Annotated in this window: 48 protein-coding genes; 19 read left to right on the plus strand and 29 right to left on the minus strand. The window is 62.4% G+C overall.

Annotated elements, in window-relative coordinates:
* Window positions 1-614: 614 nt before the first annotated feature.
* The 3 genes from ACW9H9_RS17375 to ACW9H9_RS17385 form a co-directional block, all read right to left on the minus strand.
* On the minus strand, window positions 615-1,226 hold the full coding sequence (locus tag ACW9H9_RS17375; RefSeq protein WP_457344399.1) for a hypothetical protein: 612 nt from the start codon (window positions 1,224-1,226) through the stop codon (window positions 615-617).
* A gap of 141 nt (window positions 1,227-1,367) precedes the next feature.
* Window positions 1,368-1,946, minus strand: a complete 579-nt coding sequence (locus ACW9H9_RS17380; RefSeq protein WP_457344398.1) for a DUF4337 domain-containing protein — start codon at window positions 1,944-1,946, stop codon at window positions 1,368-1,370.
* A gap of 86 nt (window positions 1,947-2,032) precedes the next feature.
* The gene (locus ACW9H9_RS17385) at window positions 2,033-2,929 is read right to left on the minus strand and encodes a LysR substrate-binding domain-containing protein (protein WP_457344397.1); all 897 of its coding nucleotides are present in this window, start codon (window positions 2,927-2,929) and stop codon (window positions 2,033-2,035) included.
* A gap of 95 nt (window positions 2,930-3,024) precedes the next feature.
* Between ACW9H9_RS17385 and ACW9H9_RS17390 the strand changes: the two genes are divergently transcribed.
* A complete protein-coding gene (locus ACW9H9_RS17390) occupies window positions 3,025-3,873 on the plus strand; it encodes an oxidoreductase (protein WP_457344396.1) in 849 nt (282 codons plus the stop codon).
* A gap of 10 nt (window positions 3,874-3,883) precedes the next feature.
* Here ACW9H9_RS17390 and ACW9H9_RS17395 read toward each other — a convergent pair whose 3' ends face one another.
* From ACW9H9_RS17395 to ACW9H9_RS17410, 4 genes are all read right to left on the minus strand, one after another.
* Window positions 3,884-4,666, minus strand: a complete 783-nt coding sequence (locus tag ACW9H9_RS17395; protein WP_457344395.1) for a TonB family protein — start codon at window positions 4,664-4,666, stop codon at window positions 3,884-3,886.
* Between the two features lie 61 nt (window positions 4,667-4,727).
* Window positions 4,728-7,652: a TonB-dependent receptor domain-containing protein gene (locus tag ACW9H9_RS17400; protein ID WP_457344394.1), complete on the minus strand. Its 2,925-nt coding sequence runs from the start codon at window positions 7,650-7,652 to the stop codon at window positions 4,728-4,730.
* Between the two features lie 102 nt (window positions 7,653-7,754).
* Window positions 7,755-8,690 carry a FecR family protein gene (locus ACW9H9_RS17405; RefSeq protein ID WP_457344393.1) on the minus strand — a complete coding sequence of 312 codons (936 nt, stop codon included), beginning with the start codon at window positions 8,688-8,690 and terminating at the stop codon, window positions 7,755-7,757.
* Window positions 8,683-9,210: a sigma-70 family RNA polymerase sigma factor gene (locus tag ACW9H9_RS17410; protein ID WP_457344392.1), complete on the minus strand. Its 528-nt coding sequence runs from the start codon at window positions 9,208-9,210 to the stop codon at window positions 8,683-8,685. Before ACW9H9_RS17410 ends, ACW9H9_RS17405 begins: the two co-directional genes overlap by 8 nt.
* 154 nt (window positions 9,211-9,364) lie before the next feature.
* Between ACW9H9_RS17410 and ACW9H9_RS17415 the strand changes: the two genes are divergently transcribed.
* Window positions 9,365-10,051 carry an HAD-IA family hydrolase gene (locus tag ACW9H9_RS17415; RefSeq protein ID WP_457344391.1) on the plus strand — a complete coding sequence of 229 codons (687 nt, stop codon included), beginning with the start codon at window positions 9,365-9,367 and terminating at the stop codon, window positions 10,049-10,051.
* Window positions 10,052-10,120: 69 nt separating this feature from the next.
* Here the strand turns inward: ACW9H9_RS17415 and ACW9H9_RS17420 are convergent, their stop codons facing one another.
* Window positions 10,121-10,867 (minus strand): 3-oxoacyl-ACP reductase family protein, encoded by a 747-nt coding sequence (locus tag ACW9H9_RS17420; RefSeq protein WP_457344390.1) that lies wholly within the window; start codon window positions 10,865-10,867, stop codon window positions 10,121-10,123.
* Between the two features lie 126 nt (window positions 10,868-10,993).
* Here ACW9H9_RS17420 and ACW9H9_RS17425 point away from each other — a divergent pair, with 126 nt between their 5' ends.
* Window positions 10,994-11,917, plus strand: coding sequence for a LysR family transcriptional regulator (locus ACW9H9_RS17425; protein WP_457344389.1), 924 nt, complete (start codon window positions 10,994-10,996; stop codon window positions 11,915-11,917).
* 8 nt (window positions 11,918-11,925) lie between these two features.
* Here ACW9H9_RS17425 and ACW9H9_RS17430 read toward each other — a convergent pair whose 3' ends face one another.
* The 3 genes from ACW9H9_RS17430 to ACW9H9_RS17440 all read right to left on the minus strand — a co-directional run bounded on the left by ACW9H9_RS17430 (window position 11,926) and on the right by ACW9H9_RS17440 (window position 15,286).
* Window positions 11,926-12,654, minus strand: coding sequence for an aspartate/glutamate racemase family protein (locus ACW9H9_RS17430; protein WP_457344388.1), 729 nt, complete (start codon window positions 12,652-12,654; stop codon window positions 11,926-11,928).
* A gap of 16 nt (window positions 12,655-12,670) precedes the next feature.
* On the minus strand, window positions 12,671-14,200 hold the full coding sequence (locus ACW9H9_RS17435; RefSeq protein ID WP_457344387.1) for an NCS1 family nucleobase:cation symporter-1: 1,530 nt from the start codon (window positions 14,198-14,200) through the stop codon (window positions 12,671-12,673).
* A gap of 351 nt (window positions 14,201-14,551) precedes the next feature.
* Window positions 14,552-15,286, minus strand: a complete 735-nt coding sequence (locus ACW9H9_RS17440) for a phosphoadenylyl-sulfate reductase (protein WP_457344386.1) — start codon at window positions 15,284-15,286, stop codon at window positions 14,552-14,554.
* Between the two features lie 154 nt (window positions 15,287-15,440).
* On the opposite strand from ACW9H9_RS17440, the gene thrH reads away from it, so the two are divergent.
* Window positions 15,441-16,058 carry a bifunctional phosphoserine phosphatase/homoserine phosphotransferase ThrH gene (gene thrH, locus ACW9H9_RS17445; RefSeq protein ID WP_457344385.1) on the plus strand — a complete coding sequence of 206 codons (618 nt, stop codon included), beginning with the start codon at window positions 15,441-15,443 and terminating at the stop codon, window positions 16,056-16,058.
* Window positions 16,059-16,074: 16 nt separating this feature from the next.
* Here the strand turns inward: thrH and ACW9H9_RS17450 are convergent, their stop codons facing one another.
* The 5 genes from ACW9H9_RS17450 to rloA form a co-directional block, all read right to left on the minus strand.
* Entirely contained in the window at window positions 16,075-16,431 is a 357-nt protein-coding gene (locus ACW9H9_RS17450) for a helix-turn-helix domain-containing protein (protein WP_457344384.1), read from the minus strand.
* A gap of 157 nt (window positions 16,432-16,588) precedes the next feature.
* Window positions 16,589-17,932, minus strand: coding sequence for an aminodeoxychorismate synthase component I (gene pabB / locus ACW9H9_RS17455; RefSeq protein ID WP_457344383.1), 1,344 nt, complete (start codon window positions 17,930-17,932; stop codon window positions 16,589-16,591).
* Window positions 17,933-18,009: 77 nt separating this feature from the next.
* Entirely contained in the window at window positions 18,010-19,005 is a 996-nt protein-coding gene (locus ACW9H9_RS17460; RefSeq protein ID WP_457344382.1) for an alpha-L-glutamate ligase-like protein, read from the minus strand.
* On the minus strand, window positions 19,005-20,537 hold the full coding sequence (gene rloB / locus ACW9H9_RS17465; RefSeq protein ID WP_457344381.1) for an osmotic stress tolerance membrane protein RloB: 1,533 nt from the start codon (window positions 20,535-20,537) through the stop codon (window positions 19,005-19,007). Before rloB ends, ACW9H9_RS17460 begins: the two co-directional genes overlap by 1 nt.
* 5 nt (window positions 20,538-20,542) lie before the next feature.
* Entirely contained in the window at window positions 20,543-21,085 is a 543-nt protein-coding gene (rloA, locus tag ACW9H9_RS17470) for a retropepsin-like aspartic peptidase RloA (protein ID WP_457344380.1), read from the minus strand.
* A 272-nt stretch (window positions 21,086-21,357) separates the two neighbouring features.
* Here rloA and ACW9H9_RS17475 point away from each other — a divergent pair, with 272 nt between their 5' ends.
* The 5 genes from ACW9H9_RS17475 (at window position 21,358) to prpF (ending at window position 27,998) form a co-directional block, all read left to right on the plus strand.
* Window positions 21,358-22,068, plus strand: a complete 711-nt coding sequence (locus ACW9H9_RS17475; protein WP_457344379.1) for a GntR family transcriptional regulator — start codon at window positions 21,358-21,360, stop codon at window positions 22,066-22,068.
* Window positions 22,065-22,958, plus strand: coding sequence for a methylisocitrate lyase (gene prpB, locus ACW9H9_RS17480; RefSeq protein ID WP_457344378.1), 894 nt, complete (start codon window positions 22,065-22,067; stop codon window positions 22,956-22,958). The genes ACW9H9_RS17475 and prpB overlap by 4 nt, the downstream gene beginning before the upstream one ends.
* Window positions 22,959-23,000: 42 nt before the next feature.
* A complete protein-coding gene (prpC, locus tag ACW9H9_RS17485; RefSeq protein WP_457344377.1) occupies window positions 23,001-24,131 on the plus strand; it encodes a bifunctional 2-methylcitrate synthase/citrate synthase in 1,131 nt (376 codons plus the stop codon).
* A gap of 70 nt (window positions 24,132-24,201) precedes the next feature.
* A complete protein-coding gene (gene acnD, locus ACW9H9_RS17490) occupies window positions 24,202-26,796 on the plus strand; it encodes a Fe/S-dependent 2-methylisocitrate dehydratase AcnD (RefSeq protein ID WP_457344401.1) in 2,595 nt (864 codons plus the stop codon).
* An 11-nt stretch (window positions 26,797-26,807) separates the two neighbouring features.
* Complete coding sequence (prpF, locus tag ACW9H9_RS17495) at window positions 26,808-27,998, plus strand: 2-methylaconitate cis-trans isomerase PrpF (RefSeq protein ID WP_457344376.1); 1,191 nt, start codon at window positions 26,808-26,810, stop codon at window positions 27,996-27,998.
* 84 nt (window positions 27,999-28,082) lie between these two features.
* Here prpF and ACW9H9_RS17500 read toward each other — a convergent pair whose 3' ends face one another.
* The 4 genes from ACW9H9_RS17500 to ACW9H9_RS17515 form a co-directional block, all read right to left on the minus strand.
* Complete coding sequence (locus ACW9H9_RS17500) at window positions 28,083-29,405, minus strand: ABC transporter ATP-binding protein (RefSeq protein WP_457344375.1); 1,323 nt, start codon at window positions 29,403-29,405, stop codon at window positions 28,083-28,085.
* Window positions 29,406-29,419: 14 nt separating this feature from the next.
* Window positions 29,420-31,162, minus strand: a complete 1,743-nt coding sequence (locus ACW9H9_RS17505; RefSeq protein WP_457344374.1) for an ABC transporter permease — start codon at window positions 31,160-31,162, stop codon at window positions 29,420-29,422.
* A gap of 269 nt (window positions 31,163-31,431) precedes the next feature.
* Complete coding sequence (locus ACW9H9_RS17510) at window positions 31,432-32,094, minus strand: alanyl-tRNA editing protein (RefSeq protein ID WP_457344373.1); 663 nt, start codon at window positions 32,092-32,094, stop codon at window positions 31,432-31,434.
* Window positions 32,095-32,126: 32 nt separating this feature from the next.
* Complete coding sequence (locus ACW9H9_RS17515; RefSeq protein ID WP_457344372.1) at window positions 32,127-33,077, minus strand: DMT family transporter; 951 nt, start codon at window positions 33,075-33,077, stop codon at window positions 32,127-32,129.
* 91 nt (window positions 33,078-33,168) lie between these two features.
* Here ACW9H9_RS17515 and ACW9H9_RS17520 point away from each other — a divergent pair, with 91 nt between their 5' ends.
* Window positions 33,169-34,572: an aminotransferase-like domain-containing protein gene (locus ACW9H9_RS17520; protein WP_457344371.1), complete on the plus strand. Its 1,404-nt coding sequence runs from the start codon at window positions 33,169-33,171 to the stop codon at window positions 34,570-34,572.
* A 29-nt stretch (window positions 34,573-34,601) separates the two neighbouring features.
* Here ACW9H9_RS17520 and ppsR read toward each other — a convergent pair whose 3' ends face one another.
* A complete protein-coding gene (ppsR, locus tag ACW9H9_RS17525; RefSeq protein ID WP_457344370.1) occupies window positions 34,602-35,420 on the minus strand; it encodes a posphoenolpyruvate synthetase regulatory kinase/phosphorylase PpsR in 819 nt (272 codons plus the stop codon).
* A 178-nt stretch (window positions 35,421-35,598) separates the two neighbouring features.
* On the opposite strand from ppsR, the gene ppsA reads away from it, so the two are divergent.
* The 8 genes from ppsA (at window position 35,599) to ACW9H9_RS17565 (ending at window position 43,720) form a co-directional block, all read left to right on the plus strand.
* Window positions 35,599-37,974, plus strand: a complete 2,376-nt coding sequence (gene ppsA / locus ACW9H9_RS17530) for a phosphoenolpyruvate synthase (RefSeq protein WP_457344369.1) — start codon at window positions 35,599-35,601, stop codon at window positions 37,972-37,974.
* 100 nt (window positions 37,975-38,074) lie between these two features.
* Window positions 38,075-39,055, plus strand: coding sequence for an alpha/beta fold hydrolase (locus ACW9H9_RS17535; protein ID WP_457344368.1), 981 nt, complete (start codon window positions 38,075-38,077; stop codon window positions 39,053-39,055).
* 224 nt (window positions 39,056-39,279) lie between these two features.
* Window positions 39,280-39,768, plus strand: a complete 489-nt coding sequence (gene rraA / locus ACW9H9_RS17540; RefSeq protein WP_457344400.1) for a ribonuclease E activity regulator RraA — start codon at window positions 39,280-39,282, stop codon at window positions 39,766-39,768.
* 25 nt (window positions 39,769-39,793) lie between these two features.
* Window positions 39,794-40,789, plus strand: a complete 996-nt coding sequence (locus ACW9H9_RS17545) for a zinc transporter ZntB (RefSeq protein ID WP_457344367.1) — start codon at window positions 39,794-39,796, stop codon at window positions 40,787-40,789.
* 85 nt (window positions 40,790-40,874) lie between these two features.
* A complete protein-coding gene (locus tag ACW9H9_RS17550; protein ID WP_457344366.1) occupies window positions 40,875-41,120 on the plus strand; it encodes a CrfX protein in 246 nt (81 codons plus the stop codon).
* A gap of 2 nt (window positions 41,121-41,122) precedes the next feature.
* Window positions 41,123-41,947, plus strand: coding sequence for a mechanosensitive ion channel family protein (locus ACW9H9_RS17555; RefSeq protein WP_457344365.1), 825 nt, complete (start codon window positions 41,123-41,125; stop codon window positions 41,945-41,947).
* An 88-nt stretch (window positions 41,948-42,035) separates the two neighbouring features.
* Complete coding sequence (gene sigX / locus ACW9H9_RS17560; RefSeq protein ID WP_457344364.1) at window positions 42,036-42,626, plus strand: RNA polymerase sigma factor SigX; 591 nt, start codon at window positions 42,036-42,038, stop codon at window positions 42,624-42,626.
* A gap of 107 nt (window positions 42,627-42,733) precedes the next feature.
* Window positions 42,734-43,720 (plus strand): OmpA family protein, encoded by a 987-nt coding sequence (locus ACW9H9_RS17565; RefSeq protein WP_457344363.1) that lies wholly within the window; start codon window positions 42,734-42,736, stop codon window positions 43,718-43,720.
* A gap of 63 nt (window positions 43,721-43,783) precedes the next feature.
* Here the strand turns inward: ACW9H9_RS17565 and cobA are convergent, their stop codons facing one another.
* The 8 genes from cobA to ACW9H9_RS17605 form a co-directional block, all read right to left on the minus strand.
* A complete protein-coding gene (gene cobA, locus ACW9H9_RS17570; protein ID WP_457344362.1) occupies window positions 43,784-44,527 on the minus strand; it encodes a uroporphyrinogen-III C-methyltransferase in 744 nt (247 codons plus the stop codon).
* 10 nt (window positions 44,528-44,537) lie between these two features.
* Window positions 44,538-47,249 (minus strand): nitrate reductase, encoded by a 2,712-nt coding sequence (locus ACW9H9_RS17575; protein ID WP_457344361.1) that lies wholly within the window; start codon window positions 47,247-47,249, stop codon window positions 44,538-44,540.
* Window positions 47,249-47,566, minus strand: coding sequence for a nitrite reductase small subunit NirD (gene nirD / locus ACW9H9_RS17580; RefSeq protein WP_017134764.1), 318 nt, complete (start codon window positions 47,564-47,566; stop codon window positions 47,249-47,251). The genes ACW9H9_RS17575 and nirD overlap by 1 nt, the downstream gene beginning before the upstream one ends.
* A complete protein-coding gene (gene nirB, locus ACW9H9_RS17585) occupies window positions 47,563-50,016 on the minus strand; it encodes a nitrite reductase large subunit NirB (protein ID WP_457344360.1) in 2,454 nt (817 codons plus the stop codon). The genes nirD and nirB overlap by 4 nt, the downstream gene beginning before the upstream one ends.
* Window positions 50,017-50,248: 232 nt before the next feature.
* Window positions 50,249-51,919: a protein kinase domain-containing protein gene (locus ACW9H9_RS17590; RefSeq protein WP_457344359.1), complete on the minus strand. Its 1,671-nt coding sequence runs from the start codon at window positions 51,917-51,919 to the stop codon at window positions 50,249-50,251.
* Window positions 51,919-53,130 carry a nitrate/nitrite transporter gene (locus tag ACW9H9_RS17595; RefSeq protein ID WP_457344357.1) on the minus strand — a complete coding sequence of 404 codons (1,212 nt, stop codon included), beginning with the start codon at window positions 53,128-53,130 and terminating at the stop codon, window positions 51,919-51,921. The genes ACW9H9_RS17590 and ACW9H9_RS17595 overlap by 1 nt, the downstream gene beginning before the upstream one ends.
* A gap of 246 nt (window positions 53,131-53,376) precedes the next feature.
* A complete protein-coding gene (locus ACW9H9_RS17600; RefSeq protein ID WP_457344356.1) occupies window positions 53,377-53,952 on the minus strand; it encodes an ANTAR domain-containing response regulator in 576 nt (191 codons plus the stop codon).
* Window positions 53,952-55,151 carry a CmpA/NrtA family ABC transporter substrate-binding protein gene (locus ACW9H9_RS17605; protein ID WP_457344355.1) on the minus strand — a complete coding sequence of 400 codons (1,200 nt, stop codon included), beginning with the start codon at window positions 55,149-55,151 and terminating at the stop codon, window positions 53,952-53,954. Before ACW9H9_RS17605 ends, ACW9H9_RS17600 begins: the two co-directional genes overlap by 1 nt.
* A gap of 177 nt (window positions 55,152-55,328) precedes the next feature.
* Between ACW9H9_RS17605 and sctC the strand changes: the two genes are divergently transcribed.
* Complete coding sequence (sctC, locus tag ACW9H9_RS17610; RefSeq protein WP_457344354.1) at window positions 55,329-56,672, plus strand: type III secretion system outer membrane ring subunit SctC; 1,344 nt, start codon at window positions 55,329-55,331, stop codon at window positions 56,670-56,672.
* The last annotated feature ends 117 nt before the right edge of the window (window positions 56,673-56,789 follow it).

A 56,789-nucleotide genomic window follows, 5' to 3' on the forward strand; every position in this document is an offset into this window, starting at 1 on the left:
GCCTGCCTGACGGCAGGCCGTTACCGGCCCGCACACAAAAAATCTGACAGTCCCTGTGAGGGGGGCGCACTAATGAAACTCTACTGAATTTTTTCAAATACGATGCAGCGTTTGCTCTTCCCTGTCAGTCGACTGTCAGTTGATTTTGATACGTGCAAACACCTTGGAGAATCACAGAGCTCTGCAAGTGTGCGTATATCCTGCGTAACTCGAAACGATATTTTGTGTTCCTCGAGTAACTTTTCCAACGTGCCCCAATGCAGAGCAAGGAGCAAGTTCGGTTTTTTTACTCATTGAACTCTACACCTTGCGCTTCAAGAAGGCTGAGTGCATCCCACAGCGCTTGAAGTCGCTTGGATCCTCCCGTGGAGCCTTTGCCGATCGTTTCAAGCGCTGGCAGCGACGGCCAGAGGCTAGGCTCAATGATCCTAGTGGTCAATAAAAATGCCGGCGGAAAAAGTCGGCCGAAAAATCACTTATCCCCCTCCCGCCGACGGGGTTTGCGTCCTTTTTTGTGCAAACTCAGATGTAGTGCAAACGAACCGGCAAAAGCCCCGCCCTGATTCCATCAGCGAGGCTGCGCACTTGCGCACCTGAAAATCCCTATTGAAACGTCATTCAACCGGTGTAATTACCAACCGCTCAATCAAAAACCTGTCCCCCGTCTTCACCGTCCATTGTTGGCGCAGTTTGCGATGGTAAAGATGGCTGTCACTTCGGCTCTGCCACCCGCTCAACTGATCGCTGTCCGGTCGCACTTCCCCGTACCAATCAATCACAAAATCCACGCTGTATGTCTGCGAAGAAATAGGCTCGACCTTAATCGCCGTCAAGTCGTGAAAGTTCCACAGCGTCTGGGCCATAAGGTTGTTGTACCAGCCGGCAAAAGCCGCATGGCTGGTGAGCGGCGCCATGCCGGGGACTACGACGGACATGTTGTGGTTATCCAGGTGCGCCAGGTAGTAATCCACGCGGGAGGCGTGTTCAAACTGGGTAAACCACTGGTAGACGAACTGGCGCACATCGTTGCGGTTAATGGCGGCGAGCCCGTCTTGAGGTTTGAACTGACGGGCTTGTTGTTCGTACTGCGCAAGGGGCACGGCGGTCTGGGTTGGATGAGGGGAGGCGCCGCTGCATCCGGCCAGCGCGATGGCGAGGCCAAGGGTGATTGCAGAGGCGGTGAGGGCGTTGAGTCTGGACCGGGGGGTCGATGAATGGGGGTTCATGGCATCTTCGCTGTGGGTGAATGACAGGAAGTAGCCTATGCAGCGGTGGTTGGCTTAAAAAGGGTTGAACGCTGCAAGGGTTTTGAAGGGGGGCTTCAGTGTAGCCGCAGCCATTACGCCACGGCCCCGCAACCCCGCCCGCTAAATATGCAACCAGGCCAACCCGCCCAGCACCACGCTCACGCTGGCAGCGGTGTACGACAGCCGCTTGAGCCACTCCCGCCGTGTCAACAGGGTGATCGCGGCCAACGAAATGGCGATTTGAATCGCGGTCATCGCCTGTGCCCAGCGGTGGTGTTGGTGCAGCATTTGTTCGGACTTTTCGTCCCATTCCCGTGAGGTGGCTTCGAGTTTTTCCGCCTGTTTACGCACTTCTTCCTTCTGGCTTTTGTAGCGCTGGACTTCGTCGCTGTAGTGCGCCGCGTCGACACCCGGGATGTGCGCGGCCAGTTCGGCGAGGTTTTGTCGGCTGGATTTGGCCTGGTAGTAGTTCCACTGGTTGGCGGCTTCGGTCTTGAAGATGGCCGCGTTGTTTTTGTCCATGGCCGCTTCGCTTTCGCTGGAGCCGGCCTGGTAGCTGAGCATGGCGCCGACGGTGGCCATGATGGCGGTCATCACGGCGATGCGGCTGGCAAAACGGTCGCCACGGGCGTGGGCATGTTCGGTGGTGTGTTCCACGTGCTTTTCGTGGGGGCTGGGCACTTCGAAGGCTTCGGACATGGGGGCGGTCTACATGCAATCAGGGGAGGTTGATTCTTTATCAGCAAAGCTGTCGCGATGCTGTACGTAATGCTGCAAAAGGGCCATCAACCCCGGAACTCGTGCTTCAGGTAATCGATAAACACCCGCAGTTTTTTCGGCGTGTTTTCACGGTTGAAGTAGTACAGGTACAGGGCGCTGTGGGCGATCCAGTCGTCCAGCACTTGCACCAATTCGCCACTGTGCAGGTACTGCTCGACGCTGGAGCGCGCGGCGTAGGCGAAGCCAAAGCCGTCCAGTGCGCCGCGCAGCATCAATTCGATGTCATTGGTGGCCAGCCTGCCCTTGACGGTGACGCGCAGGTGTTTGCCGGCTTTTTCAAAGTCCCAGCGGTGCAGCAGGCCGGTCTGCGCGCTGCGGTAATTGACGCATTCGTGGGCCAGTAAATCGTTGGGGTGGGTCGGTACGCCGTGCTCCTTGAGATAGCCGGGCGTGGCCACCACCACGAAGCGAAGTTGCGTGGCCACCGGCAGCACCACCATGTCTTCGGCCAGCACGTGGTCGTAGCGGATGCCCGCATCAAAGCCTTGCGCCACGATGTCCACCAGGCTGTTGTCCACCGCCACTTCCAGGTTGATGCCCGGGTGTTTGCGCAAAAAGCCTTGCAGCATCGGTTGCAGCACCATGCGGCTGGCAGTGGAGGGCACGTTGAGGCGCAGCGTGCCGCTGGCGTCGCGGGTGGCGGCGGCAGCGCTTTGCAGGCTGGTGTGCAGTTCTTCCAGCAGGGGCGTGATTTTCTGGATCAACTCCTCGCCGGCTTCGGTCACGCTGACGCTGCGGGTGGTGCGGTTGAGCAGGCGCACGCCCAGCTGTTTTTCCAGGGCGCCTACGCGTTGGCTGACGGTGGACACCGACAGGCTGCTGGCGTCGGCGGCCTGGGTAAAACTCTTGGCGCGGGCCACTTGCAAAAACAGCTGCAGCTGCTGGAAATCGGGCATGTCCATTGTGTGGTTTTTCCGAAAGGGTCTTGCGGATTATGCATCTTTTTAACAAAAAAGCCCGGGGCCATACTTTTTCCACACCCAAGAGGATTGCCCATATGACCGCTTCCACTGCAAAACCCGTTTGGTTCATCACCGGTTGCTCCACCGGTTTCGGGCGCCAGCTGGCGCTGCACACCTTGCGGCTCGGCTACCCCACCGTGGTCACCGCGCGGGACCCGCAACAGGTCGCCGACATCATCGTCGGCCACGAAGACCATGCCCTGGTGCTGGCGCTGGATGTGACGGACCCGGCCCAGGTCGAGACGGCTGTGCAGGCAGCCCAAGATTACTTTGGCCACATTGATGTGCTGGTCAACAACGCCGGGATCGGTTACTTCGGCGCCTTTGAAGACAGTGCGCTGGATGAAGTGCGACGCCTGTTTGAAATCAACGTCTGGGGCCTGAGCGCCATGACCCGTGCCGTGTTGCCGGGCATGCGTGCGCGCCGCAGCGGTACGGTGGTGAACATTTCGTCGGTGGGCGGCATCGCGGCGTTCCCGAGCATGAGCTTCTACAACGCCAGCAAGTTTGCCGTCGAGGCGCTGTCCGAATCGCTGGCCCAGGAAGTCGCCCCGCTGGGGATCAAGGTGTTACTGGTCGAGCCGGGCCCCTTCCGTACCGACTGGGCCGGGCGTTCGGCCAACGAGGCGCCGCACGCCATCGCCGACTACCAGGACACCGCCATTGCCCGGGCGGGCAATGTGCGCCGCATCGACGGCAAGCAGCCGGGCGACCCGGTGCGGGCCGCGATTGCCATCGTCAACACCGTGCAGGCCCAAAACCCGCCGCTGCGCTTGCTGCTGGGCAAGGCCGCAGTGGGTTTTGCCCGCGCCAAGGTCAAGGCCCTGGTCACCGACTTTGAAGGCTGGGCCGAGGTGAGCGCGGGCGCGGATTTTCCCGAGTAACCCGGGCCCCTCATTTGGCAAACACCATCGGCACGGTAAACCGCGTCTTGCTCCCCGCGGGCGGGCGCGGCACCGGCGAGGCGCGGGTGATCATGTCCAGGGCGGCGGCGTCCAGGTCGGCCACCCCTGCCGAACGCACGATGCTGGACGCGATGACCTTGCCATTGCTGTCGATCTCGAACCGCAGGTACGCCACGCCCCGGTCGCCCCGATCGCGGGCGTTTTGCGGGTAGCGTTTAAAACGCTCCAGGTGGGCCAGCAACTCGGCCTCCCATTGCACCTTCAAGGCCGGGTCGGCCGTACCGCGTGAGGACTGATCCGCCGCGGTGCTGTCGGCGGTGCGCGCATCGAGTTTGGGCGGCGCAGTGGTGGCGGAGGGCGCGGATTGTTCCTGCGGCGGTTGAGGTGCGGTGGCGAAGTCGGCGGCGTGTTCCGGTGCGGACGCATGAGTGCCTTGGGCCGCGTCCTGGAGCGGGGACGTGGCCTGCCGGGTGGGGCTCGGTCTGGGGCTGGGCACGACCTTTTTCGTCAGCACGGTTGGCGGCTTTTGCGACGGCGTATTCAGTTGTTTCTGTACCACCTTGTCGGGGGCCACTTGCAGATCTTCTTCCACGGCTTGCGCCACCGGGGCGGCGGCCAGCTCTATCATCATGGCGGCGGGCGCCGCTTCGCTCACCGCCACCACAGGGTTATACAGCAGCCACGCGGTGAGGCCCGCGTAGGTGCTGAGGGTGATCAATGTTGCGACGCTCCAGAGCGTTTTACGCGAGGGGTTCAGGTAGTCGGCAGTCATAAAGGTCAACGTAAAACGGGACGCCGATGAAGGGCGTCCCGTGATTCAACGAACGGCCGCGTCAGAACTTGACGGTCAGCCCTGTGCGTAAAGTGCGCCCCGGTGCGGGCATGAAGCTTTGCGCCAGCGGGTCCAGGTAATAAACGTTGGTGAGGTTCTGTACCGCGAAGTCCACCTGCGTGCCCTTGACGATTTCAAAGCTGGCGAACAGGTCATAGATCGCCGACTTCTGGTAATAGACCTGGTTGGTGGTGATGCCGTTGTTCCAGGCCTTGTCCAGCTTGGCGGTGGGCGCGCTGTTGTAGACCATGCGCCCGCCCAGCACCAGGCGGTTGTCGAACCAGCGGCTGCCCAGCGTGGTGTTGATCGAGTATTTGGGCGGGTTCTGGGTGTTGGTGTAGGAACCCGGGAAGCCGCCGTCGACGCAGTCTTTGGAGGGCGTACCGTCGTCGCGCAGCTTTTGCGCCAGCTGCGGTGCGCAGGTTTTGGCGTTCAGGTAATAGGTGGCCGAGACGTCGGCGAACACCCGGCCCCGGTCATAGCTGGTCTGCAGCTCCAGGCCCTTGACGGTGAAGCTGTCCACGTTCAACAGGTTGCCAGCGGAGATGTCCTGATAGTCGCGGGTGATGTAGTTCTCGATCTTGTTGTTGAAGTAGGCGAGCTTGGCGGCGGCGGTGTCGCCGTCCACCCACCAGTCGTTTTTCAGGGTGCTCACGCCCAGTTCCCAGTTCTTGCTGCGCTCGGGCTTGATGCCTTCGCTGGGCACGGCGGCGGTGAACAGGCCCAGGGTGGACTCGAACAGGCTCGGCATGCGTACGCCCTCGTTGTAATTGAGGTACACGAAGCTTGCGTCGGTCAGGTCGAACTTCACGCCGAACGACGGCGCGAAGGCATGGTCCCGGCGTTCGATGGGCTTGGCGTAGCTGTAGCTGGTGGCGTATTTCTGCATCTCTGGATCGTCGGCATCGATACGGTCGTAGCCGGTGTTGCCCACGGTGCCTTTTTCATAGGGCGTGGCGTTGAGCGAGTCCTGGGTGAAATTGCCTTGCTGGTCGGGGCGCCAGTACACGTAGCCGATGCGCTCTTTGCCTTTGTACAGCCAGGTCCAGCGCACCGGGCGGGTGCCAAACGTGGCCGGGCTGGCCAGGCGGTTGTGGTCCTTGCTGTGGAACTCGCTGTAGCGCCCGCCCAGGGTGAAGGTCAGGCGCTGCACCGGTTTCCATTCAAGGGAACTGACCAGGCTGCCTTCCTGGCGTTCGCCACTGCGGATGAAGCGGTTTTGCTCCAGGTCCGATTGCAGCACGGGGGAGTTGTCGTCCGGGCCGATCTTCTCGCGCTGGAACGAGCCGCCATACGACCAGGCGAATTTACCGGCGCCGGTATCAAAGCGCGACGTGTTGTTCACGTCCACGCCCCAGCGGTTGTCCTTGGTGCGGTTGCGCAGGGCGTCCTGGTAGCCGTCTTCGCCCAATTGATCGGGCTCGCCTTCGTAGCCGAACAACGGCGTGACGGTGCTCAAGCCGTTGAAGGCTTCGCTCTGGGCCTTGGTGGTCCAGGCGTTTGCGCTCAAGTCCAGCAAGGGGTTGTCATCGGGCTTGTAGGTGTAGCGCGCGGTGTAGGCGTTGATGCGCATGCTGCCCGGTTGCCACTGCGGGACGGTGCCGGAGGTGTTGCGGATGATGCGCGAGGGCATCACTTCACCGTACTCGCCGTCGCTGTAGCGGTAGGCCAGTTCCAGCGCCTGGTCGGGCGAGGGCTTGATGATGGTTTTGAGCAGCACCGACTCGGTGTCGGTGGAGGTGTTGAGCACTTCGTTGCCGGCCTTGAACACCTTGGCCGGGCTGTTGGCTTCCTGGGTCACCAGGATGTATTTGCGGGTTTTGGGGTCCCATTTACGCACTTGCTGGAACACTTGGTATTTCTTGAAGCCCTTTTTGCCCGCGTAGTAGTTACCGCTTTCACGCTGGGTGTAGGCCGCCACGATATCCACGGTGTCGCTGGTGCTGGCAAAGGCCACGCTGGCGGAGTGGGCCTGGGGGTCGAACAGGCCGTTGCTGCCGGTGCGCGGGGTGGCGTTGTAGGTGCTGGGGCGCTCGACGCTGTTGCTGGAGAAGTCGCCTTTGAGGCGCACGCCCACGGTTTCGCCGTCCTTGAGGATGTCTTTGGGCTGCAGGGTTTTCATCTTGACGATACCGCCGATGGCGCCCGCCGCGTCCGCCTCCAGGCTGGGGCCCTTGTTCACGGTGATTTCGCTGATCAGGTCCGGGTCGATGTAGCTGCGTTGCTGCATGCCGCCGTAACCGCGGTAGGCGTCGATGGCCTGCTGGCTGCCGTCGATGGTCACCGGCACACGGCTCTGGCCTTGCACGCCGCGGATGTTCACATCCAGCGCGCCGCCGTTGCGGGTGTCGCCGGTCTGCACGCCGGGCACGCCCTTGAGGATGTCGGCGGGGGAGGAGCCGCGAAAGCGGTTGAGGGTTTCACCGGAAATGAACGCGCTGGAACCGGCCCGGGTGTACACCTGCGCGGCGGCGCCGTTGAGGCGGCTGGCCTGGCCGCCCTTGATGGTGACGGGGCCTAGCAACTCCGACTCGTCCAGTTCGCCTTCGAGCGGTGCGGCGGCGCGACGGCTCAGGATCAGGCTGCGCTGGCCGTCGATTTTCCAGCTCACCGGGGCGTCTTCCAGCAGGCGTTGCAGGGCCTGTTCCTGGGTGAAATTGCCGCGCAGGGCCTGGGCTTGCAGGCCGTCTACCAGGCCGGCCTCCAGGCCCAGTTGCAGGTTGGCCTGGCGCGCGAAGGTGCTCAGCGCGGTGGTCAGCGGTTGGGCGGGAATGTCGTAGAAACGGGTGGCCTGATCACGTGACGCGGCCGCAGGTTCTGCCGCCACTGCGAGGGCCGGCTGGCAAATTGCGCCGTTGATTGCCACGCACAAAATGGCCAGTGCCATCGGTGCCCGTGAGTGCGGGGCAGGTGATCGGTTACCCATGTTTCATCGCCTTTGCGTTTGGTATTGCGAGTCATTCGCAATACAAGGAGCTACAAAGACGAACACCGTTGGGATTTTTTTCAGAACCGACACAATTATTTTTCAGGGCGCGGTTTTGGCGCTGCCGAGCACGGTGAGCAGGGGCGAATACTGGCGCACTTCACCGCCGATGGGCGCCACCAATGCCTGCAGGGCGCGCTGGGTGTCGCGCAGGTCGTAGAGGCCGGTCACGCGTTTGTTCGCAAGCGTAGGGTCCTGGATCACGATCCAGCCGCGCTGGTAGCGGTCCAACTGTTCCACCACTTGGGCGACGCTGACGTTTTCAAAAAACTGCACGCCGTTGATCCAGCCCGCCACTTCGCCGGGGGCCACTGACGACTGCGTGGCTGCGCCGCTTTGCCGGTCGATCCACACCCGCTGCCCAGCGCCGAGCCGGTAGCGGGTGTTGACGCCCACAGTGCCGTCGCGCACTTCCACGGCCAGGCCGTCCTGGCGGCGGGCCACGTCAAACGCGGTGCCGAGCACGCGAATCAGCGTGTCGTCGCTGCGCACTTCAAAGGGCTTTTTGGCGTCATGCACCACGTCAAAAAACACTTCGCCCTGCACCAGCGTGACCTGGCGTTGCGAACCGCTGAACACCACGTTGACCGCACTGTGCGGGGCCAGTGTCAGGCGGCTGCCGTCGCTCAGCGTGACCTCGCGGGTTTGCGCGGTGGTGGTGCTGTAGTCGGCGCGCCAACCGGGGTTGAGCAGCAGCGCGGCGGCCACCGCCACCGCGCCCACGCACGCCGCCGCCAGCAGCGGCAGGCGCGGGCGGGCAGGGCGCGGCCACTGGTGCCGGGTGGTGGCCGGTTGCACGGCAAGGCTGTCCCACGCCTGGTTGACCTGGGCCCAGGCGTCGAAATGCTCGGCGTCGCTGTGTAGCCAGCGGTCGAACTCAGCGAAACGTTCAGGCCGGGCTTGCAGGTCCAGCAGCCACTGGCCGGCGTCTTCCAGGCTTTTTGCCGAGACGGTCCCGGGCGGGTGGGCGTCATGCATACGGGCGTTCCTTACTGTGCGCGCCGTGGGTGGCGACACTTGAGGCCAGGTGCACAATGGCGTCCCTGACCAGGCGATGGGCGGTGGAAAGCGAGATATTCAGATGATCGGCGGTTTGCTGCAAGGTGAAGCCGCCCAGGCGATGCATCTCCACGGCCAGGCGCATGAGCTCCGGCAGGCTGGCCAGGGCGGCGGCGATGCGGCTGGCGTCGTCACCGTGCACCACGCGTTGCTCTGGTGACAATTGCTGGCCGGGGCGCATCCACGATGGCGGCATTTTCTGTTGGCGCTTTTCCGTGGCCTGGCGGCGCACCGCGTCCAGCGCCAGGTTGCGCACGATGCGGTACAGGTACGCCACGGGTTGCTCCACCGGGTCTTCGCCGCTGCCGCAAAACCGCAGGAAGGCGTCCTGCACCACGTCTTCGGCGTGCGCGCGTTCGCCCACCACAACCTTGGCGTAGTTGATCAGCGCGGGGCGATGGTCGAGGTAGAGTTGCAGCCGGGCGGCGTTGTCAGTCACAGCGAAACTCAACAGGAGATCAGCGTCTGGAAGCGCGGCGACGGTAATTTAACTGAGAGTAATTATCAATACCAATGCTCAACGGTTGCCTGCGCAGGACAGGGCCCGTTATTGTGCTGAACCCTTTTAGTCCCCTGCCTACGGATCTGTTGTGATGAATGCACCGCGTACTGCTGCCCCGATCAAGGCTGTCATCTTCGATATGGACGGCTTGTTGCTGGACACTGAAGGCATCTACACCGAAGTCACACAGATCATCGCCGAACGTTACGGCCGTACCTATGACTGGAGCATCAAGCAGCACATCATCGGCCGTGGCGCCCAGGACCTGGCCGACTACGTGGTCAAGGCCCTGGACCTGCCCATTACGCCTGCCGAATTCCTGGTGATTCGCGAACCGCTGATGAGCGAGCGCTTCCCCAAGGCATTGGGCATGCCGGGCGCCGAAGCGCTGGTACGGCATTTGAAGGCCCACAACATTCCGATTGCCGTGGGCACCAGCTCGTCGCGCAATTCCTTTGCCCACAAAACCACGTTGCACCGCGAGTGGTTTAGCCTGTTCGGCACCATCGTCACCGCCGATGACCCCGAAGTGGGCGCGGCCAAGCCAGCGCCGGACATCTTCCTCACCGCCGCCCGCCGCTTGGGCGTGGCGCCGCAGGACTGCCTGGTGTTCGAGGACTCGCCCTTTGGCGTTACCGCTGCCAAGGCGGCCCACATGACCGCCATCGCCGTACCGGACGAGGCCATGGCCGACAGCAAGTACGCGCACGCCGACCAGATCATCCGCAAGCTTGCAGACTTTGATCTGGCCGCCTACGGGTTGCCACCGTTCGCTTGAAAAAACGCTGCAAAGCGCGCGCGTATCCTTCCCACACGGAGCGTGGGAACGATCACCTTGCCCGGGCAATCAGGCACTAAACCCGCCATCGATCATCAGGCTCGCCCCGGTGATGTAACTCGCCTCTGGCCCCACCAGGTAGGCGACGAAACTTGCCACCTCCTCGACCTGGCCATAGCGGCCCACCGCCATAAGCCCGGTCAGGCTCTCGGCAAATTCCCCGCTCGCCGGGTTCATGTCGGTGTCTACCGGCCCCGGCTGCACGTTGTTGATGGTGATGCCGCGTGGCCCCAGATCCCGCGCCAGGCCTTTGGTGAGCCCCACCAGCGCTGACTTGCTCATGGCATACGGCCCGCCCCCGGCGAACGGCATGCGCTCGGCGTTGGTGCTGCCAATGTTGATGATGCGGCCGCCGTCGCCCATGTGCCGCGCCGCCGCTTGAGTCGCCACAAACACGCTGCGCACATTCACCGCCAAGGTGCGGTCAAAATCTTCCAGCGAGAACGACGCCAGCGGCCCGACCGCCAGGACCCCTGCGTTGTTCACCAGGATATCCAGGCGCCCGAACGCTTGCACCGTGGCCTCCACGGCGTTTTGAATGGCCGCCGCGTCGGCGCTGTCGGCGTGAATCGCCAGGGCTTGGCCGCCGTCGCCAATGAGGTTGTCTTGCAGCGCGCGGGCCTTGTCGGCGGAACTGACGTAAGTGAAAGCAACGGTTGCACCGTGCGCCGCCAGGCGTCTCACGATGGCGGCGCCGATGCCACGGGAACCGCCCTGGACCAAGGCCACTTTGCCGCTCAGGTCGTGTGTCGTCATGTCGATACTCCGAGTGTTCAAGGCAGGCTGCCTTGTTGTTGGAAGCAAGTATCGACCTGGCCCACCCGTGCCGGTAGACCGCGATTACGATAGTCTGTGTAAACCAAAAGTTTCGAGTGGCACCCCATGGAGAGTCTAAGCAGTATCGAGTGCTTTGTGCGCAGCGCCGAAGGCGGCAGCTTTGCCGAGGCCGCGCGGCGCTTGAGCCTCACCCCGGCGGCGGTGGGTAAAAGCGTCGCCAAGCTTGAAGCCCGGCTGGGCGTGCGCTTGTTCCAGCGCAGCACCCGGCGCCTGACGCTCACCGAGGCCGGCAAGTTGTTTCTGGATCAGGTCGGTGACAGCCTCCTCACCATCCAGAATGCCGTGGCGAACCTGGCCAGTGCCGAAGGCCTGCCGCAGGGCACCCTGAAAGTCAGCATGGGCACGGTATTTGGCAACCGCTACGTGGTGCCGTTGCTAGCGGCGTTTCTCGAGCGTTTTCCGGATATCAGTCCCGACTGGCATTTTGATAACCGCCAGGTCGATTTGATCGGCCAGGGGTTTGACGCGGCGATTGGCGGTGGTTTTGAACTGCCCCCGGGGGTGGTGGCGCGCAAACTGGCGCCCGCTCACCGGGTGCTGGTGGCGTCCAGCGCGCACTTGGCCAAGCGCCCGCCGGTGCTGTCGCCTGATGACCTGGCGCTGTGCAATGGCATCCTGATCCGCTCGCCCCAGACCGGGCGGGTCCGTGGCTGGCAGCTCACTCACCGCAACCGCGAGCAACGTCCCCTGGTGCTCAAGTCACGCATGACCATGAGCGATTCCGAGGCCGCGTGCGGCGCCTGCACCCAGGGCCTGGGCGTGGCGTTGGTGAGCATGCCGATGGCCGTGCCGTTTCTCGACAGTGGCCAACTGCAGCGGGTGTTGCCGGACTGGTACGTCGACGACGGCAATATTTCGCTTTATTACGCCGAGCACAAATGGCTGCCCGGCAAGACGCGGGTGTTTGTCGACTTCATTCTCGAGCAGTTTGCTGAGCAGCAATTGGCTCGGCGGTTCAGTGCGATCTGAGCCGGGGGCTACCGACCGAAGCGGGTCGGCCAGCCAATCACCTGCTTGGGGCGCGGCGTGGCGTAGGTGCGCACTTTTGAGGTCGACAAGCCCAACCCCACCAACGACTGCGCGACCATCACGGCGGCCGTCACGCCGTCCACCACCGGCACGCCGGTGCGCTGGCGAATCTGCTCGTCCAGCCCGGCCATGCCGCCGCAACCCAGGCAGATCACTTCGGCCTTGTCCTCGCTGACCGCCAGTTCCGCCTGTCGCACAATCGCCTCCACGGCGCGTGCCGGGTCTTCTTCCAGCTCCAGCACCGCCAGCCCGCTGGCGCGTACCGAGGCGCAGCGATCAAACAGCCCGGACAACTTCAGGCGGTCTTCGATCAGGGGTACGGTGCGGTCCAGCGTGGTCACCACCGAATACGCATGGCCCAGGTACATGGCGGTGCTCGCCGCGGCGTCGGTGATGTCCACCACCGGCACGTTCAGCAACTCCTGCAAACCTTCGCGGCCATGTTCGCCGTAACCGGCCTGGATCACGGCGTCGAAGGGCTGGTCATAGGCCATCACGCGGTCCATCACTGCGATGGCGGCCAGGTAGCTTTCAAAATTGCCCTCTACCGATTGCGCGCCAAAAAACGGCGTGAGCCCGACAATCTCGGTGCCCGGCGCGGCCACGCTGCGGGCCTGTTCGGCAATGGCCTGGGTGATGGACTCGGTGGTGTTGACGTTGACGACCAGGATACGCATGGCAATTCCTTGATGATTAATGGCTGACGTTGTCCACGGCGATGCTTTCGCCGCTGACATCCGCGTAAAAGAGGTGGCGCTTGGTAATGACCCGGTACAGCAGCCCCGCAATACCGGCACCAAACAACCAGGAGAACGGCGACACTTCATGAAAACCCGGCAACAGCGCGAGCAGGATGGCGATCACCGCCGCCGGAACGAACGCCGCCACCGCGCGCAGGTTGACGCCGTGGGTGTAGTAATAGGCGCCGTGGGGATCTTCGCTGTACAGCTGTGGGACGTTGACTTGCTGGCGGCGGATCAACCAGTAATCGACCATGATGATGCCGTACAACGGCCCCAGCAGCGCGCCCAGCCCCGACAGGAAATACACGATCACCAGCGGGCTGTTGTAGAGGTTCCACGGCAGGATCACCACGGCCACGGTGGCGCTGATCAGCCCGGCGCGGCGAAAGTTCAAGTGCTTGGGGGCCAGGTTGCTCAACACAAAGGCTGGGGCGACGAAGTTGGCCATGATGTTCACCGCCACGGTGACGATCAAAAACGCCAGGCAGCCCAGCACCAGGAAAAACGTGTTGGGGATCGCGGCAATGATCTGCGTCGGGCTTTCGATGACCTGGCCATTGAGCTGGAATTGCCCGCCGCACAACAGCACGGTGATGGCGGCAAACACCAGAATATTCACCGGCAGGCCCCAGAAATTGCCCACGGTAATGGTGCGACGGGACGGTGCGGAACGTGCGAAATCGCAGAAGTTGAGGATCAGCGTGCCGTAGATCGCCAGCCACAACGCCCCACCGGCAAAGATATTGCGCCACATCTCGGCGCCGGTCAGCGGTTCGCGAATCGACCAGGCGATGGTGCCGTGGGCCTGGTAGTACATCCACCCGGCCAGGCAGGCCACGGTCAGCAAAATCACCGGCCCGGCAAACGCTTCGTAACGGCGCACCATCTCCATGCCGTACGCCAGGATCACCAGTTGCACCAGCCAGATCATGATGAAACAGGCCCAGCCCAGGGTGGACAGGCCCAGCAGCGCGTTGTGGTCATAGTCGGCAAAGCCTGGGTGAATGGCCGTCAACAGCACGCGGAAAACCACCGAGGCGAGGTAGGTCTGGATACCAAACCAGGCAATCGCAATCACCGCTCGGATCAGCGCTGGCACCTGCGCGCCGTGGATGCCAAAGCTTATCCGGCTGATCACCGGGAACGGCACCCCGGTTTTTTGCCCCATATAGCCCGACAGGTTCATGAAGAAAAACACCAGCGCCGCGCCAATGCCCAGCGACAGCAGAATCTGCCAGCCGCCCAGGCCCATGGCATACAGCCCGATCGCAAAGGAATAGTTGGCAATGTTGTGCACATCGTTGGACCACAACGCAAAGATGCTGTAGCCGCCCCAGCGCCGGCCTTCGGTCTTGGTGGGGGCCAGATCCTTGTTGTGCAGGCGTGGGCTGAGTTCTGGCGTGGCGGTGCTGAAAGGCGACGGGGTCAGGGGCGAGGGGGAGGGCAGATCCAGTGCGAGGGTGTTCAGGCGTGTACGCATTCCGGCAGGCTCCACAGCCTCCCCGAAAAATAGGCGAAGGCTAAAGTGTATGTATGTTTTTTGTCGATTGTATACAAAGTGGTTTCCACCTTAAGCCACATGCGTGCCAGATTCTTGTCTATCAACGGGCGGCGTAATTTTGTTTTGATTGGTTTTTTTGTAAATTACTGAATTTAAAAGACTATAAGTTGACCGATCGAGCAGCTATTTATTTTATAGACGGGTAAGCGAGGGTTTTCAGGCGTGGGGCGTAACGAGAAGGGATGTAACATTTTGGTGCAATTGGATTGATAAGTGCACACAAAAATGGCACCTAAAGTGACATTTCTGTGTACAGGTTTTTAGGCGGCTTCAGCCTTTGCTGATGATATTTCCGGCATGCAGCCCGCATTCTTTCTGCGTTGCCTCTTCCCACCACCAACGGCCTTCGCGCTCGTGCTGGTTAGGCAGCACTGGCCGGGTGCAGGGCTCGCAGCCAATGCTGATGTAGCCCCGTTCGTGCAGGCTGTTGTACGGCAGCTCGAGCATGCGGATATAACCCCACACCTCTTCACTGGTCATCTGCGCCAGCGGGTTGAACTTGTACAGCGTGCGTTGCGGGGTGGAGAACGCGGTGTCGATTTCCAGCGCAGCCACCTGGCTGCGGGTGCCCGGGCTCTGGTCGCGACGTTGCCCGGTGGCCCAGGCGGTCACGCCGGAGAGTTTGCGGCGCAGCGGCTCGATCTTGCGCACGCCGCAGCATTCGCCATGGCCGTCCTTATAGAAGCTGAACAGGCCCTTTTGCTTCACGAACGGTTCCAGCTTGCTCTGGTCCGGCGAGATCAGTTCGATGTCGATCTTGTAGTGCTCACGCACCTGCTCGATGAACCGGTAAGTCTCGGGGTGCAGGCGGCCGGTGTCGAGGCTGAACACCTTGACGTTTTTGTTGAGCTTCCAGGCCATGTCGACCAGTACCACATCCTCGGCACCGCTGAAGGAAATCCACAGGTCATCACCGAACTGGCTGAACGCCAGCTTGAGAATGTCCTGGGCGGATTTGTTGGCATAAGTCGCGGCGAGTTCGGCGACGTCAAAGGCTTGGTTCATCAGGACGGTTCCTACAGGTCAATGGCGCTGAGCGCTCTATAGGGAGGCGATGGTAACAAAATCCTGCCTGCGTTGCGGTGCCCGGCATGAGCCACTAGAGTTCGGCAGTCCTTTTGCTCGCTCAACACACAACGTTTAGAAATGGGAGTGTCTTGTGGAAATTGCCTGCCTTGACCTGGAAGGGGTGCTGGTTCCGGAAATCTGGATCGCGTTCGCCGAAAAAACCGGTATCCCCTCCCTACGGGCTACCACCCGGGACATTCCCGACTACGACGTGCTGATGAAACAGCGCCTGCGCATTCTCGACGAGCACGGGCTCAAACTGGCCGATATCCAGGAAGTGATCGCCACCCTCACGCCGCTGGACGGCGCGGTCGAGTTCGTCAACTGGTTGCGCGAGCGTTTCCAGGTGGTGATTCTCTCGGACACCTTCTACGAATTTTCCCAGCCGCTCATGCGTCAGTTGGGCTTCCCGACCCTGCTGTGCCACCGCCTGATCACCGATGAAAACGACCGGCTGGTGAGCTACCAACTGCGTCAGAAAGACCCCAAGCGCCAGTCGGTCCTGGCCTTCAAAAGCCTGTATTACCGCATCATCGCCGCGGGCGACTCCTACAACGACATCACCATGCTGGGCGAAGCGGACCAGGGGATCCTGTTCCATGCGCCGGACAACGTCATCCGCGAATTCCCGCAGTTCCCGGCGGTGCATACGTTCGAGGACCTGAAGAAAGCGTTCATCAAGGCGTCGAATCGACCGTTGAGTTTATAAGGAGGGCGGGCGCCACCTAAACGCCTGCCAGTAGGCTTTCGTAAGGAATGCGCAACCCCTCGTGCAGTCGCTTGATCATTGCCAGGCTGAGCTTGCGCTTGTGGTTCAATACCTCGGACACCCGCCCGCTGGTGCCAATGAACGGCTCCAGGTCACGGGCGGTCATGCCCAGTTGGTCCATACGAAACTTGATCGCCTCGATCGGATCGGAAGGCGGCATCGGAAATTGCTGCGCTTCATACTTTTCGATCAGCAGCGCAAGAATCTCCAGCTCATCGCCTTCAGGCGAACCAAGGGGCGCGCCCCAAAGCTGCTCAACGCGCGTGAGTGCGGCGGCGTGGTCTTCAGGGGTGCGGATGGGTTTTAGGTTCATTACACAGTCTGAGCGTAGGTTTATTCGGGGCAGGAGGCAAGTGCTTTCTCCCAATATGGGAGATATTGAGACCTGCTGGGCTCGAATGCAATCGCGGAAATATCGTGTGAACAATAATCGGTGAGCGCCGCTTCACGCGTCTGGCTGGCGTCAGCGTCTACAACCCCTCCAACGTACGCAACAACACCCGCACCTTCGTCATCGACTCCTGATACTCCGCCTCCCACTCGGAGTCCGCGACGATCCCGCCGCCGCCCCAGCAGCTTATCTGGCCGTCTTTTACCAGCAGGCTGCGGATGGCGATCGAGCTGTCCATTTCGCCGCGTACGTCCAGGTACAGCAGTGAGCCGCAGTACAGGCCGCGGCGGGTGGGTTCCAGTTCGTCGATGATCTGCATGGCGCGGATTTTCGGGGCGCCGGTGATGGAGCCGCCGGGAAAGCTGCCAGCGATCAGGTCCAGGGCGTCTTTGCCGCTTGCCAGCTCGCCGGTGACGCTGCTCACCAGGTGGTGCACGTTGGGGTAGCTTTCCAGGCTGAACAGTTGCGGCACGCGTACGGAGCCGGTGCGGCAGGTGCGGCCCAGGTCGTTGCGGAGCAGGTCGACGATCATCAGGTTTTCGGCGCGATCCTTGGGACTGGCCAGCAGTTCGGCGGCGTTGGCGGCGTCTTCGCGGGGCGTGGCGCCGCGTGGGCGGGTGCCCTTGATGGGGCGGGTTTCCACCTGGCGTTGGCTGACGTGCACAAATCGCTCGGGCGACAGGCTCAGCACCGCGCCGTCATCGGGCAGGCTCTGAAACCCGGAAAACGGCGTAGGGCAGGCCTCGCGCAACGCGCAATAGGCCGCCCACGCATCGCCCGTGCAGGGCGCGCGGAACCGTTGGGCGAAGTTGACCTGGTAGCAGTCGCCCGCCTGGATGTAGGCGTGGATGCGCTCAATCGCGTGTTGATAGGTGCTGGCGCTCAGGTCTGGCGTCATCGGTGCGTGCAGTTTGAAAGGCGCGGCGGTGCTGACGGTGGGCTGGCTGAACAGGGCGGTCAGTCGCTGGCGTTCGTCTGCTGGCAGGCTGGGGTGAAACACCAGTTGGCTGGTCTGGGCCTGGTGATCGCTGATCAGTGCCCAGGCGTAGAGGCCAAAACGGGCGTCGGGCAGGTGCAGGTCATCCAGTGCGAGGTGCGGCAGTGGTTCCAGGCGGCGCCCGAAGTCGTAGCTCAGGTAGCCGATCAGGCCACCGGCAAACGGCAGTTCGTAGGACGCGGGCAGCGTTGCTTCGCCCAATTGCGTGAGGCTTTCGCGCAGGCGTTGCAGGAAATCGCTGCCGCTTTCGTCGGCCTGCGCGGTCAGGGTGGCGTGTGGCCAGGCGCTGAGCAGGTCATAACGCCCGCGTTCGGCCGTCGGCCGGCCGCTGTCCAGCAGCACCGCGCCGGGGGCGTGACGGATCGCCGCGAAAAACTCGGCAGGGTTGGCGCGGTAAGGCAGCGGGTGTACGGAGCAGGTCGACATGCACGTCAGTCAATGGGGCCGCTTCAAGCTCCAAGCTTGAAGCCGCACGTTAAAAACACAGTGTTCATCCTTGCCGCTTAAAGCTCGGTGCTTGAAGCCGTTCCAATATGCCCGAACATCTCTTGCACAAATCTCACACGCTCTTCGGGCGTTTCGGTCACGCCCATGGCCTTCAATTCGGCCAGGTGTGCTTCTACCGCCTGGGTGCGCAGGGTCAGGCCGCAGTCGTTGGCGATCTGGATGTTCAGCCCCGGCCGGGCATTGAGTTCCAGGATCAGCGGGCCTTTTTCCTGGTCCAGCACCATGTCCACGCCGATGTAACCCAGCCCGCACAGTTCATGGCAGCCGGCGGCGAGTTTCATGAACCCGTCCCAGTAGGGCAGTTGCACACCGTCTACGGCGTTGGTGGTGTCGGGGTGTTTGGTGATGATGTTGTTCAGCCAGGTGCCGCGCAAGGTCAGGCCGGTGGCCAGGTCCACGCCCACGCCGATGGCGCCCTGGTGCAGGTTGGCCTTGCCGCCGGACTGGCGCGTGGGCAGGCGCAGCATGGCCATCACCGGGTAGCCCATCAGCACGATGATGCGGATGTCCGGCACGCCTTCATAGCTGATGCTTTTGAAGATCTGGTCGGGCACCACGCGGTATTCGATCAGGGCCCGGTCGCGGTGGCCGCCCAGCGAATACAGGCCGGTGAGGATGCTGGACACCTGGTGTTCGATTTCTTCGTGGCTGATGATCTTGCCGGACACGGTGCGGTAGCGGCCTTCGAAGCGGTCGGCGATCACCAGGATGCCGTCGCCGCCAGCGCCCTGGGCCGGTTTGATCACGAAGTCACTGCGCCCACCGATGATCTCGTCGAGCTTGTCGATTTCCTTCTCGGTGGAGATCACCCCGTACATTTGCGGCACGTGGATGCCCGCCTTGATCGCGCGTTCCTTGGTGATGATCTTGTCATCGACGATCGGGTACAGGCTGCGCTTGTTGTACTTGAGCACGTAGTCGGCGTTACGCCGGTTGATGCCCATGATCCCCCGCGCTTCCAGGGCCTTCCAGGTCTTCCACAGGCCGAACATTACTGGTCAGCCTTGAGGAAGGCCTTGAACCGCACCAGCTCGGTCAGGCGGTAGCCGCGATAACGTCCCATGGCCAGCATGAAACCCACCAGGATCAGCAGGATCGCCGGGAAGGTGAACACAAAGTAGATCAGCTCCGGCACGCTCATGATGATGTGGGCCAGCGAGGCGGCGAACAGCGTGCCGATGGCGACCTTCATTGCATGCCCGGCGCCGCGCTCCTCCCAGGTGATCGACAGGCGCTCGATGGTCATGGTCAGGATCACCATCGGGAACAACGCCACCGACAGCCCGCGTTCCAGCCCCAGCTTGTGGCTGAACAGGCTGATGGCCGCGATCAGCACCACCACGAACGTCAACACCACCGAAAGCCTTGGCAGCATTTGCAGCTTGAGGTGTTCCAGGTACGAGCGAAGCGACAGCCCCAGCGCGGTAATCACCGTAAACAGCGCAATGCCAAAGCCCAACTGCGTCTCGCGAAACGCCAGGGCGATCAGCACCGGGGTGAACGTGCCGAGGGTCTGCAGGCCGATCAGGTTGCGCAGGATCAAAATCACCAGCACGCCAATCGGGATCATCACCATGATCATGAAGGTCTGCTGGGTTTGCAGCGGCAGGCCGTACAGCGAGTATTCGAGGAAGTTGGCGTCGGTGTTTTCATCCGTCAGCTTGGCCAGGCGGATGGCGTTCATCTCGCTGTTGTTCAGGCTGAACGTCACCGCGGCTTTCTTGCCGCCGTCGACGGTGATCAGGTTTTCATCGCCGGTCCACCACAGCAGGCGGTCGGTGGGCAGGCCTTGCTCGCCGGTTTCGGGGTTGAAATACAGCCAGTCACTGCCATTGAAACTGCGCAGCCACAGTTCCGGGGTTTGCGGCTGGTCGGCCACCAGGCGGATGGTGTGGACTTTTTCCACCGGCACGTGGGCGATCGACAGCAACAGCTCGACGATTTTGGCCTTGTGCGGCGTCGACGGGTCGCCCGCCAGCAGCAGTTTGACGTTGTCATCGCTCAGGTTATTGGTGCGCTTGATGGCTTCGCTGATAAATGTCTCGACGTCCGCCGAGTGCTGGCGAATCGGCGCCAGCAGGGCTTCGGCGGCGATTTTTTCCGGGCCTTCCACGGCAATGCTGTCGCGGAAAGTGGGGCCCTTGACCTTGGATTTTTCGCCGCTGTAGCGCTTGGTCAGCACCAGCCGGTAATACAGGGTCTGGTTGCCCTTGGCGCGCCGGGCCGACCAGGTCACCTTGCGGTTGCCGTCGATGCGGTTGACGCTCACACCGTAGTTGTTGGAGATAAAGCTTTCATTGAGGCTGACGAAGTCGCGGCTCAAGGGCGGCACGAACATCTGGATCTTGACCGGGTCCTTGGGGTTGGCGACGAACTCGACCTTGGCGTCGATGTTCCACAAATCGTCGGTGGCGTCCTCGGTGACGGGGATCCCCAGCACGAAGATCTGATAGGCGGTGACCGAAATGCCCAGCACCACCAGGATGACGATCAAAATCTTCAGGTGCAGTGTAAGAGAGCGCATTGAAATTACTCGGCGGTAAGAGCGTCGGCGGCGCAGGCAGGTTTGCCGGCTGCGTATTTGAGACTGGGGTCGACCAGCGCATCAAAGCGTTTGAGCGCTTCGGAGCCGATCAGCAGCGGGTATTGGAATGTGCTGCGGTCAGTCAAGTTCACTTCGATGCTGCGTAAAGTCGTGCCCATGCAAACGTCCACGGCGATCACCGGACGGGCAGTGTACTGCTTGGTGTCCTCGGCGTCGGCGTCGTAATCGGCGGCGCGGCGCTTGATCTTGCTCACGCGCTCCAGGGGACGTTCGATGGGGTGGGAATGGGCTTTGTCGATGGCCAGGTAAAACCGCACCCAGGACTCGCCGTTGCGCTTGAAGCGCTTGATGTCGCGGGCGCTCAACGACGCGGTCTTGGCGCCGGTGTCGAGCTTGGCCGGCACTTGCAGGTCGATACCGGCCAGGTGCGCGTATTCGTTGAGGCCATAGACCGTTTTCTCGGCCGCAAGACCCAGCGCGGGCAGTAACAATAAGCAAAACAATAGGGAGAAGGGCTTGAGTCTCATAAATCCTGACGCGGTGCAGTGCGATGTTCAATTCAAGGCGATCGGCATTGCTGCGCAAGCTCCCTCGTGCGCCCTTTCATCCATGGATGTCAGGCAAAAGTGGCGGGCATTCTAGCATGAAGGTTGTATGACGCCAGCGCTGGCAGGCGGCCATGCCCCGGTAAAGTGCGCCAAGGGTTATTAGACGATTGTCGACAATGTGGATTTATTCTTTGACTCGACCGGCTCAATTGGCTAGTTTTTGCGGCATTGATTTTAAAGGTGTCGACAATATGCAGGGGCCAGCAGAAACCCTCGCCCGGGCTCAAGACGATTCGCAGACCATGTCCGAGAACGTCTTCCGGCGTATCCAGGCCGCCATCGTCAAGGGCGAAATCGCGCCCGGCAGCAAGATCTCCGAACCCGAACTGGCGCGCACCTACGGCATCAGCCGTGGCCCGCTGCGCGAGGCCATCCACCGCCTGGAAGGCCAGCGCCTGCTGGTGCGGGTGCCGCATGTGGGCGCCCGGGTGGTGTCGCTCAGCCACGCCGAGCTGGTGGAACTCTACGAGATCCGCGAGTCCCTGGAAGGCATGGCCTGCCGCCTGGCCGCCGAGCGCATGAGCGACGCCGAAATCGAAGAACTGCGCCAGGTGCTGCACACCCACGAGCGCGACGAAGCCTTCCAGGCGGGCCTCGGTTACTACCAGCAAGAAGGCGACTTCGACTTTCATTACCGGATCATTCAAGGCGCGCGCAACCGCACCCTGACCCAGATGCTGTGCGGCGAGCTGTACCAGTTGGTGCGCATGTACCGCATCCAGTTCTCCGCCACCCCCAATCGTCCCCGCCAGGCCTTTACCGAGCACCACCGCATTCTTGACGCGATTGCCGACCGCGACGGTGAACTGGCCGAGTTGTTGATGCGCCGCCATATCGGCGCGTCCAAACGTAATATCGCCCGTCACTTCCCGGACGGCGCACCCCAGAGAGGTGAGTCATGAGCTCCATTATTAAAAGCACGCCCGGCCAGCGGTTTCGCGATGCGGTGGCCAGTGAGCACCCGCTGCAAGTGGTCGGTACGATCAACGCCAACCACGCCCTGCTGGCCAAGCGCGCCGGGTTCAAGGCCATTTACCTGTCGGGCGGCGGCGTGGCCGCAGGCTCGCTGGGCGTGCCGGACTTGGGCATCACCGGCCTGGACGACGTGCTGACCGACGTGCGCCGCATCACCGACGTGTGCGACCTGCCGCTGCTGGTGGACGTGGACACCGGCTTTGGCTCCTCCGCGTTCAACGTGGCGCGCACCGTCAGGTCGATGAGCAAGTTCGGCGCGGCGGCCATCCATATCGAAGACCAGGTGGGCGCCAAGCGTTGCGGCCATCGCCCGAACAAGGAAATCGTCTCGCAGCAGGAAATGGTCGACCGCATCAAGGCTGCCGTTGATGCGCGCACCGATGACAGCTTCGTGATCATGGCGCGCACCGATGCTCTCGCCGTGGAAGGCCTGGAGTCTGCCCTGGAGCGTGCCGCGGCGTGCATCGAAGCCGGTGCCGACATGGTCTTCCCGGAAGCCATCACCGAACTGGACATGTACAAACTGTTCGCCAGCCGCGTGAAAGCGCCGATTCTGGCCAACATCACCGAGTTCGGGGCCACGCCTCTCTACACGGTCGATCAACTGCAATCTGCCGATGTTTCTATTGTGCTGTACCCGCTGTCGGCCTTTCGCGCCATGAACAAGGCGGCCGAAAACGTCTACACCGCGATCCGCCGTGACGGGACGCAGCAGCATGTGATCGACACCATGCAAACCCGCATGGAGCTGTACGACCGCATCGACTACCACACCTTCGAGCAAAAGCTCGACGCGCTGTTCAGCGCCAAGAAGTGACGCGGCGCCCCTCCCTGATAATTACAACATTGGAGAAGAACCATGGCTGAAGCAAAAGTATTGAGTGGCGCCGGCCTGCGTGGCCAGGTGGCCGGGCAGACGGCACTGTCCACCGTGGGCCAGGCCGGTGCCGGGCTGACGTACCGGGGCTATGACGTGCGTGAACTGGCCGCCGACGCGCAGTTTGAAGAAGTCGCCTACCTGCTGCTGTACGGCGAGCTGCCAACCCGCGCGCAACTGGCTGCCTACAACGCCCGGCTTGGCCAACTGCGCGACTTGCCCCAGGCGCTCAAGGAAGTGCTGGAACGCATCCCCGCCGACGCGCACCCGATGGATGTGATGCGTACCGGCTGCTCGTTTCTGGGCAACTTGGAGCCCGAAAAAGACTTCGGCGCCCAGCGCGATGTGACCGACCGTCTGCTCGCGGCCTTCCCGGCGATCATGTGCTACTGGTATCGCTTCAGCCACGACGGCGGTAAACGCATCAACTGCGTCACCGACGAGCCGACCCTCGGCGGCCATTTCCTGCACCTGCTGCACGACAAGACGCCCAGCGAGCTGCACGTGAAGGTGATGAACGTTTCGCTGATCCTTTACGCCGAGCACGAGTTCAACGCCTCGACCTTTACCGCCCGGGTGTGCGCGTCCACCTTGTCGGACCTGTATTCGTGCGTCACCGCTGCCATCGGCTCCCTGCGCGGCCCGTTGCACGGCGGCGCCAACGAAGCGGCGATGGAGATGATCGAGCGGTTCGCCTCGGCCGACGAGGCCGTGCAAGGCACCCTCGCCATGCTGGCGCGCAAGGACAAGATCATGGGCTTTGGCCACGCGATCTATAAAGACAGCGACCCGCGCAACGAGGTGATCAAGGGCTGGTCGAAAAAGCTCGCCGATGAAGTGGGCGACACCGTGCTGTTCCCGGTGTCGCAAGCCATCGACAAGACCATGTGGGAGCAAAAGAAGCTGTTCCCCAACGCCGACTTCTACCATGCCTCGGCGTACCACTTCATGGGCATTCCCACCCAACTGTTCACGCCGATCTTCGTGTGCTCGCGCCTCACCGGCTGGGCGGCGCACGTGTTCGAACAGCGGGCCAACAACCGCATCATCCGACCCAGCGCCGAATACACCGGCGTCGAGCAGCGCAAGTTCGTGCCCATCGAGCGCCGCTGACCGGCACTCCCGCCCTCTGTAGGAAGAGGGCGGGAACGTGCTTGAACCTACCGTGACCGAGTGTCTGACGATGAATACCGACCACCGCAAACCGCTTCCCGGCAGCCGCCTCGATTTTTTTGACGCCCGCGCGGCTGTCGATGCGATCGCTCCTGGCGCCTACGCCACCTTGCCCTACACCTCCCGGGTGCTCGCCGAAAACCTGGTGCGCCGCTGCGACCCGGCCACCTTGAATGCGTCCTTGAGCCAACTGATTGAGCGCAAGCGCGACCTCGACTTCCCGTGGTTCCCGGCTCGCGTGGTGTGCCACGACATCCTCGGCCAAACCGCGCTGGTGGACCTGGCCGGCCTGCGTGACGCCATCGCCCAACAGGGCGGCGACCCGGCGCAGGTCAACCCGGTGGTGCCCACCCAGCTGATCGTCGACCACTCCCTGGCGGTTGAAGCGGGCGGCGCCGACCCGGATGCGTTCGAGAAAAACCGCGCCATTGAAGACCGCCGCAACGAAGACCGTTTTCACTTTATCGAGTGGACCAAAAAGGCGTTCAAGAATGTGGATGTGATCCCGCCGGGCAACGGGATCATGCACCAGATCAACCTGGAGAAAATGTCCCCGGTGATCCAGGTGCGCGACGGCGTAGCCTTTCCCGACACCTGCGTGGGCACCGACAGCCACACCCCGCACGTGGACGCATTGGGCGTGATCGCCATTGGCGTCGGCGGCCTTGAAGCCGAAAGCGTGATGCTCGGCCGCGCCTCGTGGATGCGCCTGCCGGAGAGCGTCGGCGTGGAGCTGACCGGCAAGCTGCAACCGGGCATCACCGCCACCGACATGGTGCTGGCGCTGACCGAGTTTCTGCGCAAACAAAAAGTGGTCGGCGCATGGCTGGAGTTCTTTGGCGAGGGCGCCTCCAACCTGACCCTGGGCGACCGCGCGACCATCTCCAACATGGCCCCGGAATACGGCGCCACGGCAGCGATGTTCTACATCGACGCGCAAACCATCGCCTACCTGAAACTCACCGGGCGTGAAGACGAGCAAGTCACGCTGGTGGAGCAATACGCCCGCCACACCGGCCTGTGGGCCGATGACCTCAAGGGCGCGCAATACGAGCGTGGCCTCACGTTCGACCTGTCCAGTGTCGTGCGCAACATGGCCGGCCCGAGCAACCCGCACGCACGCCTGGCCACCCGCGACCTGGCGGCCAAGGGCATCAGTGGCCAGTGGGATGACGTGCCGGGGCAAATGCCCGACGGCGCGGTGATCATCGCGGCCATCACCAGTTGCACCAACACCAGCAACCCGCGCAACGTGATTGCCGCCGGCCTGCTGGCGCGCAACGCCAACAGGCTGGGGCTTGTGCGCAAGCCGTGGGTCAAGTCCTCGCTGGCGCCGGGCTCGAAAACCGTGGCCATGTACCTGGCAGAAGCCGGTCTTGACCATGAGTTGGAACAGCTCGGTTTTGGCGTGGTGGCGTTTGCCTGCACCACCTGCAACGGCATGTCCGGCGCGCTGGACCCGGTGATCCAGCAAGAGATCATCGACCGCGACCTGTACGCCACCGCCGTGCTGTCGGGCAACCGCAACTTCGACGGCCGCATCCATCCGTACGCCAAGCAAGCGTTCCTGGCGTCGCCGCCGCTGGTGGTGGCCTACGCTATCGCGGGCACCATCCGCTTCGACATCGAAAAAGACGTGCTGGGCCTGGGGCCCAACGGTGAGGAGATCCGCCTGCAGGACCTGTGGCCGAGCGACGAAGAAATCGACGCCGTGGTGCAGTCGGCGGTCAAGCCGGAACAGTTCCGTCAGGTCTACATCCCGATGTTTGCGATTCACGAAGACACCGGCCCCAAGGTCGAGCCGTTGTATGACTGGCGCCCGCAAAGCACCTACATCCGCCGCCCGCCGTACTGGGAAGGCGCGTTGGCCGGGGCCCGGCCGCTCAAGGGCATGCGCCCGCTGGCGGTGCTGCCGGACAACATCACCACCGACCACCTGTCGCCGTCCAACGCGATCATGCTCGACAGCGCCGCTGGCGAGTACCTGGCCAAAATGGGCCTGCCCGAGGTGGACTTCAACTCCTACGCAACGCACCGTGGTGACCACCTGACCGCCCAGCGTGCCACCTTTGCCAACCCCAAACTGTTCAACGAAATGGTCCTGGAAAACGGCCAGGTCAAGCAGGGATCACTGGCGCGCATCGAGCCCGAAGGGCAGGTGACGCGCATGTGGGAAGCCATCGAAACCTACATGAACCGCAAGCAGCCGCTGATCATCATTGCCGGTGCCGACTACGGCCAGGGTTCGTCCCGCGACTGGGCGGCCAAGGGCGTGCGCCTGGCCGGGGTGGAGGCGATTGCCGCCGAAGGGTTCGAGCGCATCCACCGCACCAACCTGGTGGGCATGGGCGTGTTGCCGCTGGAGTTCCTGCCGGGCACCGACCGCAAGACCCTGGGCATCGACGGCACCGAAACCTATGACGTGCTCGGCGCGCGCACCCCGCGTGCGCAACTGACGCTGGTCATCCACCGCAAGAACGGCGAGCGCGTCGAGGTGCCCGTGACCTGTCGCCTGGATACCGCTGAAGAAGTATCGATTTACGAGGCGGGCGGCGTGTTGCAGCGTTTTGCCCAGGATTTCCTGGAATCGGCGGCGACCGCCTGACGAGGACCCCCATGACTCACGTAGCGCAAATCAGAATCCCCGCCACCTACATGCGTGGCGGCACCAGCAAAGGCGTGTTTTTCAGCCTCCAGGACCTGCCCGTCGCGGCGCAGGTGCCCGGGGCCGCGCGCGATGCGTTGCTGTTGCGGGTGATCGGCAGCCCCGACCCGTACGACAAGCAGATCGACGGCATGGGCGGCGCCACCTCCAGCACCAGCAAGACCGTGATCCTGGCCAAAAGCACCCGCGCAGACCACGACGTGGACTACCTGTTCGGCCAGGTGTCCATCGACAAACCCTTTGTGGACTGGAGCGGCAACTGCGGCAACCTGTCGGCGGCGGTCGGCTCGTTTGCCGTCAGCAACGGCCTGGTGGACCCGGCGCGCATTCCCCGCAACGGCGTGGCAGTGGTGCGGGTGTGGCAGGCCAATATCGGCAAGACCATCATTGCCCACGTGCCCATCACCGAGGGCGCGGTGCAGGAAACCGGCGACTTTGAACTGGACGGCGTGACCTTTGCGGCCGCCGAAGTGCAGTTGGAGTTCCTGGACCCGGCGGCCGACGAAGAGGGCGGCGGCGGCTCGATGTTTCCCACCGGCAACCTCATCGATGAGCTAGAGGTGCCGGGTGTCGGCACCTTCAAGGCGACGCTGATCAACGCGGGCATTCCGACTATTTTTATCAACGCCCAAGACCTGGGCTACACCGGCAACGAGCTGCAAGGCGCGATCAACAGCGACCCCAAGGCCCTGGCGATGTTTGAAACCGTGCGCGCCCATGGCGCGGTGCGCATGGGGCTGATCCAGCACGTGGACGAAGCCGCCGGGCGCCAGCACACGCCCAAGGTCGCGTTTGTGGCCAAGCCCGCCGATTACGTGGCATCCAGCGGCAAAGCGGTGAAAGCGGGGGATGTCGACTTGCTGGTGCGCGCGCTGTCGATGGGCAAGTTGCACCACGCGATGATGGGCACCGCCGCCGTGGCCATCGGCACGGCGGCGGCTATTTCCGGCACCTTGGTCAACCTGGCGGCGGGCGGTGTGGAGCGCAACGCCGTGCGCTTCGGGCACCCCTCCGGCACCCTGCGCGTGGGCGCCGAGGCCCGTCAGGTGGACGGGGAGTGGGTGGTGAAAAAAGCCATCATGAGCCGCAGCGCGCGGGTATTGATGGAAGGCTGTGTGCGCGTACCGGGCGATTGCTTCTGATGGCCCGCGTTCCCACGTGCGTACGTGGGAACGTCACCCTTGACGCGCTGCCTGCGCTCTTGAGCGCGCGGCGCGGCGCGTGGTTTACATGCTGCCTTCGACGTCATCCAGGCTGAAGGTTTCGGTGTGGTCGTCGTAGGAGAAGATCTCCGCATACCGTCCCCAGGCCACCACGCTCTCCAGGGTTTTTTCCACGAACGCTTCGGTCATCGAGTCTTCCAGCTCCTGCTCGAAGCGCACGCGGGGCGCCCTGTGGCCATTGCGCTCCAACAACACCTGGCGAATGCGCGCCGCCAGCGGCACATGCTTGAGCAGGTGTTCGGCGAACTGGGTCTTGCGTTCCTGGGTGCCATAGTCGGCAAACAGCTTGCCCGCCTCGGTCAGGGTGATGTCGGCGCCCTTGAGTTCGGCAAAACCCAGGTGCTCGATCATTTCGGCGATCGGGAACAGATCGTCCACTTCCAGCAGGCGCCGTTCGGCCAGGTCCTGAAGGCCCGCATGCCCGTTGTAGGGCTCGGCCGCCAGGGTTTCGATCAGGCCGGCCATCAGGTTGGTGGACACTTCCGGCAACGGGCTGCTCATCTTGAGTTCCGCCTTGCCCATGCTGGCGTCGGCGCTGCGTCGGTCGGTCATTTGCGCATAGATGTCATCGACCATCTGGCGGAACGCCGGGTCCAGCCGGTTGCGCGGGTGCGCGAAGGGCACCTTGATTTCCGCCACGACCTTGCCCGGGTTGGACGACAGCACCAGGATGCGGTCGCACATCAGCACCGCTTCTTCGATGTTGTGGGTCACGATCAGAATCGACTTGATCGGCAGTTGCTTGCCGCTCCACAGGTCCAGCAGGTCGGTGCGCAGGGTTTCGGCGGTGAGCACGTCGAGGGCCGAGAAGGGTTCGTCCATCAGCAGCAGCGTGGGGTTCACCACCAGGCCCCGGGCAAACCCCACGCGTTGGCGCATGCCGCCGGAGAGTTCGCGGGGGTAGGCGTTTTCGAAACCGTCGAGGCCGATCAGGTCGATGGCCGCCAGGGCGCGCTTGCGTGCTTGCTTGCGTTCGACCTGCAACGCTTGCAGGCCTGCTTCGACGTTTTCCAGCACCGTGAGCCATGGGAACAGGGCAAAGGTCTGGAACACCATCGCCACGCCTTCGGCCGGGCCGTGCAGGGGTTTGCCGTTGTAGAGCACGTCGCCCGAAGACGGCTGGATCAGCCCGGCGATGATGCGCAGCAACGTGGACTTGCCGGAGCCGGAGCGGCCGAGCATGCCGACGATTTCGCCTTCGCGCAGGCTCAGGTTGACGCCGCTGAGCACTTGCAGCTCTTCCTTGCCCTTGCCAAATACCCGATTCACATCGGTGAGCGAGTAGATTTCGGGGGCCGCAGGGGTGTGTTCGGGAGTGGTATTCATCGAATCGAATCCCCTTAATTCAGACGCAGTTTGTTTTCGGCCATGGCGTACATCGGTCGCCAGACCAGACGATTGAAGGCCACCACGAAGAACGACATCACCACCACCCCAAGGGCGATTTTCGGGAAGTCTCCAGCGGCGGTGGTTTGTGCGATATAGGCGCCCAGGCCGTGGGCAACGACCTGGTCCTGGCCCCAGGAGACAAATTCGGACACGATGCTGGCGTTCCACGCACCGCCCGAGGCCGTGATGGCGCCGGTCACGTAGTAGGGGAAAATCCCCGGCAACATCACCTTGCGCCACCACAGCCAGCCGCGAATGCGGAAGTTGGCTGCCGCCTCTTTATAGTCATTGGGAAACGCGCTGGCGCCAGCGATCACGTTGAACAGGATGTACCACTGGGTGCCCAGCACGATCAGCGGGCTCAGCCAGATGTCCGGGTTGAGATGGTAATGCAGGATCACGATGACAAACACCGGGAACAGCAGGTTGGCCGGAAACGCCGCGAGAAACTGCGCCAGCGGCTGGATTTTTTCGGCCAGCGCCGGGCGCAGGCCGATCATGACCCCCAGCGGCACCCAGATCAGTGACGCGATCACGATCAGCCCCACCACGCGCAGCAGCGTGATCAGGCCCATCAGCAGCACATGGCCGACTTCGGCCAGGGTCACTTCGGTGCCCATATACAGCACGATGTGGTACAGCGCGTAAGCGGTCAGCAGGCCGATAAAGGTGCCCCATACCCAGTCCACCACGCGCGAGGCGCCCGGGGTGTCGGGGATGACGTTGCGTGCCGCGCGCGGCAAGCTCAGGCGCTTGTTGCCGATACGGCTGAAGGTGCGCGTGATCGGGCGCAGGATGCGCTGGATCATGCGGGTGCGCTGGATCAGGTTCAGCACCCAGGATTGCGGCGCCTCCACCTGGGACGCGGTGTTTTCCATGCGGAACTTGTCGGCCCACGCCACCAGCGGGCGGAACAGGAACTGGTCGTAGATCAGGATGACCGCGATCATCGCCACAATCACGTAGCCCACGGCGTGCAGGTCTTTTTGTGAAATGGCCAGCGCCAGGTACGAACCCACGCCGGGCAGGGTGATGGTCTTGTCACCGACGGTGATGGCTTCGGAGGCCACCACAAAAAACCAGCCGCCGGACATGCTCATCATCATGTTCCACACCAGGCCGGGGATGGCGAACGGCACGTCGAGCTTCCAGAACTTCTGCCAGCCGGACAACTGCAGGTTGCTCGACACCTCTTCCAGGTCGGCCGGCAGCATGCGCAGCGACTGGTAGAAGCTGAACGTCATGTTCCAGGCCTGGCTGGTAAAAATCGCAAAAATCGCCGCGAACTCCGCCCCCAGCACCCGGCCGGGAAACAGCAGCAGGAAAAAGGTCACGGTAAAGGAGATGTAGCCCAGCACCGGCACCGATTGCAGGATGTCGAGCACCGGCACCAAGAGTTTTTCGGCGCGCCGGCTCTTGGCCGCCAGGGTGCCGTAGAGCAGGGTGAACGCTAGCGCCGCGACCATTGCGGCCAGCATGCGCAAGGTGGTGCGCATGGCATATTCCGGCAGGTTGGCCGGGTCGAGGGAAATCACTTCGTTTTGCAGGGTTTCGATGGGGGCCCAGGTTTCGCGGGCGGCCAGCGAGAAAAACAGCAAAAAGCCGATCACCAGCGGCATGGCGATCAGGTCCCAGCGGTTGGGGAGCAGGCGCCGGGTGGTGGCCGGGATGTAATGACGGAACACTCTTTTCATAGGCAGTTATTCCAGCCGTGTTCGGGGTAGGGGCGCGGCTTTGTGAGCGTAGCTTCTATGGACATGACCCACCGGGAATGAGCGGGCGCTCGTTCTACCGTTTCAAGGGGCGGTGAGTGTTGCGTACCCCATGAAATCATTGGGGGCAGGGGGGCTGGCGCACCGAGTGATGGCCCGGTGCTCCGCTCGCGGGGATTGTATATTTCAAAATGTTACAAAAGCATAAAATTCATGTCAGTTTTGAGTAAAAAAAGTGGCGTGCTGCCGCCTTATTCAAAGCGCAGCACCACCCGTCGGTTATGTGCGCTCTTTTTTTCGATTTTTTCGCAGTACACCCGACCGATTTCGGCCGTGTTGGCCACGTGCGTACCGCCGCAGGGCTGCAGGTCGACGCCGCTGATGTCCACCCGGCGTGTGGCGTGAGGGCCGGGGTGTATCCGCACCGGCAGCGCCTGCTCGATCAGGCCGTTCAGGGCGTGGGTGAGGTTGTTTTTGTCCAGTGTCATCTCGGGCAGGTCGAAGTCCAGGCGGCCTTTGTCGGCGCTGATGCTGCAGCCGGTGACCGGCGCATCGATGAGCGAGCACAGCAGGTGCAGGCAGGTGTGCATCTTCATGTGCTGGTAACGGCGCTCCCAGTCCAGTCGCGCATTGACCAGCGCACCGGCGCACAAGTGCGGTGGGCAGTGCTGCACTTGGTGCCAGATGATCGACGGCAATTGGCGGTCACGCACCGTGCCGAGCACCTGCACCTCGGTGCCGTCGGCCAGGGTCAACCAGCCGCTGTCGCCGGGCTGGCCACCGCCGGTGGGGTAGAACAGGCTGTGTTCAAGAATCACGCCCTCGTCGGCGACGGCAACGACACGGGCGCTGAACGTGCTCCGGTAAGGCTCGTTGTCAAACAGGGCCAGGGTTTCCATGGTGTGGACAGACATCGTGAACCTCCCTTGTTCAGTGTCGACGCGGATCAGCGTCGGTGCCGCCGGATCCTTTCAAGCGGCAGTTTGGTCAGTGCAAAGCCGCCCAGCAGGGTGGCCGAGTAGAGCATCAGGTCATTGGAGAGGTGAGTACCTTCGTACCAGGCGCCGATGACCAGGGCGAACACCGGGAAAATGATGAACACAAACGACAGTACAATCGGGTTAAGCCGCTTGAGCAGCATGAAATACACGATGAACCCACCCACCGAGGCCACCAGGCCCAGGTAAAGCAGCGCGCTCCATGAACGCAGTGTGATCGCGCCGAAGTTCGGGGCCTCCAGCCACAGGCCGCACGCCAGCAGCAGCACGCCTGCGATGCCGATGGGCAAGGTGTTGTAGGTGATCACGCTGATTGCCCCGGCTTTTTTCTTGGTGATGACGTAGCACAGGGCATGCAGGGCCGCGGCGGTCAGAATCGCCAACACCCCGAGAAATTCGCCCCCGTCCAGTTGCAGGCCCTGGCTGCGCAGGATCAGGTAAAGGCTGGCAAACCCGATGACGATGCCGAGCACTTGGCTGCCCTGGATACGCTCGCGCAGAAACAGCGCGCAAAACAGCAGGATAAAGATCGGCATGCAACTGAACAGCAGGGCGGTCAGGCCGGACGAGACGTGCATCTCGCCGTAGTTGAGCAAGTAGTACGGCACGCCGAAATAACACAGTGTCACGAAGGCAAAAAAGCCGCGGTGCTCCCGGGGAAAGCGGATGGGTTCGCGGCGCAGCCTTGCAAAACACAGGAACAGCGGAAACGCGATAAGAAAGCGCAGGCCCGCCGAAGTCAGCGGCGGCACGCTTTCCACCGCAATCTTGATCCCCAGCCACGTGGTGCCCCAGCTCAGGCACACAATCAGGAACAGGACGGCGGTGATAAAGCCCGCCCATGGGCGTGCAGAAGGCCGTGGGGTGTCGCAGGCGTCGGCGGGATTGGCGGCTGGCATGGTGCGCGTCTTCCGGGGAAGGGAATTGACCTCTATATTGAGGTGCTGATTCGGTGAATGAACCCGTAAAGACACACTATTTGGGCGAAATATGACTGTCAAAACATATATTGACACCGTGTCAATTCTACAGGCGGGGCTCTCCAGCGGGCAGGGCGTCAAATACAAACGCCTGTGTGACGCGATGGAGCGCGGCATTCTGGACGGCCTAGTGGAGCCCGGGCGAAAGCTGCCGCCGCACCGGATTCTGGCGCACAAGCTGGGCGTGACCGTGGGCACCATCAGCCGGGCCTACGGCGAACTGGAACGGCTGGGGCTGGTGGTGGCGCGGGTAGGCGACGGCACGTTCGTGCGTGAGCGTGGGATGGAGCGTCGACGCGATGAAGGGTTTCGCAACTTCCTCGAGGAGCCCCGCCAGTATTTTGATATGAGCCGCAACATGCACATCCCCGGGCAGGAAACGGCACTGCTGGCGCAAAGCCTTCAGGCGCTGGCCAGTGATCCTCGACGGCTGCAAGCGATCAGTGGCTACACGCCGGACGCCGGGTGGGTGCACCACCGTGCCGCGGGTGCCCAGTGGCTGGCGCAGGCCGGTTTTACGCCGCTTGCCGAGCAGGTTATTTGTGTCAACGGCGGCCAGCACGGCTTGCTCTGCACGATGATGGCCCTGCTGCGAGCCGGTGACACGGTGGTCACCGAGCAACTGACTTACCCGGGGTTGATCACGGTGGCAAGGATGCTTGGCGTGCGCCTGATCGGGCTGGACATGGACGAGCAAGGCCTGTTGCCCGTCGCGTTGGAAGAGGCGTGCCGCGTGCACCGGGTGGCCGCCGTGTATTGCACCCCGACCATCCAGAACCCGACGACCGCCGTGCAATCGGTGGCACGGCGTGAGGCGCTGGTCGAGGTGTGCCGTGAGCACAACCTGTTGATTTTCGAAGACGAGGCCCATGGCGTACTGGTGGCCGATCGCCCCCCGCCGTTGAGCCATTTCGCGCCTGAACGCACGGTGTTGCTCAGCAGCCTGAGCAAGGCTGTCTCAGCGGGCTTGCGGGTGGGTTATGTACACGCGCCGACGGCGCTGGTCAGCCGGATCACCGCAGCCTTGCGTTCAACCTGTTGGATGGCCACGCCGATGACGCTGGAAGTGGCGGCTCAATGGATCGAAGAGGGAACAGCCCGGCACTTGCTGCACCAGCAGATCAATGAGATCCGCCGGCGCAAGGCCTTGGTGGAAGGCCTGCTCGCGGGGCTGCAATACCGCTCCCATCCGGACAGCCCGCACTTTTGGATCACGCTGCCACCGCCCTGGCGGGCGTCGGAAATCGAGGCCCAGCTCAAGCAGAATAATTACCTGATCGCCACGGCGGAGGCGTTCGCTGTCGGCCAAGCGGCGGTGCCGCAGTGTGTGCGGGTGAGCGTCTGCAGTACGAGCGCAGATGATCGAGCGTTGCAGCACGCCTTTAAAGCGGTCGGCGAAAGCTTCAGGTGTTGAGCTTCAGGCCGCACGCTTGAAGCTCGCCCCTATTTGAATCGCCGTTCTACGCCTTTTTCCACCAGGATCTTGGCCGAGATTTCTTCCACCGAAAAATGCGTGGAGTTGATGTGCGCGATGTTTTCGCGGCGGAACAGGTTTTCGACTTCGCGCACTTCAAATTCGCACTGGGCGTAGCTGGAGTAGCGGCTGTTGGGCTTGCGCTCGTTGCGGATCGCGGTCAGGCGGTCGGGGTCGATGGTCAGGCCGAACAGCTTGTGCTGGTGCTGGCGCAGCACCGCTGGCAGTTGCAGGCGTTCCATGTCGTCTTCGGTGAGCGGGTAGTTGGCCGCGCGAATCCCGAATTGCATGGCCATGTAGAGGCAGGTCGGGGTCTTGCCGCAGCGGGACACACCGACCAGGATCAGGTCGGCCTTGTCGTAGTAGTGGGTGCGGGCGCCGTCGTCGTTGTCGAGGGCGAAGTTCACCGCCTCGATGCGCTCCATGTAGTTGGAGTTGTGCCCGATGGAGTGGGATTTGCCTACGGAGTAGGAGGAATGTTCGCTCAGCTCCTGCTCCAGCGGCGCCAGGAAGGTGGAGAAGATGTCGATCATGAACCCATTGGAGGTCGCGAGGATCTCACGAATGTCCTGGTTGACGATGGTGTCGAAAATGATCGGACGAAAACCGTCTTTTTCAGCCGCCAGATTGATTTGCTGTACCATGGCCCGGGCTTTATCCACGCTGTCTATATACGGGCGCGTGACTTTGCTGAAGGTAATGTTTTCGAACTGCGCCAGCAGGCTTTGACCCAGGGTTTCGGCGGTGATGCCGGTGCCGTCGGAGATAAAGAAAGCAGATCGTTTCATTTGAGCCTTGGGCCTTAAGCTGATGACGAATCTTGGATATGATAGGCGCGATTTTGCTGTCCCGCAGTGGGGCGCATTCTCACTTATTTTCCAGGTCCAGGCCACAAACGCTGGTAACTGCTCCTACTGAGCCGCCGGCGTCCTGAGCTTTTCCAACACAGTTAGTGGAGAGATCACCTTGGTAGAGTACGTAGTTTCCCTCGATAAGCTCGGCGTCCATGATGTAGAGCACGTGGGGGGCAAGAACGCATCCCTGGGCGAGATGATCAGTAATCTTGCTGGCGCTGGTGTTTCCGTCCCCGGTGGCTTTGCCACTACGGCCCAGGCTTACCGTGACTTCCTTGAGCTGAGCGGCTTGAACGCTCAGATCCATGCCGCGCTGGACGCTCTGGACGTTGATGACGTCGTGGCGCTGGCCAAGACCGGCGCCCAGATCCGCCAGTGGATCATGGAAGCCGAGTTCCCCGAGAAGCTCAACGCCGAGATCCGCACCGCGTTCGCCGCGCTGTCGGCTGGCAACCCGGACATGGCCGTGGCCGTGCGTTCTTCGGCCACTGCTGAAGACTTGCCCGATGCCTCCTTTGCGGGCCAGCAGGAAACCTTCCTGAACATCCGCGGCGTGGAAAACGTGATCCGTGCGGCCAAGGAAGTGTTCGCCTCGCTGTTCAACGATCGCGCCATTTCCTACCGCGTACACCAGGGTTTCGACCACAAGCTGGTGGCCTTGTCTGCCGGTGTGCAGCGCATGGTGCGTTCGGAAACCGGCACGGCGGGCGTGATGTTTACCCTGGACACCGAGTCGGGCTTTCGCGACGTGGTGTTCATCACCGGCGCCTACGGCCTGGGGGAAACCGTCGTACAAGGCGCGGTAAACCCGGACGAATTCTACGTTCACAAACACACCCTTGAAGCCGGCCGCCCGGCCATTCTGCGTCGCAACCTGGGCAGCAAGGCCATCAAGATGATCTACGGCGACGAGGCCAAGGCCGGTCGTTCGGTGAAAACCGTGGAAGTCGACAAGGCCGAACGCGCGCGTTTCTGCCTTACCGATGCCGAAGTCAGCGAGTTGGCCAAGCAGGCGATGATCATCGAGAAGCACTACAAGTGCCCGATGGACATCGAATGGGCCAAAGACGGCGACGACGGCAAGCTCTACATCGTGCAGGCTCGCCCCGAAACCGTAAAAAGCCGCACGTCGGCCAACGTCATGGAGCGCTACCTGCTCAAAGAAACCGGCACCGTGCTGGTAGAAGGCCGTGCTATCGGCCAACGCATCGGCGCAGGCAAGGTGCGGATCATCAAGGACGTGTCCGAGATGGACAAAGTCCAGCCGGGCGATGTGCTGGTGTCCGACATGACCGACCCGGACTGGGAACCGGTGATGAAGCGCGCCAGTGCCATCGTCACCAACCGGGGCGGGCGTACCTGCCACGCGGCGATCATCGCCCGCGAGCTGGGCATTCCGGCGGTGGTTGGCTGTGGCAACGCCACGCAACTGCTCAAGGACGGCCAGGGTGTGACCGTGTCCTGCGCCGAGGGCGACACCGGCTTCATCTTTGAAGGCGAGCTGGGTTTTGACATCAAGCAGAACTCCATCGATGCCATGCCGGAGCTGCCGTTCAAGATCATGATGAACGTCGGCAACCCCGACCGCGCCTTCGACTTTGCGCAGTTGCCGAACGCCGGTGTGGGCCTGGCCCGCCTGGAGTTCATCATCAACCGCATGATCGGCGTGCACCCCAAGGCCCTGCTGAACTACGACGGCCTGCCGCCAGACATCAAAGAGAGCGTCGACAAGCGCATCGCCGGTTACAACGACCCGGTGGGCTTCTATGTCGAGAAGCTGGTAGAAGGCATCAGCACCCTGGCCGCGGCGTTTTATCCGAAAAAGGTCATCGTGCGTCTGTCGGACTTCAAGTCCAACGAATACGCGAACCTGATCGGCGGCAAGCTCTACGAGCCGGAAGAAGAAAACCCGATGCTGGGCTTCCGTGGCGCCTCGCGCTACATCAGCGAAACCTTCCGTGACTGCTTCGAACTCGAGTGCCGTGCGCTCAAGCGCGTGCGCAACGAGATGGGCCTGACCAACGTCGAGATCATGGTGCCGTTCGTGCGCACCCTGGGCGAAGCGAGCCAAGTGGTTGACCTGCTGGCGGAGAACGGCCTGAGCCGGGGTGAGAATGGCCTGCGCGTGATCATGATGTGCGAGCTGCCGTCCAACGCCATTTTGGCCGACGAGTTCCTGGAGTTTTTCGACGGGTTCTCCATCGGCTCCAACGACCTGACCCAGCTGACTCTGGGCCTGGACCGCGACTCGGGGATCATCGCCCACCTGTTCGACGAGCGTAACCCGGCGGTCAAGAAGCTGTTGGCCAATGCCATCCAGGCGTGCAACAAGGCCGGCAAGTACATCGGGATCTGCGGCCAAGGCCCTTCCGATCACCCGGACCTGGCCAAGTGGCTGATGGAGCAGGGCATCGAAAGCGTTTCGCTGAACCCCGACTCGGTACTGGAAACCTGGTTCTTCCTGGCGGAAGGCCAAGCCTCGGCTTAAGGCGTCACCGTGCCGGCCAGCCCTGCGGCTGGCCGGCATTTTTCATTCTGGACAGGGCGGAACTCCTCAAGGACGCCGCCCTTTTTTGTGCAAGAGCATTATGCAAAGCAGCAGCAACCTGTTTCCCGTCGCCTTGACCAGCGCTGAGCGTCGTGGCGATTTAAGTGAAGATGTGTACCGCCTCAAACCTGGCAACAGCCCTGACGGCACGGTGGAATTGGCCGTGACCCGCCTGGGCCCGGCCGATGGCCCGGAAAACCGGGGCGTGCCGGTTATTTTGTTACACGGCAGTTTTTCCAACCGGCGCTTCTGGTATTCGCCCAAGGGCATTGGCCTGGGGGCGCATTTGGCGCGGGCGGGGTTTGACGTGTGGATCCCGGAAATGCGCGGCCACGGCCTGTCCAAGCGCAACCGGCAGTACGCCAAAAACCGCGTCGCAGACTATGCTCGTTACGATTTGCCGGCCATCGCCGCGTTTGTGCGTGAGCAAAGTGGGCAGGTTCCCCACTGGGTCGGGCATTCGCTGGGCGGTATCACCCTGGCGGCGGCGCTCGGTGGCCAGTATTTCGGCCCGTCCGACGTGGCCTCGGTGGCCTTGTTTGGCTGCCAGGTCAGCCGCACCTACTGGCCTTTGAAGATCCCATTGGTGGAGTGGGGCGGCCGCGTTATTTTGAAACGCTTTGCCCAGCTGTCAGGGGCGCGGCTCAAGCGCGGCCCCGAAGACGAGCCCATCGGCCTGGCGTTGGAAAGCATGCGTTGGTACGGGTTGTTCGGGCGTTTTGGCGATGCCGAGCGGGACTGGTGGAAGGGCCTGGCCGACGTCGATGTGCCGGTGTTGGCGGTGAGCGCTGCCGGTGATCGGCAAGACCCCGCGTGGGCGTGTCGCAGATTGTTCGAGCAGCTGGGGTCGCCGCATGGCCAGTACCTGTGCCTGGGCCGCGAGCACGGTTTTGGCGGGGATTTCGGGCATGTAGAGATGCTGGTCAGCAAGGCCGCGCAAGCGCAAGTATGGCCGCTGGTGCAACGTTGGTTGAACGATCCGCTCACTCCACTGAGCGCGGCTCAGGCCCAAGCAGTTTAAGGCGATGGCTCTGCGTGGGGCTTTTCGCCGGTTTGCATCAGCGGCTAAACTCGGACGTTTTGGCGTGTTCCGGTCATATTCAGTCGCTTGCGCGCGGTTGCGTTACGGCGCAAGGGGGCCGATGATCCTCGGCCTGGCTTAAAAAACACGCGATGCAATGCGTTTGCCTGATGTAGACAGCGGGCTGTTTAACACCTTCTTTCACTGACAGGAGTTTCCCGATGATCCATTACGTGACCCCCGACCTGTGCGATGCCTACCCGGACCAGGTGCAAGTGCTCGAGCCCATGTTCAGCAATTTCGGTGGCCGGGACTCCTTTGGTGGCCAGATCGTGACCCTCAAGTGTTTTGAGGACAACTCGCTGGTCAAGGCCCAGGCCGACCTCGACGGCAAGGGCAAGGTGTTGGTGGTCGACGGTGGTGGTTCCCTGCGCTGCGCGCTGTTGGGCGACATGATTGCCGAGAAAGCCGCGAAAAACGGCTGGGAAGGCCTGGTCATCTACGGATGCATCCGTGATGTCGACGTGATTGCCCAGATCGACCTCGGGGTACAGGCGTTGGCCAGCCATCCGAAGAAGACCGAAAAACGTGGCATCGGTGACTTGAACGTGGCCGTCACCTTCGCCGGCGTGACGTTTCGCCCGGGTGAGTACGTATACGCGGACAACAACGGCGTGATCGTCTCCGCCGTCCCGCTGAAAATGCCTGAATAAACCGCAGTAACCGACAGGGGTGAGGATGTTCGAGGAAGAAAACGCGCAGTGGGGGCTGGTGCATGCCCTGGTGCTGGACGGTAAAGGCGGCGCGCGTTCGATTGCCCGGACTGAGCTCGACGAACTGCAACTGCAACCCCAGGAAAGCCTGTGGCTGCATTGGGATCGCAGCCATCCGCAAACCCAGACCTGGTTGCGCAAAGCCAGTGGCTTGAGCGAGTTCGCCTGTGACCTGCTGCTGGAAGAAAACACCCGGCCGCGTCTGTTGCCGCTGCCCGAGAACGAGCTGTTGCTGTTTTTGCGCGGGATCAACCTGAACCCGGGGGCCGAGCCGGAAGACATGGTGTCGGTGCGTATCTTCGCCTCGGCCGCTCGCGTGATTTCCCTGCGTTTGCGCCCGTTGCGCGCCACCGACGAACTGCTGGTGCAACTGGCAGACGGCAAGGGCCCGAAAAACGCCTCGGAACTCATCCTGTACATGGCGCAATACCTGACCAACAAGGTGCAGGACCTGGTCAGCGACCTGTCCGAAATCGTCGACGGCGAAGAAGAAAAACTGGATGCCGACGAACGGTATACCCCGGAACACGGCACGGTCTTGCAGATCCGGCGACGGGCGGCGGGACTCAAGCGTTTCCTCGCGCCCCAGCGCGATATTTTCGGGCAACTCACCCGTATCAAATTGCCCTGGTTTTGCGACGACGACGCCGATTACTGGAACGAATTGAACAACAGCCTGACCCGTTACCTGGAAGAGCTGGAATTGACCCGCGAGCGCGTGGGGCTTGTGCTTGAGGCCGAAGACCGGCGCTTGAACGTGCGCATGAACCGCACCATGTACCGCTTTGGGATCATCACCGGCATCTTTTTGCCGATGAGTTTTCTGACCGGCCTGCTGGGCATCAACGTGGGCGGCATTCCGTTTTCTTCAAGCCCCTACGGGTTCGTGATTGCGTGCCTGATGATGGTGGCGGTGGCAGCGGGTCAGTGGTGGTTATTTCGACGTTTACGTTGGGTCTGACCTGAATGTGACCTGAACGTACGATGAGGTCATGTGACCCGAAGATTTTTACCCTCGTCTTTTAAAACACTTGCGAGAGGTCCCTATGCACGATCCGTTTGAACAGTCTTTGCGTGACATGCTGAACGCCTCGCCGTCCAACCGCGACGACGATGCCTGCCTGGGCCGCGTGCTGAAAACCGCTAACCGTCAGGTGGGCGCAGGCGACCTGTTCGGGTTGCTCGGTCGTTGGCTGCCTGCATTGATGATGGCGCTGAACAACGGTTCGGCCCACGTTTCACCGGTTTCTCGTCGTAAACCTGCTACTCGCACCGCTGATAAGGCTGAATGAATATGGAACTCGATCTCTGGACGCAGAGTCTGGTAGCTGCAATGACTGCACTGTGGACCAAAGTGGCGAACTTTATCCCTAACCTGTTTGGCGCGTTGGTGGTGGTGCTGCTGGGGTTTGTCGTGGCCAAGCTGCTCGACACCCTGCTGTCCAAATTGCTCGCCAAACTGGGGCTCGATCGCCTGATGGCGGGCACCGGCCTTACCAAGATCATGGGGCGTGCGGGCTTGCAGGTGCCCATCTCGACCTTGATCGGCAAGATCGTCTATTGGTTCGTTTTATTGATTTTTCTGGTTTCGGCAGCCGAATCCCTTGGCCTTGAGCGAGTTTCAGCTACGCTCGACATGCTGGCGCTGTATTTGCCGAAAGTCTTCGGCGGCGCGCTGGTGTTGCTGGTCGGGGTTTTACTGGCGCAACTGGCCAATGGGCTGGTGCGCGGCGCCGCTGAAGGCGTGGGCCTGGATTACGCCAGTGGCTTGGGGCGAATCGCCCAGGGGCTGGTGATCATCATCAGTATTTCGGTTGCGATCAGCCAGTTGGAGGTCAAGACTGACCTGCTCAACCACGTAATCGTGATTGTTTTGGTGACCATTGGTCTGGCTGTTGCGCTGGCCATGGGGTTGGGAAGCCGGGAAATTGCCGGTCAGATTCTTGCGGGAATCTATGTGCGTGAGCTGTATCAGGTAGGGCAACAAGTGCGTGTGGGTGAGGTTGAAGGGCAGATCGAGGAGATCGGCACGGTCAAGACGACCCTGCTGACGGATGATGGCGAATTGGTGTCGCTTTCCAACCGGATCTTGCTGGAACAGCATGTGACTAGCCGCTAACCCGGCAAATCCTGCTAATGTACGCCGCCGCATTCCTGGGCCAACCAGGCTGGGGCGGATATTGACCTGACTGTCGGCACGACTTGTTTTGAATAAAGCCCAAACGCTGTCCACGCGCTATGACCCCCGTGAGCTCTCCGATGAGGAGTTGGTCGCGCGCGCGCACACGGAGCTCTTTCACGTAACACGCGCTTACGAAGAATTGATGCGCAGGTATCAACGCACTTTGTTCAACGTTTGTTCAAGATACTTAGGGAACGATCGTGATGCGGATGATGTCTGTCAGGAGGTGATGCTCAAGGTGCTATATGGCCTCAAGAACTTTGAGGGCAAATCCAAGTTCAAGACATGGCTATATAGCATCACGTACAACGAGTGCATCACGCAGTACAGGAAGGAACGGCGAAAGCGTCGCTTGATGGACGCGTTGAGTCTGGACCCCCTTGAGGAGGCGTCTGAAGAAAAGGCGCCGGCACCCGAGGAGAAGGGCGGACTCGATCGCTGGTTGGTGTATGTGAACCCGATTGACCGGGAAATTCTGGTGCTACGATTTGTCGCAGAGCTGGAATTTCAGGAAATCGCTGACATCATGCACATGGGTTTGAGTGCTACAAAAATGCGTTACAAACGTGCTCTAGACAAATTACGTGAGAAATTTGCGGACAGTACTGAAACTTAGTTCAGTGCAAATACCTCTTACGTGTAGGCAAGTTCTGTTAGACTTGTCGCCGAGTTGTCCCCCGGTATGTGGGACTGCTTTACAATCACCAGATGGGGATTTAACGGATGAAACTGAAAAACACCTTGGGCTTTGCCATTGGTTCTCTTATTGCTGCCGCTTCTTTCGGCGCTCTGGCACAAGGCCAAGGCGCAGTTGAAGGCCAGCTGTTCTACAAGAAGCAGTACAACGATAGCGTCAAGCACATCGAAGACGGCTTCAACCCAGGCGCTAGCATCGGTTACTTCCTGACCGACGACGTGTCGATCAACCTGAACTACGACACCACCAACCACACCCGTTCGAACGACGGTACTGGCAACCAGAAGATCAAAGGTGACACCGGCAGCGTTACTGCCCAGTACCACTTCGGTCAAGCTGGCGTCGACGCCCTGCGTCCGTACGTAGAAGGTGGTTTCGGTCACCAGAGCCGCACCAACGTACAAGCTGACGGCCACAGCGGTCGCGACCAGTCCACCCTGGCTATCGCTGGCGCTGGCGTGAAGTACTACTTCACCGACAACCTGTTCGCCCGTGCTGGCGTTGAAGCAGACTACGCGCTGGACAACGGCAAGTGGGACTACTCCGCACTGGTTGGCCTGGGTGTGAACTTCGGCGGCAACGCTGGCGCCAAGCCTGCTCCAACACCTGCTCCAGCACCTGCTCCAGAGCCAACTCCAGAGCCAGAAGCTCCAGTTGCTCAGGTTGTACGTGTTGAGCTGGACGTGAAGTTCGACTTCGACAAGTCGGTTGTTAAGCCTAACAGCTACGGCGACGTGAAAAACCTCGCTGACTTCATGAAGCAATACCCACAAACCACCACCGTTGTTGAAGGTCACACTGACTCCGTCGGTCCTGACGCTTACAACCAGAAGCTGTCCCAGCGTCGTGCTGACGCGGTCAAGCAAGTTCTGGTCAAAGACGGTATCGCTCCTAACCGTGTAAGCTCGGTTGGTTACGGCAAATCCCGCCCAGTTGCTGACAACGCAACTGAAGCTGGCCGTGCTGTTAACCGTCGCGTAGAAGCCTCGGTTGAAGCTCAAGCAGCTCAGTAATTACTGAGTTGTAGAAAAAAGCCCGGCTCTTGAGCCGGGCTTTTTTTCGCCTGCCGATTCACCTTATGCGCAAGCGATGGCGCCAGATTCAACCGCCTGCATCGCCGCCGCGACCTGGCCAATCACCAGGATTGCCGGGCTCTTGAGGGCAAAGGCTGTGGCATCGTCCTGCATCCGAGACAGCACGCTGCGGCACTCGCGTTGCGCCGGCAACGACGCGTTTTCGATCATCGCCACCGGCATGTCAGTGGCCATGCCGCCGGCCAGCAATTGCTCGCGGATTTCTCCCAGCTTCGCCACGCCCATGTAGATCACCAGGGTTGTCCCGCCTTCGGCCAGCGCGCGCCAATTGAGCGAGCTGTCATCCTGAGTGTGGGCCGTGACCAGCGTGACGCCGCGACTCACGCCGCGTAACGTCAAAGGAATGTCCGAGTTCGTGGCCCCGGCCAATCCGGCCGTGATGCCGTTGACCAGTTCTACCTCAACCCCGTGCGCCCTGAGCCACATCGCCTCTTCACCGCCCCGGCCAAAAATACACGGATCGCCGCCTTTCAAGCGCACCACACACTTGCCTTGGCGCACATAGCGCAGCATCAGGCGGTGGATGAACGCTTGAGGCGTCGAGCGGCAACCGCCACGCTTGCCCACCGTCACCACGCGTGCCGCCGGGTTGTGCTCCAGCACTGCGGGGTTCACCAGATCATCGATCAGCACCACATCGGCTTCACGCAAGGCTCTCACGGCCTTGAGGGTCAGCAACTCCGGATCTCCCGGGCCTGCGCCCACCAACCAGACTTTTGCGCTCATGTTTTTCCCCTCACACACTGATCGCGATTGGCTGCGGACGGCTGGCCAATAGACGCTTGATTTCCGGTACACAGGAGCCGCATTGCGTGCCGCACCCCAGTTCCTGTTTCAAACCGTTGAGGTCCAGGCCCCGTGATATACCCGCGCACACCGCGCTTTCGCTGACGTTCTTGCAATTGCACAGCGTCTTGGTCGCGCCCCCGGTGGCTTCACCGGGCGCTGCGCTCAAAGGCGCCAACAGCCAGCGCCGCAACTGTTCATCGGTGCGACCCTCCAGCCACAGGCTTTGCAACCAGTGCCGCGCCAGGGTTTCCCCGGCCAGGCGGATCGCCGTGATGCGGCCTTTTTCGATCTTCACCCGCTTGCCGATGGCGCGTCGCGGGTCGTCATAGGCCATCACCGGGCCGTCATTCAGGCCCAATAATTCGTCGATTTGCCTGAGTAGCGCAGGTTCCGGTGCCTCTGAATGCGCCGCACGCACGAGCAGCGCGGGCCGTTCGCGCCCGGTCAGGCTCAAGCTGACATAGGCAAAGCCTTCGCACAGTGGGCGCAAGGCTTCGAAGTGGCGCTGCACATCCCCCTCGATCAGCGCGAACAAGTGCCAGGGGAGTTGCACGGCTTCCAGGCGCACGCCGCTGTGCTTGAGTTCGGGTTGTTTGGACAGCGGGTCGAACGCCGGTTGGGTGATGGCATTTACACCACCCTTGAGAAACCGGTCGCCCCAGTGCATCGGCAGAAAGGCCTGGCCGGGCCGCACGCTGTCATCGCCCGCCACCGCCACAATCACACTGCCGCGTCGGCTTTTGAGGCTGACCAGGTCGCCCTCGTTCAGCCGCTGGCGACGCAACTCGTCGGGGTGCAGGCTCAGCAACGCCTCGCTGACATGCCCGAACAACTGCGCGGCCGTGCCGGTGCGGCTCATGCCGTGCCACTGATCGCGCAGGCGCCCGGTGATCAGGGTCAACGGGAAACGTGCATCGCGCTGTTCTTTGGCGGCGCGGTACGGGTCGGCCACAAAGTGTGCGCGTCCGCTCTCGGTGGGGAACACGCCATCGGTGTAGAGGCGCGGCGTCCCGGCGTGTGCGCCGAGCGGGAACGGCCATTGTTGCGGCCCCAGGCGGTCGAGCAGGGCGTGGCTGATACCCGACAGGTCCAGGTCACGCCCTTGTGTCAGCAGCTTGTACTCATCAAACACCTGCGACGTTTGCTCGAATGCAAACAACCCTGGGCGCTCGGGGCGCAGGCGTTTTTCCAGGCGCTGGGCGAAATCTACCGTGATTGCCCAGTCCGGCCGTGCTTCACCGGGTGGGAGAATGGCCCGTCGTACGTGGGAAATACGCCGCTCCGAGTTGGTCACCGTGCCTTCTTTTTCGCCCCAACTGGCCGCTGGCAATAACAGATCCGCGAAAGCCGCCGTTTCGGTGGTACGAAAGGCTTCCTGCAACACCACGAACGGGCAAGCCTCTAGCGCCTTGCGTACGGCGCCCTGGTCCGGCATCGACTGCGCGGGGTTGGTGCAGGCGATCCACAGCGCCTTGATGGTGCCCGCCTGCACCTGTTCAAACAGCTCGATGGCGCTCAGCCCGGCCTTGCCGGGTAATTGCTCGACGCCCCAGTAAGCCGCCACTTCGGCGCGATGGTCCGGGTTGGCGGCGTCACGATGGCCGGGCAACAAGTTCGACAGGCTGCCGGTTTCGCGCCCGCCCATGGCATTGGGTTGACCGGTCAGGGAGAACGGTCCGCAGCCGACGCGGCCGATGGTGCCGGTGGCCAGGTGCAGGTTGATCAACGCGCTGTTCTTGGCGCTGCCCGCGGTGGACTGGTTCAGCCCCATGCACCACAACGACAAAAAGCTCGCCGACGTGCCGACCCACTCGGCACACACCCGCAATTGCTCGACGCTGATCCCGCACAACTGCGACACCATGTGCGGCGTGTAGTCATGCACCAGCCGTTTGAGTTCAGCCAGGCCGTCGGTGTGCGCCTGGATAAAGGCGCGATCGACCCAGTCTTCCCACAGCAACAAGTGCAAGATCCCATGGAACAACGCCACATCGGTGCCCGGCAAAATTGCCAGGTGCAGGTCGGCCAAGTCGCAGGTGTCGGTACGACGGGGGTCGATCACCAGCACTTTCATGTGCGGGCGTCGGGCCTTGGCTTCTTCCAAACGTCGGAACAGTACCGGGTGGGCGTAGGCCATGTTGCTGCCGACGATCATCACGCAGTCGCTGTTTTCCAGGTCTTCATAGCTGCACGGCGGTGCGTCGGCGCCCAGGCTGCGCTTGTAGCCCACCACCGCGGATGACATGCACAGCCGCGAATTGCTGTCGATGTTATTGGTGCCGATCAATGCCCGCGCCAGCTTGTTGAAGCTGTAGTAATCCTCGGTCAACAGCTGCCCGGAGATGTAAAACGCCACGCTGTCCGGGCCGTGCTCGGCGAGGGTGTCGGCGAACACATTCGCGGCGTGGTCCAGCGCGGTGTCCCACGTCGTGCGGCTGCGCGCCAGGCCCTTGCCCAGGCGCAGTTCGGGGTACAACGCGCGGGCGGCCAAGTCCCCGGTCAGGTGCAGGCTTGAGCCTTTGCTGCACAGTTTGCCGAAGTTGGCCGGGTGGCTCGGGTCGCCGCTCACGCCCAGGATCTGTTCGCCGTCATGCTCGATCAGCACGCCGCACCCCACCCCGCAATAACAGCAGGTGGACGCGGTGGTCTGGCGGTTCATCAACCGGCGTCCCGCAGGGCCAGCATGACGCGGCCGTTTTCCACCCGGGCCGGGTGGTGGTGCGCGCAGCCGATGTCCGGCGCCTGGGCCTCGCCAGACGCCAGGTCGATTTGCCAGTTGTGCAGCGGGCAGGCCACGCGTTTGCCGTAGATCAGCCCCTGGGACAGCGGCCCGCCCTTATGGGGGCAGCGGTCGTCGAGGGCGAACACTTCGTCGTCACTGGTCCGAAAAATCGCGATATCGCCTTTTGGCCCGTTGATGATGCGCGAGCCAAGGGCGTTGATCTCGTCGAGAGCACAGATATCCAGCCAGTTCATGCCGGCACCTCCAGTTGTTTGACGGGGATCACGTCGAATTCCTTTTTCAGCAGCGGCTGTTCCAGGCGCTCTTTCCACGGGTCTTGTTCAAACGACAGGGAAAACTGCAGACGTTCATTCAGTGCCTGGCGCCGCACGGGGTCTTCCAGCACCGCCTTTTTGATGTGCTCCATGCCGACCCGTTGCAGGTAGTGCACGGTGCGCTCCAGGTAAAAAGCCTCTTCGCGGTACAGCTGCAGGAACGCGCCGTTGTATTCGCGCACTTCCTCGGCGGTTTTCAGTTTGACGAAAAACTCGGCCACCTCGGTCTTGATCCCGCCGTTGCCGCCGATGTACATCTCCCAGCCGGAGTCGACGCCGATAATGCCGACGTCCTTGATGCCCGCTTCCGAGCAGTTGCGCGGGCAACCGGACACCGCCAGTTTCACCTTGTGCGGCGACCACATGTTGAACAGGTCATGCTCAAGCTCGATGCCCAGTTGCGTGGAGTTTTGCGTGCCAAAGCGGCAAAACTCGCTGCCCACGCAAGTTTTCACAGTGCGGATGGATTTGCCGTAGGCATGCCCGGACGGCATGTCCAGGTCTTTCCAGACGCCCGGCAAATCCTGTTTCTTGATGCCCAGCAAGTCGATGCGCTGGCCGCCGGTAACCTTGACCATCGGCACGTTGTACTTGTCGGCCACGTCGGCAATGCGGCGCAGTTCCGAAGGGTTGGTCACGCCGCCCCACATCCTGGGGACGACCGAGTAGGTGCCGTCTTTCTGAATGTTGGCGTGGGCGCGCTCGTTGATCAGTCGCGATTGCGGGTCATCCTTGGCCTCGCCCGGCCAGGTGGAGATCAGGTAGTAGTTGAGTGCCGGGCGGCATGTGGCGCAGCCGTTCGGTGTGCGCCAGTTCAGGTAGCTCATGGTGCCCGCGATGGTCAGCAGGTGCTGGTCGCGGATGGCCTGGCGAATCTGGCCATGATTGAGGTCGCTGCAGCCGCAAATGGCTTTTTCGCTTTTGGGCTTCACATCCGCCGCGCCGCCCACGGTGTTGATCAGAATCTGTTCCACCAGGCCCACGCAGGAGCCACAGGAACTGGCAGCCTTGGTGTGCTTTTTGACCTCGTCGACGCTGAACAGCCCCTGTTCCTGGATCGCCTTGACGATGGTGCCCTTGCACACGCCGTTGCAGCCGCACACTTCGGCGTTGTCGGCCATGCTCATGGCCTTGTCCTGGCCCTGGTGGCCGACGTCGCCCAAGGCGTTTTCGCCAAACATCAGGTGGTCGCGGATCTCGCCGATGGCGTGGTTCTCACGGATCTGGCGGAAATACCAACCGCCGTCTGCGGTGTCGCCGTACAGGCAGGCGCCCACGAGGATGTCGTCCTTGATCACCAGCTTCTTGTACACGCCGCCGATCGGGTCGGAGAGGGTGATGGTTTCGGTGCCTTCGCCGCCCATGAAGTCCCCAGCCGAGAACAGGTCGATGCCGGTCACTTTCAATTTGGTCGAGGTGACCGAGCCCTGGTAGCGGGCGAAACCCAGTTGGGCCAAGTGGTTGGCGCACACCTTGGCCTGTTCGAACAACGGTGCCACCAGGCCATAGGCGATGCCGCGATGGCTGGCGCATTCGCCGATGGCATAGATGCGCGGGTCGTAGGTTTGCAGGGTGTCGTTGACCAGAATCCCGCGGCTGCACGGGATGCCGGACTTTTCCGCAAGCTCGGTGTTGGGGCGGATGCCTGCGGCCATCACCACCAGGTCGGCGGGGATCACGTCGCCATTTTTGAACTGCACCGAGCCGACGCGGCCATTGCCGGCGTCGTGCAGCGCCTGGGTCTGTTCTTGCAGGCGGAACACCAGGCCGCGGCTTTCCAGCTCGGTTTGCAGCAACTGGCCGCTGGTCTTGTCCAGTTGGCGCTCCAGCAGCCATTCGCCGATGTGCACCACGGTCACGTGCATGCCGCGCAGCATCAGGCCGTTGGCGGCTTCCAGGCCTAGCAACCCGCCGCCGATCACCACCGCGTGTTTGTGGGTCTTGGCGGTGTCGATCATGACCTGGGTGTCGGCGATGTCGCGGTAGCCGATCACACCCTGCAACGTATTGCCCGGGATCGGCAGGATGAACGGCGTGGAGCCGGTGGCGATCAGCAGGCGGTCGTACTCGGCCTCGGTGCCGTCTTCGGCGATGACACGGCGTTTGACCCGGTCGATCTGCACCACTTTGCGGTTGAGCAACAGTCGGATGTTGTTTTCCTGATACCAGCTCAGGTCGTTGAGCACGATCTCTTCAAAGGTTTGCTCGCCCGCCAGCACCGGCGACAGCAGGATGCGGTTGTAGTTGGTGTGGGGCTCCGCGCCGAAGACGGTGATGTCATACAGGTCGGTGCTCAGCTTGAGCAATTCTTCAAGGGTGCGAACCCCGGCCATGCCGTTGCCGATCATCACCAGTTTGAGTTTTTTCATGTCGTTCTCCGCAAGTAGCTCGGCAAATCGCGCGCAACAAAAAAAGGCGTCCCCGCTGGTAAGCCAGCGAGGACGCCTTTGTCCGGTCCCGTTCTCTCGGGAAACCCTGCCTTCGTCGTTGAAGGCCGGGCTGTATGTCATGTGTTGAAACAGGTAATGCAGCGGTTGTGCCAACTCACCCGATCGCCGGGTTTATTGAGCGGGCCGTGGGGCGGTCAGCCGATTTCGCCTCTCATTGGTGCAATAACCCATACAGCAGCACCAGATTGATCAGCAGCGACACCACGGCCAGGGTTTGCCAGACCTTGAGCGGTTCGCGCTCAAGCAGCGGCCGGGGGCGCAGGCTCAGTTCGCGGCGGTCGGCCTGTTCGAGCACCAGCAGCCATTCTTCGGCGGTTTCATAACGGTGTGTGGGTTGAACGGCCACGGCCTGTTCCAGGCTGTGGTGCAGCCAGTCGGGCAGGTCGGGGCGATAGCGGCTGGCGCTGACCGGCGTTGTGAACCGCGGGCGTTGGAAGGCTTCGATCTCGCCGTAGGGATAGTGGCCGGTCAGCAGGTAATACAAGGTGACGCCCACCGCATACAGGTCTTGTTGCGCTGTAGGGCGTTCGCCATTAAAGGCTTGTGGTGCGATGAAACTGGGCGTGCCCGGCAGCAAGTGGGCGCGGTCTTGCGAGAGCCCCGGGCAATACGCCAGGCCAAAATCCAGCACGCGCAGTTCGCCATCGTCCCCCAGCAGCAGGTTGTCCGGCTTGATGTCACGGTGCAGGATTTGCCGCCGATGCAGCATGCCCACGGCCCGTAGCAGGCGTTCGGCCAAGGATTGCCATTGCGCCAGCGGCAACGGGCCTTGCTGCTTGAACAGCTCGGCCAGGGTGATGCCGGGGTATTCGCGCATCACGTAGTACAAATGCTGACGGCCGGTGGCGGGGTGGACTTCAGGAAACGCGCGCCCGGCGACCCGTCGCAAAAACCACTCTTCCGACAGCAAGGCTTGTGCGGCGTCGGTGTCGTCGTCATGGCCACGCGGCAAGGTCTTTAAAAGCCATGCCTGTTGTTGGGCATCACGCACGCGGTAAAGCAGGGACTGGCGGCTTTGCCCCAGCACCGCCTCGACCTCCCACCCCTCGAAAGACTGGCCGGGCTTAAGGGCGGGCGGCAGCGGCCATTGCTGCAGTTGCACCAGTGCGTCACCCAAGGTGGCGGCGCCCAGTTGGTCGACGCGCACCAGCAGGGCACTGGCGTTATCCAGGCTGCCGGCCAGGTGCGCGGCGTTGACCAGGGTGTTCACGGCCAGGTCTGGGTCGGACTGTTCGCGTAGGATCGAGCGAATCGTCTGATCACCCAGGGTCGCCCACACGCCATCGCTGAGCAGCAGGAACGACTCGCCAGCGCGCAGCTCGCCGTCGAGGAAGTCCACCACCAGGTGTTGGTCCAGGCCCATGGCGCGCTTGAGCACGTGCTGCATGCCGGGTTGTTCCCACACATGGTCTTCGCTGATGCGGGTGAGCTCGCCGTCCAGCCAGCGGTAGACCCGGCAATCACCGACGTGGGCCAGGGTAAACCGCTGGCCGCGCAGCACAATCGCGCTCAGGGTGGTCAGCAAGGGCTGGCCGCCGCCGTTGGCTTGCAGCCAGCGGTTCTGCGCCACCAGCAAGCGCTCCAACGCCTGGGCCACGCCCCAGGTTTGCGGCGTGGAGTAGTAGTCCAGCGCCAGCGCCTGCAAGGTCGAACGGGCCGCCAGGCCGCCGTCGGCGCACTGGCTCACACCGTCGGCAATGGCGCACAGGTAGCCTTTGCTGGCCGCCAGTTCCGGCGCCGGGGTGACCAAGCGCACCGCGTCCTGGTTTTCCTGCCGGGGGCCGATGGCGCTGGCTTGAGCGACGCTCAGTTGCAGGCTCATCAGACCCGCGCAGCCGTCACCGCCGCCGAACCCCAGGTGGTTCTCCAGCGACGCTTGACCCCATGCAGACCAAACCAGGCCAGCAGGCCCAGGCTTGCGAACAGCCACAGCGCCAACTGATAGCTGCCGGTGCTTTGCTTGATCGCGCCCATGCCCGCCGCCAGGGCAAAGCCGCCGATGCCACCGGCCATGCCGATCAAGCCGGTCATGACGCCGATTTCACGGCGAAAACGCTGCGGCACCAATTGGAAAACCGCCCCGTTGCCCGCTCCAAGACCCAGCATGGTGCAGACGAAAAGTGCCAGCGCGGCGTAGGAACTGGGCAGGTTGAAACCCACGGCGGCAATGCAGATCGCCGCCACGGCGTACATGCCCAGCAACGTGCGGATGCCGCCAAAGCGGTCGGCCAGTGCGCCACCCAGCGGGCGCATCAGGCTGCCGCCAAACACACAGGCAGCGGTGTAGTAACCGGCAGTGACCGGGCTCAGGCCGTACTGGTCGTTGAAATAGCCGGGCAGGGCACTGGCCAGGCCGATAAAGCCGCCGAAGGTCACGCTGTAGAAAAACATGAACCACCAGCTGTCACGGTCGCCGAGGGCTTTGAAATAGTCCGCCAAGGCTTTGGCCTTGGGCCGCTCGGGGGCGTTGCGCGCCAGCCAGGCAAACACGATCAGGGTCAGCACCAGCGGGATCAGCGCAAAACCGAACACGTTGCTCCAGCCAAATGACGCCGCCAGTACCGGGGCGATCAGCGCGGCAAACACGGTGCCGGAGTTACCCGCGCCCGCAATACCCATGGCCTTGCCCTGGTGTTCGGCGGGATACCACTGTGACGCCAGCGGCAGGGCCACGGCAAACGAGGCGCCAGCCATGCCCAGGAACAGGCCGAGCAACAAGGCCTGTTCGTAGCTGTGAATCCCCAGTTGCCAGGCGCCGAGCAGGGCGCTGATAACAATGACCTGGCCAATGATCCCGGCGGTCTTGGGCGACAGTTTGTCCGCCAGCATGCCTATCAGGAACCGCAGGATCGCGCCCGCCAGGATCGGCGTGGCCACCACCAGGCCGCGCTGTTGGGTGGTGAGATGCAGGTCGGCGGCGATTTGCACCGCCAGCGGGCCCAGCAGATACCAGACCATGAAGCTCAGGTCGAAATACAGGAAAGCGGCAAACAAGGTCGGGGTGTGACCGGATTTCCAGAAGCTTGATTTCATCACGCACCTCAACGGTTGAGAGTCTTGTCAGAAGGCCTTGTGATGGAACGGCTGGCCCAGCCCGCCCCATCGGCCCCAGGCAATGGGGCCAAAACGAAAAAACGCCGCCACCGGGCTCGCGAGGGGCAAACCGGATGTGCGACGTCTTTGTCGTGGAGGGGCAACCGCCGTTGGCTACCTGTACCGTTTGTTTTGCAGGAGCTGTGCCAATCTGGCGTCTGGTGTGAAAGGCCGGCGCAGAAGACCTCAGCCCAGCAGTTCGCTCATGGCGATGATTTGCTCGGCCACTTGGATGAGTTTCTGCTGGCGGCTCATGGCCTGGCGGCGCATCAGGGTGTAGGCCTCTTCCTCGTTGCAGTCCTTCATTTTCATCAACAGGCCCTTGGCCAGCTCGATGCGCTTGCGTTCGGCCAGCTGCTGGTCGCGGGCCTGCAACTGCGCGCGCAGGGCCTGGTCGCTCTCAAAGCGCGCCATGGCCACGTCCAGGATCGGTTGCAGGCGTTGAGCCTGAATACCTTCGACGATGTAGGCGCTCACGCCGGACTTGATCGCCTGGCGCATGACCCCTGGGTCATGTTCATCGGTAAACATCACGATGGGCCGTGGCTGGTCGCGGCTGACCAGCACCACTTGCTCCATCACATCGCGCCCCGGTGATTCGGTATCGATCAGGATCACGTCGGGGCGCACCGTTTCGACGCGTGCCGGCAGGTCGATGGTCAGGCCGGACTCGTCGATCACCTCAAACCCGGCCTCGGTCAGCGCCGCCTTGAGCCGCCCGACTTTGCGCGGGGTGTCGTTGATCAGCAGGATTCGCAGCATCACAACCTCCGGTCAGCGGGCGGGCTGGTGGCCAGGGCGTGCAAGTGGAAGCTGCGCGCATAGCCAGCAGGGTCGGTGCCGTCCCAGACTTTGCCGTCGAGCAGTTGGCTGGAACGCATGTCCTGGCCTGGCACGGCAATGCCCAGCGCACCGGCGGCCTCGCGGTACAGCGCCAGTTGCTGCACCTGGCGGGCGACGCCGAGGTAATCCGGGTCGTCCCGCAGCAGGCCCCAGCGGCGGAACTGGGTCATGAACCACATGCCGTCCGACACATACGGGTGATTGACCGCACCGTCGCCAAAAAAGCGCAGCGGGTGGGGGTCGTGCCACGTATTGCCGAGGCCGTCGTCATAGTGGCCGCACAGGCGCGGCTCGATGCAGTCCAGGGGCGCATCGAGGTAATCGTGGGCGCTCAACAGTTGGGCGGTCGAGCGGCGATTCTCCGGGCTTTGTTCGATAAACCGGCTGGCTTCAAGAATAGCCATCACCAGCACCCGCGCGGTATTGGGGTATTGCTCGACAAACGCGCGGGTGCAGCCGAGGACTTTTTCTGGGTGATCGGGCCAGATCGCCTGGGTGGTGGCCAGGGTGAAGCCCTGATGGTGTTTCACTGCGCTGGCGCACCAAGGCTCGCCCACGCAAAACCCGTCGATACGCCCGGCTTGCAGGTGCGCGACCATTTGCGGCGGTGGCACCACCACGCTGTCGACATCCTGCAACGGGTGAATGCCTTGGCTGGCGAGCCAGTAATACAACCACATGGCGTGAGTGCCCGTGGGAAAGGTCTGCGCGAACGTGAGTTTTGTCCGGCTTTGGTGCACGTGGCGTTCCAGTGCCTCAGGAGTGGTCACGCCTTGTTGTTGCAGGCCGTGGGACAGGTTGATGCTCTGGCCGTTCTGGTTCAGGCCCATCAGCACGGCCATGTCGGTAGGGGCGACGCCGCCGATGCCCAGGTGCACGGCGTAGATCAGGCCGTACAGGCAATGGGCGGCGTCCAGCTCGCCGCTGGCCAGGTTGTCGCGCAGGTTGGCCCACGACGACTGGCGCTTGAGGTTCAGGGTCAGGCCGTAGGGCTGGGCGAAGCCCTGGGTGGCGGCCACCACCACCGAGGCGCAATCGCTCAGTGCCATGAACCCGAGGTTGAGGCTGCTCTTTTCCGGGGCATCGCTGCCGTTTACCCAGGCCAGGGGATCGTTCATCGACGCATACCTTCTGATAAAAACGCGGGCCCTGTGCACATCATGCGCGGGCGGCGACAGGTAAGGCTTAGCAAGGCATATGCCACGGGCGCGCCGTCAGGTTTTCATCAGGATTGAAAACCGCCGGGCTTTCAGTATGGCCGGCCACCCCCTCACGCCTTCGGCGGGAACACAGCCATGTCTACCCACCCTTGCCGCTGTTCGCGCCTGCCACGCCTGCTGCTCTGCGGGCTGTTGCTGGGCAGTTCGCCTGCCCTGAGCGCGCTGTATCAGGCGCGGGACGAAAGCCTGCATACCTTTTTTACTGCCTTGTCGGTTTCGTTGGGCCAACCGGTGGTCGTCAGCCCGGCGGCGGCGCGTAAACGTCTCAGCGGGGCATTCGAGTTTGACCAGGCGCAGCAGGTGCTGGAAACGGTGGCCCGCGAGCAGGGCTTGATCTGGTATGGCGACGGGCAAGTGCTGTACCTCTATGACGCCAGCGAGGCAAAAAGCTCAGTGGTTGCGTTGCGGCACTTGTCGGTCGACAGGTTGCGCAACCTCATGCGTCGCTCGGGGCTGGACGAAACGCGCCACCCGCTGCGCGAGAGCGGCGGGCGTGTGTTTTATGTGTCGGGGCCGCCGAATTATGTCGATCACGTCCTGCGCCTGACGCAACTGATGGACCGCCCGCGTGCCGACCTGCGCACCGGGGCCCACACGATCAGCGTGGTGCAGGTGCTCAATACCCACGTCGCCGATCGCCAGTACGACCTGGGCAAAAAGACCGTCACCGTCCCCGGCATGGCCACGCTGATCGAAAAACTGCAGGTGGCCGGGGATGTTTCCTTGCTGGCCTACCCCGACACCAACAGCCTGCTGATCAAGGGCAAGCCCGAGCCGGTGCGCGTTGTCGAGCGCCTGGTGGCCGAGCTGGACGTGCCCAAGCGGGCGGTGGAGGTTTCGTTGTGGTGGGTGGACATGGAGCGTGCCGCGCTCGCGCAACTGGGCCTGGGGGATGAACCTGCACTCGCGGCGACGCGGGTGCTGACACAGGTGGCAGACAACGCGTTCATGGCGCAGGTCGGCGCGCTGGAGCGGCGCCGGCGGGCGCAGGTGTCGCGGCTGCCGGTGATCCTCACCCAGGAGAATGTGCCCGCGGTGTTTCATGACAACCAGACGTTTTATCTGCCCCGGGATCAATGGCAGCCGGTGGAACACGGCACGCAGGTGAGCGTGGTGCCGCGTTTTGCCGAAGCGGGCCAGATTGAACTGCTGTTGGACATTGAAGACGGTCGCCCACTGGACCCGGCCGAGGGCGTGGCGCTGGGGCGCACGGGCATCAACACCGTGGTGCGGGCGCCTGCGGGCAGGCGATTGCTGGTGGGCGTGTTTGCGCGCGAGGCCCAGGGCGTGCGGCTGTTTGTCATCCAGGCCCGGGCCGTGGCCGATGACCTGCCGCCCGGGGCGGCCCAGGCCCCCCCGCTGACCGCATCGCAGTACGAGCGGGTGAAGCGGGCGTTCAAGCGCGTATCCGAGCCTTGAGCGGCGGGGGCGAAAACTCTTACAGGGTGCGCCTGGAAAATCCCGGTGTTTGTGGGCTTTGGCCTACCGAGGAATCGGGCGCGGGTTTTTATAGTCGTGGCCTTTCTGGCAGACCAG

It is taken from the genome of Pseudomonas sp. SDO5215_S409 (genome assembly GCF_054071325.1).

Excerpts from the sequence above, each read along its gene's own strand:
- ACW9H9_RS17375 (WP_457344399.1), bottom strand. The coding sequence starts at position 1,226 with ATGAACCCCCATTCATCGACCCCCCGGTCCAGACTCAACGCCCTCACC.
- ACW9H9_RS17380 (WP_457344398.1), bottom strand. The coding sequence starts at position 1,946 with ATGTCCGAAGCCTTCGAAGTGCCCAGCCCCCACGAAAAGCACGTGGAA.
- ACW9H9_RS17385 (WP_457344397.1), bottom strand. The coding sequence starts at position 2,929 with ATGGACATGCCCGATTTCCAGCAGCTGCAGCTGTTTTTGCAAGTGGCC.
- ACW9H9_RS17390 (WP_457344396.1), top strand. The coding sequence starts at position 3,025 with ATGACCGCTTCCACTGCAAAACCCGTTTGGTTCATCACCGGTTGCTCC.
- ACW9H9_RS17395 (WP_457344395.1), bottom strand. The coding sequence starts at position 4,666 with ATGACTGCCGACTACCTGAACCCCTCGCGTAAAACGCTCTGGAGCGTC.
- ACW9H9_RS17400 (WP_457344394.1), bottom strand. The coding sequence starts at position 7,652 with ATGGGTAACCGATCACCTGCCCCGCACTCACGGGCACCGATGGCACTG.
- ACW9H9_RS17405 (WP_457344393.1), bottom strand. The coding sequence starts at position 8,690 with ATGCATGACGCCCACCCGCCCGGGACCGTCTCGGCAAAAAGCCTGGAA.
- ACW9H9_RS17415 (WP_457344391.1), top strand. The coding sequence starts at position 9,365 with ATGAATGCACCGCGTACTGCTGCCCCGATCAAGGCTGTCATCTTCGAT.
- ACW9H9_RS17420 (WP_457344390.1), bottom strand. The coding sequence starts at position 10,867 with ATGACGACACACGACCTGAGCGGCAAAGTGGCCTTGGTCCAGGGCGGT.
- ACW9H9_RS17425 (WP_457344389.1), top strand. The coding sequence starts at position 10,994 with ATGGAGAGTCTAAGCAGTATCGAGTGCTTTGTGCGCAGCGCCGAAGGC.
- ACW9H9_RS17430 (WP_457344388.1), bottom strand. The coding sequence starts at position 12,654 with ATGCGTATCCTGGTCGTCAACGTCAACACCACCGAGTCCATCACCCAG.
- ACW9H9_RS17435 (WP_457344387.1), bottom strand. The coding sequence starts at position 14,200 with ATGCGTACACGCCTGAACACCCTCGCACTGGATCTGCCCTCCCCCTCG.
- ACW9H9_RS17440 (WP_457344386.1), bottom strand. The coding sequence starts at position 15,286 with ATGAACCAAGCCTTTGACGTCGCCGAACTCGCCGCGACTTATGCCAAC.
- ACW9H9_RS17450 (WP_457344384.1), bottom strand. The coding sequence starts at position 16,431 with ATGAACCTAAAACCCATCCGCACCCCTGAAGACCACGCCGCCGCACTC.
- pabB (WP_457344383.1), bottom strand. The coding sequence starts at position 17,932 with ATGTCGACCTGCTCCGTACACCCGCTGCCTTACCGCGCCAACCCTGCC.
- ACW9H9_RS17460 (WP_457344382.1), bottom strand. The coding sequence starts at position 19,005 with ATGTTCGGCCTGTGGAAGACCTGGAAGGCCCTGGAAGCGCGGGGGATC.
- rloB (WP_457344381.1), bottom strand. The coding sequence starts at position 20,537 with ATGCGCTCTCTTACACTGCACCTGAAGATTTTGATCGTCATCCTGGTG.
- rloA (WP_457344380.1), bottom strand. The coding sequence starts at position 21,085 with ATGAGACTCAAGCCCTTCTCCCTATTGTTTTGCTTATTGTTACTGCCC.
- ACW9H9_RS17475 (WP_457344379.1), top strand. The coding sequence starts at position 21,358 with ATGCAGGGGCCAGCAGAAACCCTCGCCCGGGCTCAAGACGATTCGCAG.
- prpB (WP_457344378.1), top strand. The coding sequence starts at position 22,065 with ATGAGCTCCATTATTAAAAGCACGCCCGGCCAGCGGTTTCGCGATGCG.
- prpC (WP_457344377.1), top strand. The coding sequence starts at position 23,001 with ATGGCTGAAGCAAAAGTATTGAGTGGCGCCGGCCTGCGTGGCCAGGTG.
- acnD (WP_457344401.1), top strand. The coding sequence starts at position 24,202 with ATGAATACCGACCACCGCAAACCGCTTCCCGGCAGCCGCCTCGATTTT.
- prpF (WP_457344376.1), top strand. The coding sequence starts at position 26,808 with ATGACTCACGTAGCGCAAATCAGAATCCCCGCCACCTACATGCGTGGC.
- ACW9H9_RS17500 (WP_457344375.1), bottom strand. The coding sequence starts at position 29,405 with ATGAATACCACTCCCGAACACACCCCTGCGGCCCCCGAAATCTACTCG.
- ACW9H9_RS17505 (WP_457344374.1), bottom strand. The coding sequence starts at position 31,162 with ATGAAAAGAGTGTTCCGTCATTACATCCCGGCCACCACCCGGCGCCTG.
- ACW9H9_RS17510 (WP_457344373.1), bottom strand. The coding sequence starts at position 32,094 with ATGTCTGTCCACACCATGGAAACCCTGGCCCTGTTTGACAACGAGCCT.
- ACW9H9_RS17515 (WP_457344372.1), bottom strand. The coding sequence starts at position 33,077 with ATGCCAGCCGCCAATCCCGCCGACGCCTGCGACACCCCACGGCCTTCT.
- ACW9H9_RS17520 (WP_457344371.1), top strand. The coding sequence starts at position 33,169 with ATGACTGTCAAAACATATATTGACACCGTGTCAATTCTACAGGCGGGG.
- ppsR (WP_457344370.1), bottom strand. The coding sequence starts at position 35,420 with ATGAAACGATCTGCTTTCTTTATCTCCGACGGCACCGGCATCACCGCC.
- ACW9H9_RS17535 (WP_457344368.1), top strand. The coding sequence starts at position 38,075 with ATGCAAAGCAGCAGCAACCTGTTTCCCGTCGCCTTGACCAGCGCTGAG.
- ACW9H9_RS17545 (WP_457344367.1), top strand. The coding sequence starts at position 39,794 with ATGTTCGAGGAAGAAAACGCGCAGTGGGGGCTGGTGCATGCCCTGGTG.
- ACW9H9_RS17550 (WP_457344366.1), top strand. The coding sequence starts at position 40,875 with ATGCACGATCCGTTTGAACAGTCTTTGCGTGACATGCTGAACGCCTCG.
- ACW9H9_RS17555 (WP_457344365.1), top strand. The coding sequence starts at position 41,123 with ATGGAACTCGATCTCTGGACGCAGAGTCTGGTAGCTGCAATGACTGCA.
- ACW9H9_RS17565 (WP_457344363.1), top strand. The coding sequence starts at position 42,734 with ATGAAACTGAAAAACACCTTGGGCTTTGCCATTGGTTCTCTTATTGCT.
- cobA (WP_457344362.1), bottom strand. The coding sequence starts at position 44,527 with ATGAGCGCAAAAGTCTGGTTGGTGGGCGCAGGCCCGGGAGATCCGGAG.
- ACW9H9_RS17575 (WP_457344361.1), bottom strand. The coding sequence starts at position 47,249 with ATGAACCGCCAGACCACCGCGTCCACCTGCTGTTATTGCGGGGTGGGG.
- nirD (WP_017134764.1), bottom strand. The coding sequence starts at position 47,566 with ATGAACTGGCTGGATATCTGTGCTCTCGACGAGATCAACGCCCTTGGC.
- nirB (WP_457344360.1), bottom strand. The coding sequence starts at position 50,016 with ATGAAAAAACTCAAACTGGTGATGATCGGCAACGGCATGGCCGGGGTT.
- ACW9H9_RS17590 (WP_457344359.1), bottom strand. The coding sequence starts at position 51,919 with ATGAGCCTGCAACTGAGCGTCGCTCAAGCCAGCGCCATCGGCCCCCGG.
- ACW9H9_RS17595 (WP_457344357.1), bottom strand. The coding sequence starts at position 53,130 with ATGAAATCAAGCTTCTGGAAATCCGGTCACACCCCGACCTTGTTTGCC.
- ACW9H9_RS17600 (WP_457344356.1), bottom strand. The coding sequence starts at position 53,952 with ATGCTGCGAATCCTGCTGATCAACGACACCCCGCGCAAAGTCGGGCGG.
- ACW9H9_RS17605 (WP_457344355.1), bottom strand. The coding sequence starts at position 55,151 with ATGAACGATCCCCTGGCCTGGGTAAACGGCAGCGATGCCCCGGAAAAG.
- sctC (WP_457344354.1), top strand. The coding sequence starts at position 55,329 with ATGTCTACCCACCCTTGCCGCTGTTCGCGCCTGCCACGCCTGCTGCTC.